Source organism: Acetobacterium bakii (assembly GCF_001263355.1).
In the GTDB taxonomy this organism is placed as follows: Bacteria; Bacillota; Clostridia; order Eubacteriales; family Eubacteriaceae; genus Acetobacterium; species Acetobacterium bakii.
This window is the reverse complement of record NZ_LGYO01000041.1, coordinates 1-41,031: the sequence shown is the minus strand read 5'-3', so window position 1 is coordinate 41,031 and position 41,031 is coordinate 1. Positions and strand designations below refer to the sequence as shown.

At 42.3% G+C, this 41,031-nt stretch carries 48 protein-coding genes, 1 pseudogene and 1 riboswitch; of the genes and pseudogenes, 32 read left to right on the top strand and 17 right to left on the bottom strand.

What is annotated here, in order from left to right; all coding sequences use genetic code 11:
- The 9 genes from AKG39_RS15170 to AKG39_RS15130 form a co-directional block, all read left to right on the top strand.
- The coding region (locus AKG39_RS15170; protein ID WP_050741256.1) for a thiolase family protein at positions 1–1,148 on the top strand (1,148 nt) is incomplete at its 5' end.
- A gap of 561 nt (positions 1,149–1,709) precedes the next feature.
- The gene (locus tag AKG39_RS15165; protein ID WP_050741255.1) at positions 1,710–2,627 is read left to right on the top strand and encodes an AraC family transcriptional regulator; all 918 of its coding nucleotides are present in this window, start codon (positions 1,710–1,712) and stop codon (positions 2,625–2,627) included.
- 59 nt (positions 2,628–2,686) lie between these two features.
- Entirely contained in the window at positions 2,687–4,387 is a 1,701-nt protein-coding gene (locus AKG39_RS15160; protein ID WP_050741254.1) for an aldehyde ferredoxin oxidoreductase C-terminal domain-containing protein, read from the top strand.
- Positions 4,384–4,593: a ubiquitin family protein gene (locus tag AKG39_RS20120; RefSeq protein ID WP_050741253.1), complete on the top strand. Its 210-nt coding sequence runs from the start codon at positions 4,384–4,386 to the stop codon at positions 4,591–4,593. Before AKG39_RS15160 ends, AKG39_RS20120 begins: the two co-directional genes overlap by 4 nt.
- 33 nt (positions 4,594–4,626) lie before the next feature.
- Positions 4,627–5,412, top strand: coding sequence for an IclR family transcriptional regulator (locus AKG39_RS15150; RefSeq protein ID WP_050741252.1), 786 nt, complete (start codon positions 4,627–4,629; stop codon positions 5,410–5,412).
- 118 nt (positions 5,413–5,530) lie between these two features.
- Entirely contained in the window at positions 5,531–5,959 is a 429-nt protein-coding gene (locus AKG39_RS15145; protein ID WP_050741251.1) for a DUF2798 domain-containing protein, read from the top strand.
- A gap of 75 nt (positions 5,960–6,034) precedes the next feature.
- Positions 6,035–6,220, top strand: a complete 186-nt coding sequence (locus AKG39_RS15140; protein ID WP_050741250.1) for a hypothetical protein — start codon at positions 6,035–6,037, stop codon at positions 6,218–6,220.
- A 349-nt stretch (positions 6,221–6,569) separates the two neighbouring features.
- Entirely contained in the window at positions 6,570–7,499 is a 930-nt protein-coding gene (locus AKG39_RS15135; RefSeq protein ID WP_050741249.1) for an Ig-like domain-containing protein, read from the top strand.
- 379 nt (positions 7,500–7,878) lie between these two features.
- Entirely contained in the window at positions 7,879–8,307 is a 429-nt protein-coding gene (locus AKG39_RS15130) for a DUF1810 domain-containing protein (RefSeq protein WP_050741248.1), read from the top strand.
- 109 nt (positions 8,308–8,416) lie between these two features.
- Here the strand turns inward: AKG39_RS15130 and AKG39_RS15125 are convergent, their stop codons facing one another.
- From AKG39_RS15125 to AKG39_RS15105, 5 genes are read right to left on the bottom strand one after another with little or no spacing between them, the layout of a single operon-like run.
- Entirely contained in the window at positions 8,417–9,184 is a 768-nt protein-coding gene (locus tag AKG39_RS15125) for an ABC transporter permease (RefSeq protein WP_050741247.1), read from the bottom strand.
- Positions 9,185–9,943, bottom strand: a complete 759-nt coding sequence (locus AKG39_RS15120) for an ABC transporter ATP-binding protein (protein WP_050741246.1) — start codon at positions 9,941–9,943, stop codon at positions 9,185–9,187.
- 16 nt (positions 9,944–9,959) lie between these two features.
- On the bottom strand, positions 9,960–10,310 hold the full coding sequence (locus AKG39_RS15115) for a DUF1048 domain-containing protein (RefSeq protein WP_050741245.1): 351 nt from the start codon (positions 10,308–10,310) through the stop codon (positions 9,960–9,962).
- A gap of 9 nt (positions 10,311–10,319) precedes the next feature.
- The gene (locus AKG39_RS15110) at positions 10,320–10,667 is read right to left on the bottom strand and encodes a DUF1048 domain-containing protein (protein WP_050741244.1); all 348 of its coding nucleotides are present in this window, start codon (positions 10,665–10,667) and stop codon (positions 10,320–10,322) included.
- On the bottom strand, positions 10,664–10,993 hold the full coding sequence (locus tag AKG39_RS15105) for a PadR family transcriptional regulator (protein WP_423230043.1): 330 nt from the start codon (positions 10,991–10,993) through the stop codon (positions 10,664–10,666). Before AKG39_RS15105 ends, AKG39_RS15110 begins: the two co-directional genes overlap by 4 nt.
- 368 nt (positions 10,994–11,361) lie before the next feature.
- Between AKG39_RS15105 and AKG39_RS15100 the strand changes: the two genes are divergently transcribed.
- Positions 11,362–11,919: a dihydrofolate reductase family protein gene (locus tag AKG39_RS15100; protein ID WP_050741243.1), complete on the top strand. Its 558-nt coding sequence runs from the start codon at positions 11,362–11,364 to the stop codon at positions 11,917–11,919.
- Between the two features lie 188 nt (positions 11,920–12,107).
- Here AKG39_RS15100 and AKG39_RS15095 read toward each other — a convergent pair whose 3' ends face one another.
- The gene (locus tag AKG39_RS15095; protein WP_050741242.1) at positions 12,108–12,494 is read right to left on the bottom strand and encodes a carboxymuconolactone decarboxylase family protein; all 387 of its coding nucleotides are present in this window, start codon (positions 12,492–12,494) and stop codon (positions 12,108–12,110) included.
- A gap of 86 nt (positions 12,495–12,580) precedes the next feature.
- Between AKG39_RS15095 and AKG39_RS15090 the strand changes: the two genes are divergently transcribed.
- Positions 12,581–12,928 (top strand): MerR family transcriptional regulator, encoded by a 348-nt coding sequence (locus AKG39_RS15090; protein WP_050741241.1) that lies wholly within the window; start codon positions 12,581–12,583, stop codon positions 12,926–12,928.
- A 135-nt stretch (positions 12,929–13,063) separates the two neighbouring features.
- Entirely contained in the window at positions 13,064–13,495 is a 432-nt protein-coding gene (locus AKG39_RS15085; protein WP_050741240.1) for a VOC family protein, read from the top strand.
- Positions 13,496–13,674: 179 nt separating this feature from the next.
- On the opposite strand, the gene AKG39_RS20800 is transcribed toward AKG39_RS15085, so the two are convergent.
- Positions 13,675–13,893: a GntR family transcriptional regulator gene (locus AKG39_RS20800; protein ID WP_341408274.1), complete on the bottom strand. Its 219-nt coding sequence runs from the start codon at positions 13,891–13,893 to the stop codon at positions 13,675–13,677.
- Positions 13,894–13,929: 36 nt separating this feature from the next.
- Here AKG39_RS20800 and AKG39_RS15075 point away from each other — a divergent pair, with 36 nt between their 5' ends.
- From AKG39_RS15075 to AKG39_RS15060, 4 genes are all read left to right on the top strand, one after another.
- Positions 13,930–14,286 carry a DMT family transporter gene (locus tag AKG39_RS15075; protein ID WP_050741238.1) on the top strand — a complete coding sequence of 119 codons (357 nt, stop codon included), beginning with the start codon at positions 13,930–13,932 and terminating at the stop codon, positions 14,284–14,286.
- A gap of 182 nt (positions 14,287–14,468) precedes the next feature.
- Positions 14,469–14,666, top strand: coding sequence for a hypothetical protein (locus AKG39_RS15070; protein ID WP_050741237.1), 198 nt, complete (start codon positions 14,469–14,471; stop codon positions 14,664–14,666).
- A gap of 144 nt (positions 14,667–14,810) precedes the next feature.
- On the top strand, positions 14,811–15,434 hold the full coding sequence (locus AKG39_RS15065; protein WP_050741236.1) for a CatB-related O-acetyltransferase: 624 nt from the start codon (positions 14,811–14,813) through the stop codon (positions 15,432–15,434).
- A gap of 212 nt (positions 15,435–15,646) precedes the next feature.
- Positions 15,647–16,354: an alpha/beta hydrolase gene (locus tag AKG39_RS15060; protein WP_050741235.1), complete on the top strand. Its 708-nt coding sequence runs from the start codon at positions 15,647–15,649 to the stop codon at positions 16,352–16,354.
- A 107-nt stretch (positions 16,355–16,461) separates the two neighbouring features.
- Here AKG39_RS15060 and AKG39_RS15055 read toward each other — a convergent pair whose 3' ends face one another.
- Positions 16,462–17,112 (bottom strand): class I SAM-dependent methyltransferase, encoded by a 651-nt coding sequence (locus AKG39_RS15055; protein ID WP_242852629.1) that lies wholly within the window; start codon positions 17,110–17,112, stop codon positions 16,462–16,464.
- A complete protein-coding gene (locus AKG39_RS15050; protein ID WP_050741234.1) occupies positions 17,090–17,650 on the bottom strand; it encodes a PadR family transcriptional regulator in 561 nt (186 codons plus the stop codon). The genes AKG39_RS15055 and AKG39_RS15050 overlap by 23 nt, the downstream gene beginning before the upstream one ends.
- A 231-nt stretch (positions 17,651–17,881) precedes the next feature.
- On the opposite strand from AKG39_RS15050, the gene AKG39_RS15045 reads away from it, so the two are divergent.
- Positions 17,882–18,715 carry an AraC family transcriptional regulator gene (locus AKG39_RS15045; RefSeq protein ID WP_050741233.1) on the top strand — a complete coding sequence of 278 codons (834 nt, stop codon included), beginning with the start codon at positions 17,882–17,884 and terminating at the stop codon, positions 18,713–18,715.
- A 172-nt stretch (positions 18,716–18,887) separates the two neighbouring features.
- On the top strand, positions 18,888–19,436 hold the full coding sequence (locus tag AKG39_RS15040; protein ID WP_050741232.1) for a DUF6144 family protein: 549 nt from the start codon (positions 18,888–18,890) through the stop codon (positions 19,434–19,436).
- A gap of 147 nt (positions 19,437–19,583) precedes the next feature.
- Here AKG39_RS15040 and AKG39_RS15035 read toward each other — a convergent pair whose 3' ends face one another.
- From AKG39_RS15035 to AKG39_RS15020, 4 genes are all read right to left on the bottom strand, one after another.
- The gene (locus AKG39_RS15035; RefSeq protein WP_050741231.1) at positions 19,584–20,186 is read right to left on the bottom strand and encodes a class I SAM-dependent methyltransferase; all 603 of its coding nucleotides are present in this window, start codon (positions 20,184–20,186) and stop codon (positions 19,584–19,586) included.
- A gap of 96 nt (positions 20,187–20,282) precedes the next feature.
- Positions 20,283–20,663, bottom strand: coding sequence for an RrF2 family transcriptional regulator (locus tag AKG39_RS15030; protein WP_050741230.1), 381 nt, complete (start codon positions 20,661–20,663; stop codon positions 20,283–20,285).
- Positions 20,664–20,847: 184 nt separating this feature from the next.
- Positions 20,848–22,035 (bottom strand): MFS transporter, encoded by a 1,188-nt coding sequence (locus tag AKG39_RS15025; RefSeq protein ID WP_050741229.1) that lies wholly within the window; start codon positions 22,033–22,035, stop codon positions 20,848–20,850.
- A gap of 157 nt (positions 22,036–22,192) precedes the next feature.
- Positions 22,193–22,681, bottom strand: a complete 489-nt coding sequence (locus AKG39_RS15020) for a MarR family transcriptional regulator (RefSeq protein ID WP_050741228.1) — start codon at positions 22,679–22,681, stop codon at positions 22,193–22,195.
- A 318-nt stretch (positions 22,682–22,999) separates the two neighbouring features.
- Between AKG39_RS15020 and AKG39_RS15015 the strand changes: the two are divergent.
- The 9 genes and pseudogenes from AKG39_RS15015 to lpdD form a co-directional block, all read left to right on the top strand.
- Positions 23,000–23,399: pseudogene (locus AKG39_RS15015) on the top strand (PEP/pyruvate-binding domain-containing protein); the annotation flags it as partial.
- 143 nt (positions 23,400–23,542) lie between these two features.
- Positions 23,543–23,714, top strand: a riboswitch (cobalamin riboswitch).
- Between the two features lie 286 nt (positions 23,715–24,000).
- Positions 24,001–25,512, top strand: a complete 1,512-nt coding sequence (locus tag AKG39_RS15010; protein WP_050741226.1) for an ABC transporter ATP-binding protein — start codon at positions 24,001–24,003, stop codon at positions 25,510–25,512.
- A complete protein-coding gene (locus AKG39_RS15005; protein WP_050741225.1) occupies positions 25,500–26,231 on the top strand; it encodes an energy-coupling factor transporter transmembrane component T family protein in 732 nt (243 codons plus the stop codon). Before AKG39_RS15010 ends, AKG39_RS15005 begins: the two co-directional genes overlap by 13 nt.
- A 249-nt stretch (positions 26,232–26,480) precedes the next feature.
- On the top strand, positions 26,481–27,038 hold the full coding sequence (locus tag AKG39_RS15000) for a hypothetical protein (RefSeq protein ID WP_050741224.1): 558 nt from the start codon (positions 26,481–26,483) through the stop codon (positions 27,036–27,038).
- A 233-nt stretch (positions 27,039–27,271) separates the two neighbouring features.
- Complete coding sequence (locus tag AKG39_RS14995; protein WP_050741223.1) at positions 27,272–28,633, top strand: UbiD family decarboxylase; 1,362 nt, start codon at positions 27,272–27,274, stop codon at positions 28,631–28,633.
- A 297-nt stretch (positions 28,634–28,930) separates the two neighbouring features.
- Positions 28,931–30,997: a hydantoinase/oxoprolinase family protein gene (locus tag AKG39_RS14990; RefSeq protein WP_050741222.1), complete on the top strand. Its 2,067-nt coding sequence runs from the start codon at positions 28,931–28,933 to the stop codon at positions 30,995–30,997.
- A complete protein-coding gene (locus AKG39_RS14985; RefSeq protein WP_050741221.1) occupies positions 30,990–32,720 on the top strand; it encodes a hydantoinase B/oxoprolinase family protein in 1,731 nt (576 codons plus the stop codon). The genes AKG39_RS14990 and AKG39_RS14985 overlap by 8 nt, the downstream gene beginning before the upstream one ends.
- Positions 32,717–33,283 (top strand): UbiX family flavin prenyltransferase, encoded by a 567-nt coding sequence (locus tag AKG39_RS14980; protein ID WP_050741220.1) that lies wholly within the window; start codon positions 32,717–32,719, stop codon positions 33,281–33,283. The genes AKG39_RS14985 and AKG39_RS14980 overlap by 4 nt, the downstream gene beginning before the upstream one ends.
- A complete protein-coding gene (gene lpdD, locus AKG39_RS14975; protein ID WP_242852628.1) occupies positions 33,283–33,663 on the top strand; it encodes a prenylated flavin chaperone LpdD in 381 nt (126 codons plus the stop codon). The genes AKG39_RS14980 and lpdD overlap by 1 nt, the downstream gene beginning before the upstream one ends.
- Before the next feature lie 109 nt (positions 33,664–33,772).
- On the opposite strand, the gene AKG39_RS14970 is transcribed toward lpdD, so the two are convergent.
- The 4 genes from AKG39_RS14970 to AKG39_RS14955 form a co-directional block, all read right to left on the bottom strand.
- Positions 33,773–34,312 (bottom strand): permease, encoded by a 540-nt coding sequence (locus tag AKG39_RS14970; RefSeq protein WP_050741219.1) that lies wholly within the window; start codon positions 34,310–34,312, stop codon positions 33,773–33,775.
- Positions 34,312–34,788 carry a hypothetical protein gene (locus AKG39_RS14965; RefSeq protein ID WP_050741218.1) on the bottom strand — a complete coding sequence of 159 codons (477 nt, stop codon included), beginning with the start codon at positions 34,786–34,788 and terminating at the stop codon, positions 34,312–34,314. Before AKG39_RS14965 ends, AKG39_RS14970 begins: the two co-directional genes overlap by 1 nt.
- Positions 34,785–35,135 carry a PadR family transcriptional regulator gene (locus AKG39_RS14960; protein WP_050741217.1) on the bottom strand — a complete coding sequence of 117 codons (351 nt, stop codon included), beginning with the start codon at positions 35,133–35,135 and terminating at the stop codon, positions 34,785–34,787. The genes AKG39_RS14965 and AKG39_RS14960 overlap by 4 nt, the downstream gene beginning before the upstream one ends.
- A 508-nt stretch (positions 35,136–35,643) precedes the next feature.
- Positions 35,644–36,093, bottom strand: a complete 450-nt coding sequence (locus AKG39_RS14955; RefSeq protein ID WP_050741216.1) for a universal stress protein — start codon at positions 36,091–36,093, stop codon at positions 35,644–35,646.
- Between the two features lie 230 nt (positions 36,094–36,323).
- Here AKG39_RS14955 and AKG39_RS14950 point away from each other — a divergent pair, with 230 nt between their 5' ends.
- From AKG39_RS14950 to AKG39_RS14930, 5 genes are all read left to right on the top strand, one after another.
- Positions 36,324–37,604 carry an ArsB/NhaD family transporter gene (locus AKG39_RS14950; protein ID WP_050741215.1) on the top strand — a complete coding sequence of 427 codons (1,281 nt, stop codon included), beginning with the start codon at positions 36,324–36,326 and terminating at the stop codon, positions 37,602–37,604.
- Positions 37,605–37,938: 334 nt separating this feature from the next.
- Positions 37,939–38,271: a thioredoxin family protein gene (locus AKG39_RS14945; RefSeq protein ID WP_050741214.1), complete on the top strand. Its 333-nt coding sequence runs from the start codon at positions 37,939–37,941 to the stop codon at positions 38,269–38,271.
- Positions 38,272–38,341: 70 nt separating this feature from the next.
- Complete coding sequence (locus AKG39_RS14940; protein ID WP_050741213.1) at positions 38,342–39,829, top strand: S41 family peptidase; 1,488 nt, start codon at positions 38,342–38,344, stop codon at positions 39,827–39,829.
- Between the two features lie 320 nt (positions 39,830–40,149).
- Positions 40,150–40,593, top strand: a complete 444-nt coding sequence (locus tag AKG39_RS14935; protein ID WP_050741212.1) for a universal stress protein — start codon at positions 40,150–40,152, stop codon at positions 40,591–40,593.
- Positions 40,594–40,655: 62 nt separating this feature from the next.
- Positions 40,656–40,934, top strand: a complete 279-nt coding sequence (locus AKG39_RS14930; protein WP_050741211.1) for a nitroreductase family protein — start codon at positions 40,656–40,658, stop codon at positions 40,932–40,934.
- Positions 40,935–41,031 lie beyond the last annotated feature (97 nt).

Genomic DNA, 41,031 nt, shown 5'->3' with positions numbered 1-41,031 from the left:
ATTTCAGCACACCATTCTGTAAATGGCAGGGAAGCCTTCAGAATGAAAACTCGATTAAACTGGCAGCGGATACAAGCAAGCGGTTTTTCGAAGCAAAGGGTTTAGATCCGCAGATGATCGAATTTCTTTATCTCGGTCATACTATTATCCAACCCGGATCTTTCTTCGGCGCATCCTGGGCGGCTAACGAAATGGGATTAAACATTCCTGGAATGGCCATCAGTCACGCCTGCGCGACTTCCACCAACACCATGTACTCAGCTGCTTTGGCTGTTGAAACCGGCAATCTTTCAACAGCGTATTGCATGATGACGGACAGAATTTCAAATGCCCCGCATATTGTCTGGCCAAACCCTCAGGGACCGGGTGGGGAAGTGTTGTCGGAAAATGTCAACATGGACAACATCAACCGTGATCCTTCCACCGGTAGCGGTATGCTCAACACCGCCGAAAATGTTGCCAGAGAGTTTGGCTTCACGAGAGAAGAAGCCGATGAAGTAACCTTAATGCGATATGAACAATATGCCGATGCCCTGGCAAATGATCGCGCCTTTCAAAAGAAATACATGTTCCCCATCGAACTGAAATCAAGAAAAAGCACCATCATTATCAGCGAAGATGAAGGCATCTCCAAGACTTCAAAAGAAGGTCTTCAAAAGCTTAGAACGGTTGCTGAAGGGGGTATCCATACCTTCGGTTCGCAAACGCATCCGGCTGACGGGAATACCGGGATGATCATTACCACCAAGCAAAAAGCCGCGGCATTAAGCACCGAAAAAGTAACGGTACAAGTCATTTCCTACGGTTATAATCGCACCAAAAAAGCTTTCATGCCTGCGGCTCCGGCAGGTGCCGTACAAATGGCACTGGACAATGCCGGCATTGGCATCGAGGCTTTGGTGGCCATTAAAAACCATAGTCCGTTTATCGCCAATGACCTTCATTTGGGAAAAGTATTGGGAATCGCACAAGCGCGAATCAATAATTATGGGTCCTCATTGGTATTTGGTCATCCTCAGGGCCCAACAATTGCCCGACTGCTGATGGAAGGCATCGAAGAAGCCGTTATCAAAGGCGGCGGTTATGTGTTAGCCTGCGGATGTGCGGCCGGTGATTCTGCTGCTGCCATCATTGTAAAAGTCAGCTAGTTTTATTTCACACCAGGATGCGCCCTGAAGCATTTCATACTGGGCGCATCCCGGTATCACTGCTTGAAGATGGAATGTCTCCCATAGGCTGTGGCTGAGAATCTCTGGCGAAAAATTGTCGGGAAACGCACAAAGAGAAATGGTCGGGTGTCGGCTTCTGCATAGTTTAAAAATATTTGATGGTTTAATTTATGTATTAATTCGAGCCCATATTTAAGCATAATTTCTTCTGATGAGATAAACATAACAGAACTTCTTTTTTACTGAGAGTTCAAGAGAAAAAGGAGTAGAATATGAATAAATAAGAAAATCAATACATGGTATAATTGTGATAAGTAATTAATGTAAACGAATTCGGTCTGGCCGAATTATTATTACTGTTGTTTCTCGGTTGGTTCATTGTTTTGCAGCTGATGCGCAAAGAATAAAGGATGGCTCAGCTGCTTTATAATTCCGTATATATTGCCGACTAACAGCCAGAATTAGAGATTTCTGAAATGCTTTGATTAGCAATGAGTGATAATTCGGATATGGAATTATTGAGAAAAAAGGAGAGATAAAATGAGTTATTCATTTGATGAACGCCATAGATATAATGATTTGATGGGAACGTACATGACGTTAACTTATGACTCTTACAGTATCGTAATCCATAATAACCAGTTTATGAATCAGGACCACATAGAATTCCCACACAGTCACGATTTCCATGAACTTTATTATGTGTTGGACGGCCGAATGGTAATTATCTGCGATGGCAAAGAATTGGAACTTGAGAAAAATGACATACTTTATTTGGCACCCAATGTTGAACATAATATGAAAACAGATACCTTTTATGGAAATGAGAGATTTCTAATCACCTTTGAAATAATAAATAACAAATGTGATGACAGTAAAGTGACGGCTTTGGAATATCAAATTGAAGCATTGACTACTGTCTTGAAAAATAATAGCAAATACTCTGTATCAAAAGATACAAATGATGTGCTTGCATTGATAGATGACCTTTGTGGAGAGTATCTCAATAGCCAGCATTTCTATTATTTGAAGCTTCAGGGATTAATATCAATGATATTAATCAGTATGATACAGACTATACCTGTAGGAAAAGATGTCAGGCTCAATGATTATTTAGAATATGAAAACAGAGCACTTCTGATGACGAAATTTATTCATCACAATATAAGTGAAAAAATTACGCTTGATAAAATGGCGATAATTTTTCACACAACTCCCCGACATGTTAATCGAATATTTAAAAAGTATTTCAATACGTCCTTCAACAAGACTTTGATTGAAATCAGATTGGGCTACGCAAAAAGATATCTTGTCGAGTATGATTACTCAATTGAGAAAATCTCAGAGTTGATCGGATTTGATTCAGTAAGGATACTATATAAACTATTTAAAGAAAAAGAATTCATGAGTATGAACGAATATCGTAACAAGTACTTGCGTAAATCAAATTTTGGTTAGGGTGTCAAGCGGTTTGGATTAAATGTAACCGTTCATTAATAATAATTCAGGAGATAATCATGTGGAAAACAATACGAATTGACTCAAATAATAACACAATTAAATCAGAAAACTACAAAGATGAATATTTAGGGTTGGGCGGTCGAAGTTTAATCGCACAATTTTTAATAGATGAGGTTAACCCAACATGTGATCCTCTGGGTGAAGATGCTAAAATCATATTTTGCACAGGTATGTTTGCCGGCAGTGGATTAGTTTGTGCAAATCGCCTATCTGTTGGTGCTAAGAGTCCGTTGACCAATGGAATAAAAGAATCAAATGTTGGTGGAAGTGCAGCCGGCGCTTTGGCTGGACACAATATACGCGCTATCGTTATTGAAGATATACCCGAGGGGGATGCTGCAATGAAGATAGTTCTAATTCAATCCAATGGAACAATCAGTCTGGAAGATGCGTCACCGTATCAAGGGATGAATAATTATGAATTTGTTGAGAATATGCAAAATAATTATGGAGAAAAGGTCTCAGTGATTTCCATTGGTCGGGCTGGAGAAAGGCTGTACAAGAATTCTTCTTTGCAGGTAACTGAATTTGGCACCAATTATCCATGCCGCGCTGCCGGACGGGGTGGATTGGGATCTGTTTTAGGCTCCAAACGCATTAAAGGAATTGTCATCCAAAAATCTAATAAAAAAAATACGCTCGAATTTGCGAATCAAGAACAATTTAAAAAAATTAAAAAAGAACTCAATCAATCAGTAATTGAATCGTCAAAGACAAGCCCTTTTTCTTTAGTAGGAACTGCTTCTACTATCGATTTAGTGGGACCCGCAGGAATCATCCCGACACATAATTTCACTGGCGATATCTCTGAAAATATAGAAAATTTGAAATCGGATAAGTTCTTGGAATTTGTCAATAAAAATGGTAAAAACCAACATCCTTGTCAAGCCGGCTGTTTGGTTAAATGTTCAAACATTATCAATGATGCTGACGGAAACTTTTTAACCGGTGGATTTGAATATGAAACCATTGCGCTCTGTGGTCCAAATTGTGATATCTATGATTATGAAGCCATCGCAAAAATGGATCGGATATGTGATGATATTGGCCTTGATACCATTGAAACAGGAGCATCCGTGGCCTTGTGTATGGAAGCAGGACTGATCCCATGGGGTGATGCACAAGCAGCTTTGGCATTATACCAACAAATATCTGATGGGACGGATCTGGGAAATCTGCTTGGCCAAGGTACTGGGGAAGTGGGCAGACATTTTAATAGCAAGCGAATACCAACCTGCAAAAACCAGGCAATGCCTGGTTACGATCCGAGAGGTTCACTGGGTACAGGTTATACCTATGCAACAACGTCCATGGGTGCTGATCATACAGCAGGAATAACCTTAGGACCAGACGATCCAACCGATATTGAAGGGGCTGTTGCAACGTCCAATCTAATGCAGCATATTTTTGCCATGGCTGACAGTATGACATGTATGATGGCTATGGCAACCCTAGGCGGCCAACTCGATAAGGTGGCTGAGTTATATAATGCCATGTATGATGGGAATTTAAATCCCGACGACCTATTTGCAGCTGCCGATAAGACATTGCTTTTAGAAAGGGAATTTAATGAAAAAGCAGGTTGGAAACCAGAAGATAACGTGATTCCTGAATTTTTCAGAAATGAGGCATTACCTTCAACAGGTAAAAGATTTGATATTCCAGTCAAATTACTATCAATGAAAGTTAAGCAATGATCGTTTTTAATAATAAGGCGTTTGACTTTGTTGAAAATACAACAATTGCCCAATTCATTGAATTAATGAAAGATCAACTGATAATAGAAAATACAGCATTACTCATCACAGTAAATAATCAGTTGATATCGCCTTCGGCAATATATACAAAAATAATTTATGATGGCGATATTATCAAAACTCGCTATTTACCGATGGGTGGATAATTATAATTGGAAATTGAAATAGGAGACTCCCATTTGGACGCTAAAAAAAAGAAAACGAATCTGTCATCCGTTGGAAATACTCTGTGTATTTTAAACTGCTTTACTGTTGAACAACCCGAAAAACGAGTGACCGATATCGCCAGGGAACTGGATTTAGGAAAAAGTACGGTGAGTCGGTTGCTTGCTACCCTGGCAAGTGAAGGCTATGTAAAAAAAAATCCTGAAACTCAAAAATTCAGTTTGGGACTGCGGCTCCTATCGCTGGCAAGCACGCTGACATCCAATTTAGAAATCGTCAGGGAGGCAAGACCGGTTTTACAGCAACTGGTGCAGGAAACATCCGAATCCGCACAAATTGCTGAAATCGAAGGCAATCGGATGATTTATGTGGATCAGGTAAAGTGTAAGCAACCCATTCGTATCCTGGCACACATCGGCCGGATCAATCCCATTCATTGTACGGGTTCAGGCCGTTTGCTCCTGGCTTATCAAAGTGAGAAGCGGCAGCAGGAGCTGTTGCATGGAGAATTGATGAAGTATACACCCAACACAGAGACGGATCCCGTTAAAATACAAAAGGATCTGGAAACAATCAAAAATCAGGGTTATTGTATCATCACCAATGAGTTAATTGAAGGGGTTGTCTCCATTTCTGCACCTATAAGGGATTACCGTGAAAGAGTGATTTCAGCAATTTCTGTCGTTGGACCCCTCAACAGATTAACCGAGGAAAAAATTATCTTTTGCAGAAACCGTGTCCAGAAGGCAGGCCGAGAAATTTCGAAAAAAATGGGTTGTATCAGTGAATATTTTATCTAATAACCGAAACTGTTGCGTATAGAGGAATTGCCATGTTGTATGAAGAGTGGATAAAAGATATCATAGAAGTATCATAGCTATGAAATTTTTTGAATGAATGTATTTGAGGTAATTTTTTATGAACAGCAAACAGAACTTTTTTTTCACTTTGACGTATTCAATTTTTATCAGTATCGTACTCACCTTTTTCATGACAGCGGTTTTTGTAGGATTCACCGATGGTTTCTCAGAAGCCTATTTATCGGGAGTAGTAATATCCATTGTGGTCTCAACAGTTCTTTCATTTTTGGTTTCACCTATTTTGGAAAGGACCATTCTAAAAGATCAGGATATTACAAAAATCCGAATGATGGTTTTTAATTTCCTGCTGGCCATTGCTCTCACAGCCGGGGTGACATTTTGTATTCTTCTACTATCAAGCGGACTGTTTCCAGGATTTTTGGTTCATTGGCTGAAGACGTGGCTGGTAGCGGCGGTTATGTGCTTCATCCTCATTGAATTGACCGTTGAACGGTTTCAGCAGTTGACAGTTAGTGTGATCAAATAATCAATGCTGAACCTGTGTGAAAGAAACTAATTTAATTCGATCCGCTACTGGAAATAGGGGAAATATCTTAATCCAATGAGTTGGCGATGGAGCGATGAACGTCTTACTGAAATGCTGAGACAAAACAGCGAATACCATAATCTGGGAGAATTGTCTATTAAAAAGCGAAATCATCTGATCCGACAAATTCACAGTGAAACCGGTGGAAGTATCCGCCAATTGAGCCGGGTCCTGGGGCTGGGCAAGATGATGGTAGAGTAGGCATTAAAAGAATAAACAGGACAAACGAAACGTCCCCGCGTCATGAGTGACTAAAAAGCCAGCGACACTAAAAGTTGTCGCTGGCTTTTTAGTGTCCTTAATTTATTCATAAATTAGCAGCCTTTTTAAGATGTTTTGTTATTTTGGATTTATCTCGGGTAAGCTAATGCTATGCTATTGAGCAATGATATGCTGTTATTGTGCAATAGTTATTTAATGCGACTCACCAACAATAAAAGGAGGTGATAGTAAAAATTAGTAACATTGAGAAAAAAGCGGCTGAAATTAGGCTTTTTTGCTTAGTTTCGGAATTAAATCATTCAGTAAAAAAACAAAAGGAGATTTTGAAATGAAAAAATTGACAATTAGTTTATTTGCAGTGATTATGATGGTTAGTTTGCTTTTTTCATCAAGTGCTTTTGCATCTACAACTAATCATGATGAAGTCGATGAAATCGGGGTTACGTATCGAACCCATATCCAAAATCAAGGTTGGGACCAGGGTTGGGTATTTGACGGAGCAATGTCTGGGTCTGAAGGCCAATCACTGCAACTGGAGGCTGCGGAAATTAAGCTTGTCGGTGCGCCGGAAGATGCAAATATCAAATATTTTGTACATGTACAAGATATCGGCGACCAGAAACCCGATCGTGTAAATGGCGAACTTGCCGGCACTGTAGGCGCAGGGCTGCGTTTAGAAGCCATATCCATTAATCTTGAAAACTTGCCTGGCTATACCGTTATGTACCGAGTCCATGTGGAAAATCTTGGATGGCAGGAATGGGTTTCTAATGGAGAAATGGCTGGAACCACGGGAATGGGTTTAAGATTGGAAGCTTTAGAAATTAAAGTTGTAAAAAATGAAGTCGGGGTTACGTATCGAACCCATATCCAAAATCAAGGTTGGGACCAGGGTTGGGTATCTGACGGAGCAATGTCTGGATCTGAAGGACAAGCACTGCGCCTGGAGGCAGCGGAAATTATGCTTGTCGATGCGCCGGAAGATGCAAATATCAAATATTTTGTACATGTGCAAGATATCGGCGACCAGAAACCCGATCGTATAAATGGTGAACTTGCCGGCACTGTAGGCGAGGGGCTGCGATTAGAAGCCATAAGCATTAAACTTGAAAACCTGCCTGGCTATACCGTTATGTACCGAGTCCATGTGGAAAATCTTGGATGGCAAGAGTGGGTTTCTGATGGAGAAATGGCAGGAACCACGGGAATGGGTCTAAGATTGGAAGCTTTAGAAATTAAAGTTGAAAAATGCAACTAAGCCCCAAACGTTGGTCAGCCAGATGGAGCGGCTCTGCATCGCATCACCCATATAAATAGCATCTGATTTACCCTACTGCATGAGTGCACTGCGCAGGCTATCTTAACACTTGATGGTGCCTGTCGCAATAACTTATTGAGAATTCCAGTAGTATAATTGGATTTTATGTTGAATAGTAAACAGTGTGCAATAGAAATATATTGTGCACTGTTTTAAATTGCTTCAAGAGTCTTTGTACTCTTTTATAGTATCATATGGTCATCAGAAGAAATGAAGTCCCAATAAAAAATATCATGCACAGAATCAATCATCTATTCGGCCATTATTATCAGAAAAAAATGTACCAATAGTATAATATTATACGAAGAGGAGTAAGATTATGGAAGGAATAGAACGCTTTATAAAAGCACAGGAACATAGCTATCAAAAAGCATTACAGGAAATAAAAAATGGCCGCAAACGCAGTCATTGGATGTGGTATATCTTTCCGCAGATTAAAGGTTTGGGATACAGCTCTACAGCAAAGTATTATGCTATCCAAAACCGTGCGGAAGCTTTGGCGTATATGGCCCATCCGGTGCTTGGTTCTCGTTTATTGGAAATGTCTGGGGAACTGCTAAAGCTAGAAACCAGCGATGCCAATAAGGTGTTTGGCCAGCCCGATGATGTGAAGATGAAATCATCAATGACATTGTTTTACATGGTGAGCGGCACTTCTTTATTCAAGCAGGTGCTGGATAAGTTCTTCAGTGGTGAGCTTGATGTCTTCACCATTGATCAATTAAATGGGGAAGAAGAGAATGAATGAACATGACAAACGAAACATCCCCTTGGCATGAAATAAAAGCAGGCTGAAAGGTATTTTCCAGACTGCTTTTATGAAGGTTTTTGCGATGACACTTGGATTCACTGTTTTTTCACACTCGTTTTTTGTACGCCCTCATTGCAAAGATATAGGCCACGATCGTAATCCCGATGCACCAGGCGAGCGCGATCCAGATATCATTACCCACTGGCTGATCTGACAACAGTGCCCGGATGGCATCGACGATGGCGGTTACCGGCTGGTTTTCGGCAAAGGCGCGAACAGCCGGCGGCATCGACTCAGTCGGCACAAATGCCGAGCTGATAAACGCCAGGAAGATAATCGGATAGGAAAAGGCGCTTACGCCGTCCACGGTTTTAGCCGACAATCCGGCAATCGCCGCTATCCATGTCAAGGCCAGGGTAAACAGTGCGAGTATACCAGCTACGGCAAACCATGCAAGTAACCCCGCCGGCGACCGAAAGCCCATAATCAACGCTACCAGGATGATGACGGCAACCGATATGCCGTTGGATATCAGCGAGGTCAGCACATGTCCCCATAGTATGGTTGAACGGGTAATCGGCATCGAGTGGAAACGCTCGAAAATACCTCCTTGCATATCCATAAATAGGCGGTAAGCCGTATAGGATATGCCGCTGGCAATAGCAATCAGCAGGATGCCGGGCAACAGGTAATTCACATAGTTATCAGTACCGGATTGAATAGCCCCACCAAACACATAAACGAACAACAACATAAACCCAATCGGCATGATGGTAACCGTGATGATGGTGTCCACACTGCGGAAAATATGGCGCATAGAACGTCCCAGCATAACGCTCATATCGCTGAAAAAATGTTTCTTTACAGTTTCCATTTACTTTTCCTCCTTTTTGCCGATGACGGCGAGGAATATCTCCTCTAAAGTCGGCTGTTTTTCGACATACTCCACCTTCGCTGGCGGGATCAGCTTTTTGAGTTCTGCCAGGGTGCCATTGGCAATAATCCGGCCCTTATGCAAAATGGCGATTTGATCGGCAAGCTGCTCGGCTTCCTCCAGATACTGGGTGGTCAGGAATACCGTCGTGCCGCTGTCGGCAAGCTCTTTGACGATCTTCCAAACCTCAATGCGGGCCTCGGGGTCGAGACCGTTGGTCGGCTCGTCGAGGAAAATTAGCTCCGGAGTTCCCACCAGGCTCATGGCGATGTCGAGCCGGCGATGCATGCCCCCAGAATAAGTGGACACTCTGCGGTCGGCGGCATCGGTTAAGCCGAAGCGTTTAAGCAAATTGTCGGTAACCACACCCGGATTTTTGAGGTGGCGTAGCTTAGCAATCATAATCAGATTTTCCAGCCCGGTCAAAATCTCATCCACGGCCGCAAATTGCCCGGTCAGACTGATCGACTGCCGCACATTGTCGGGCTTTAATGCAACATCGAAGCCGTTGACGACGGCGGTTCCGCCGTCTTGTTTAAGCAGTGTGGTAAGGATTTTGACAATCGTCGTTTTGCCGGCGCCGTTGGAACCGAGCAGGGCAAAAACACTGCCTTGCTCCACCTCAAAATCGACGCCATTCAGAACATGAAGCTGCTTGAAGGACTTTTGCAGTCCTTTCACTTGAATTGCTTTTTCCAATCTCGATATCCTCCTTTTACTTTGTTTTGTCGGTAACCTTTTTCATGGCCTTGCTAACTTTTTGGTCAACAGATTCTTGATAGATGTCAGCGTAAGTTTTTGAATCTTTGATTAGATCGTCGCAGAAAGCCGCCACGTCACTGCCCGTCACTTCAAGCACGCCTTTCCCTAGGGCCGCACCCTCTTCAAAAAGATCGACAATTCCCGAGAGCAAACCCTTCTCGTCGGTTAGCTCAACAGGGCCAACCTTAAAGAGATATTTTTGCATCTCTCTATAAACAATCTGATAATCTTGGGGGAGCGATTTGACACGGGCCATGTGCGCCCGCCATTCTTTTTTACCTTCGATGATATCTTGAATTCTCATTTTATCCTCCTATTTACCTAATTTTTTAGCGATATTATTGTTGAGTTGTTCGCGCCATTTGTCGCGATAAGACTTTGCCCCTTCTTCGCCAACCAGCGCTGAACAGAAGCCTTTGATATCGTCACCCAAAACCTCTTGGACACTCTGACCGTCGGCCGCTGTTTCTTCGAGCAGACCCAGTACACCATCAAGAATTGGCATGAGGTTACGACCAGTGAAATCCGAGTGTGGCCAAAGATTGGTTTTAATTTTTTCCCATGCCGCTTGATAATCAGGCGGCAGCTTTTGGGCTCGAGATTCAAAAGTTTTCAATTCTTTAGTCATGTCGCTGCCAGTAATTGTTTCCCAAAAATTCATTGTTTATTCTCCTTTAACTCATTAATTTTTGATGATACGAACGCCCATTTTTCCCAGAACTTCTCAAGTTCCTTGAGCCCTGCACCGTTAAGCACATAAAATTTACGCGGCGGCCCGATATCGGACGGTTTTTTTTCTATGTTTACTAATTTTTTCTTCTCAAGCCGTACCAAAATGGTATAGACAGTTCCATCCACAATATCTGTGAAACCGAGAGCATTCAATCGTCGCGTGATTTTATAGCCATAGGTTTCTCCGCCGCTAATAATTTCTAGTACACAGCCCTCAAGCAGGCCTTTGAACATTTCTGTTAAGTTTTCCAGCACAATCACCTCCAAGCTATTCTGTATTACTTACTACATCTATATAGTATTACATGGTAGCTAATTTGTCAATAGTTGTTTTCTTATATTGATTTTTAAAATCTAACTATATCACCAACAAAAATTTTTAAATTTAGTAATTGTTTTTTTTTTTATTATGTTACCCGAATTTATTGATTTGAAAAGCTTTTTAGGAAGTTTTGCGATCCGATCACTTTGCTATTAAAATGAATTAACCTTATATGTTGCAACTGGACAGAAATACCCCTATAATAGGAATCAAAGAAACTGCCAAGAAGCGCTGATATCAGCAAAGTAATTCAAATTTAACGTGACTTAGGTTTACAATTATTTCAGATGGGAGAACTGTTATGGGAAAAGTTATTTTAGGTGTAACCATATCTTTAGATGGATTTGCCGAAGATAGTAATGGCAGCGTCAACACCCTGTATCCGGATCTGGATACACTTAGGGAAACGGAAGTAATGAAAGAATCGATTTTAACAACTGGTTCGGTTGTGATGTCAAAAAAAGAATATGAAATGGCGGATAATCCAGATTTGTATGCCTATAATTACGAATATCAGGTCCCGATATTTGTATTCACCGATAAAAAACCTGAAAAACATCCAAAGGAAACGGATAAGCTGACCTTTACTTTTATCACCGATGGCGTTAAGAATGCGGTCATCCAGGCAAAAGCTGCGGCGGGCGATAAAGATGTTAACATTATCGGCAGTGCAGCAACAACACAGCTTTGTTTAAACGCTAATTTAGCAGATGAATTACAGGTTGATATTATTCCAATCTTCTTGCATTCCGGATTTCGGCCATTCGATACCGTTAATTTATCAGTCCAAGTAGAACGAATTAAAGTAATTGAATTACCGGCGGGAAGAACTCATATCCGATTCAAATTTATTAAATAAAGCCAAATCTTTGAAGGTTAGTCGAGCCAGTTTTAATTTTAGTATATTTTTATTCAACTTATTATGATGGATGGCAGCCCTAGCATGAACAGGTTTAATGGTTTTTCAGGAGGAGTGCCGGCTAATAATTCACCATCGATTCCGACTCAGGCTTTATAATCATTATAATAAACGTAATAGGTTCATTCTCATCCAACTGTTTTTTCATACGCTGCAAAAACATGTTTGGCAACATTGACGGCATTTAAAACCTTTGGAAAACCGGTGTAGGGTATACATTGAATAAATGCTTCGATAATCTTCTCCGGTGTTATTCCCACGTTTAAAGCCCCGTTAATATGGACGTCCAATTGGGGCTCGCATCCGCCGGCGGTCAATAGGCTGGTGATGGTGATAAGTTCGCGTTCCTGAAGGGATAGTCCCTCTCGAGGATAGATATCACCAAAGGCAAATTCAATAATATATTTCCCCAAATCAGGGGCGATTTCCTTTAGCGATTCAATAACTTTTTCGCCGCCGACACCATCGATTTTCTTAAGCTGTTCGGTTCCAATTTCATAACGTGTTTGATTCATTTGTGATTACCTCCAAAATTCTTTATAATACTAGTGTAGAGCTTAGACTATAGTCTAAGTCAATCATTATTTTGAAAGGCTTTAAAATGATTATTAGCGAAATGTCCACACTGACTAATATCAGTGAGCATACCCTTAGGTATTATGAGAAAAAAGCATTGATAACCGTTTCTCGAGATGAGCGGGGAAGGCGCAGCTATGATGAAAATGAAGTCGAATGGATTCGTTTTATTCAGCGATTAAAAGAAACCGGGATGCTGCTCAGGGACATTAAAAAATATTCAGATCTGAGAGCAGCAGGGGATAAAACCATCCTCGAAAGATTGGAACTGCTGGAGGAGCATCGATTGTTTGTGCTTGATGAGCAGAATAAATGGGAGAGAAATCTTGATAACTTGAATAAAAAAATAGAATTTTATAAGAATAAAGCATAGGGAATGAGGTTACCCCTTCGCTAATTATTCTACAATGATATTTAGCGAAGGGATATCTCAATTAACAATAAAAAAACAAAAATTTTTAGACCCATAAAATAATGGCTCTAAAAATATTATACGAGGAGAGAAATGATGAATAGAATTAATGTTATTTGTTTGGGCGTTAGGGATATGACTAAATCCATTTATTTTTATCGCGATGGTCTTGGTTTTAAAACCGATGAAACGGCCGATAATCCGGCAGTTATATTTTTTAATACCACCGGGACTAAATTTGAACTGTATCCGCTGATGCTGTTGGCCGAAGATATCAATCCCGACAGTCCGCCGCAATTGAGTAATGGTTTTGCCGGAATCACCCTGGCCATTAATGTGAAAGAAAAAGTAGAAGTTGATGAGCTAATAAAAATGGCCAAAGCAGCAGGGGGAACGATTGTAAAAGAACCAACCGATGTGTTTTGGGGCGGATATCATGCCTATTTTGCTGATCCGGATGGTTATTATTGGGAAGTTGCCTGGGGTCCTGATTTTCAATATGATGAACAGAATATGCTCATTTTTTAGAATCTATCATTCATCAGGAAGTCTTTTATACAAACAGCATGAATATATTACTCCTTGTAATTATTTATGCTGTTTGTGCTGCTTCCTTGCCAGTAAGAACGCTTCATTTCTATTAAACACTGATATTAAAATGACGCACTTCTTCCATAACCAGAAATCCAATTCTAAACTACCTTTCATCATTGAAAGTCAATTAATTTAACGTCTTCTTTCATGCCAGCGGAAGCATGCGTTTGGGATTTTTGGGAAGCAGGGGTTAAACCAGGAATTGTATATTTCGAAATGCCACTTGCTACGACGGTTCCTGAACCATGATTACCTTGCAAATAACCTTCCGCCATGAGCTGGCTATAAGCTTCTAAAACGGTACTTCGCGAGACGTCCAGATCATTAGCCAAATACCGAGTGGACGGCAACTTTTCACCGGCTGTCAGGTGACCTTTGCCGGTATCTGTCTTGTGCCCTTTGCGTTTAATGAGGCCTTACAATATAATTTTAAAGCGATCCCTCTGAAAACAGTGATCTGTATCATCTATTACGGGAGTTTTGTATCATTTTTATCTTATGTGCTATGGTTTAGAGGGATTGAAAAGGTTAAAGCCAGTGATGCCGCCATCTTTACCAGTGTGGTCCCGGTTAGCAGCATTTTACTGTCAGCCATACTTCTAAACGAAAAAATACTGTTGATCCACGTGATCGGGATGATTCTGATTGTTATGGGAATTCTAATCTCAACCACCAATCACAAAAGCAAATGGATTAAAATAGAATCCATTAAAAAACGGTTATAGAATTTTGCAAGTTTAATATTATATTTTTATTGGAGGGATTAGGGATTTATGATGGTTAATAGTGATGAACAGTTTCCACACATAATGAGACAAGCGCAGTACTGGAAAGGCCCGGGGGTGGTTGATGTGGCAGTTTACTCACTTCTTTGTTCGGACATGAATGCCAATGGGTCTAACCCCGATTGCTCGAAATAAAAAATGACCCAGCGGTTACGGATGGAAACTTAATCACAGCTACCGGGATCGCACCACTGGAATTCACGGTGGAAGTCCTTAAAGCTTTGGGAGTTTTTTCGCCAGAAATATTGGAGGCATGGTATCAGCTTTATAAAACCCACAAATTAGAGTATTTTTATGCGCTAATGCGTTCGACAGAGTAGCGAAGGTTGTCTTGAAGTAACAAATTTCAAGCAACGTTCAGTTAACGTAAACAAGAAAAAAATAAGGTGGTGAAGCAATGAAATGCTGCATTGTAATACCGGAATAGATCTAAAAAATAATTAAAATATTTAGGAGGATTTGAAATGTCTATTCCGGAACTAAACTATCCGCGGACTGGTGATAAGCAGACCATTTATCTGAATGCTGTTATTACCAATCCCAATATTAAGATTGGCAATTATACCATGTACAACGATTTTGTAAATAATCCCATTGATTTTGAAAAAAATAATGTGTTATATCATTATCCCATCAATCATGACCAATTAATTATTGGTAAATTCTGTTCCATTGCCTGCGGTGCAAAGTTCATTTTTACCAGTGCCAATCATGCATTGAAGTCTTTGTCGACTTATCCATTTCCTTTATTTTGGGAAGAATATGGCCTTGAACAGAAAGATGTTACCCAGGCCTGGGATAAAAAGGGTGATATTGTGATTGGAAATGATGTCTGGATTGGCTATGAAGCCGTTATTATGTCGGGCGTCCAGATTGGAAATGGGGCAATCATCGGAACCAGAGCCGTTGTCACAAAAGATGTTGAGCCCTACACAATCGTTGGCGGTGTGCCTGCAAAGCCGATCAAAAAGCGATTTGATGATGAAACAATTGAAAAATTACAGTCGCTTTGTTGGTGGGACTGGAATAAGGAACAATTGCGTGAAAAATTAAATGATATAATGTGTGGGAATATCGGTCAATTATAAAAATAGGTGTTGTTGCGAAAACAATAAAAAGCGAGGCATTGAGATAGAAAATCTTGATGCCTCGTTTTTTATTGTTTGATAGAATGCTTTGTAGAAATGAGCGAAACAAAGATGTATAATAAAAATATCGGATTGGCGCGCAGAATTTGAATTAAGGTTTGCACATGGGATAACGTCACAGATTTAATTACAAGTCATGACTAGGGGGCAAAATGATAAAACAAAAATTAACAATACATGGGATTCCAGCGATTATTTGGGGAGAGAATTCTGCTAAAGCATTTATAGCAGTACATGGAAATATATCAAACAAATCCGATGATGTCATCGTGGTGTTTGCAGAAAAACTAACACAATTAGGATATCAGGTGCTTAGTTTTGATCTGCCTGAGCATGGAGAGCGCAAAGATGATCCAACCCCATGCAAGGTACAATATTGTGTCAATGATCTTTCTGCCATTATGGAATATGCAAAAATAAAATGGGATGATCTCAGTTTATTTGCGTGTAGCATGGGAGCATATTTTAGTTTACTTGCCTACAAAGATGATCTTTTGAAGCAGAGCATATTTTTATCACCTGTTGTCGATATGGAAAGAATTATCAATAATATGATGACGTGGTTTAGCATCAGCGAGGAGCAGTTGCGCACTGAAAAAAAAGTTGCAACGCCGATCGGACAGGATTTATATTGGGATTATTATTGTTATGTTAAGGAACATCCTGTAAATTCATGGAATAATCCAACTGCAATTCTCTATGGCTCAGATGATGATTTGTGCGAATTTGATACGGTTTCAAACTTCGTACATCAATTTAATTGCGATCTAACCGTAATGGAACATGGAGAACATTACTTCCATACAAAAGAGCAATTGGAATTTTTTAGGCGCTGGATGGAAACCCATATCAGTGTTTAAATCAAACTCAACCAAGTTGGAATTGTAAACAGCTTTGTATAAGCTTAGAAAACGAATAACAAGGGCAATGCCTATATTGGGTAATTATGAGCGATTCGTTTATAATCTCACTTTTGACCGATGATACAAAGACCAAAGAAATCACTGGTTGCCGTAGCCTTGTGGAGACCGGAATGACGCAAAAGCTCGGTAATTTCCGAAATGGTATAGGCGGCATTTAATGATGTAATCAGTCCGGGCCGCATTTCTTTGGGCTGTGTGGAGAGATAGACCATTGTCCTGATCAGAGGATGTACATCACGACGTAAATCGGTGATGCAATAACGCCCACCGGGTCGAAGGACGCGATAAATTTCATCAAAGGCGCGAATGGGGTTCTCCCATTCATGGAGGGAGCCGTTGGAAATGACTGCGTCAAAGCTTTCATCCTCAAAGGGCATCGCAATACAGTTCCCCAACACATAGCGGGCAGGAATACTATATTGGGCGGCATTTTTTTCGGCGAAATGAATCATCGCAGGACTGATTTCGCAGCCAGTAAGAGATGTCGGATGAATCTTCTTGGCTAATTCCAGACCCACATAGCCGGGCCCGGGGCCGACCTCCAGAACATCACCACCCCGGATGCCGGAAGCAATCATATTGTCCACACCGTTTAAGCCTTTATCCCGCATACGGCGGGCAAATACATCAAAGGTTTCGACCGTAATTTCATTTTGAATGCCTTCGTTGGTTTCAATTACTCTCGTTTTTATCATGTGTGTTAACCTCCTTTAAGGTGTTTAATGATTCTTCTGCCCAGCTAAGCTCGGCCTGATAGTGGAGAATGTGATGTTTGAAAATGATGTTAGCAGTGGTTTTATAGTCTTCAGGGATGTGTGCTAAAGTTTCGTTACAGTGAATGATAAGCACATCAAGGGTTTTCTCAAGGTTGACAATATGCTGATTAAGACTGTCCAGCAAGTCACTGTGGTCAAGTGAATCAGAAAAATAAAAGGTGCCATCAATGTCAAAGATCGGGCGATAATTTATCTGCAAACTTTGGTGAAGCAGTTCCTTAAATTTGTCTTCGCCAGTATTACTTACTTGATATACGGTTTTTTCCGGACGCGCGCCCTGTTTGTCGCGGTTAGCAAGAATCAGCCCCGCAGCTTCCATTTTTTCAAGATGATAATACACGGTGGGCAGCTTAATTTGAGTAAAATCCTCCAGCTGTTCTTCAATCAGCTTTTTTATCTGGTATCCGTGCTGAGGGCCAAAGCGCAGGAGAAGTCCAAGAATATATAACGGAATCATGTAATCACTCCTTTCTAATTAGTCAGTACTGACTATAATTATACTCAGTACTGACTAATTGTCAAGCATTAATTTTACTGATTTATTCAATTTTAAAACAGACATAGCAGGGCATAAAATGATAAAAAAATTAAAAATACATGGTATTCCTGCTATTTTATGGGAAAATAATTCCAGGAAACTATTTATTGCTAAGCATGTAAATATGTCAAGCTTAGGGGGATAGAGCAGATGTTTACGAATAATTTAATCAATAAAGCCATCGATTATATAGTGGAAAATTTAAACGAGGAAATCTCCATCGATGATGTTGCCGATTACTGTCATATTTCCAAGTATTATTTTTGTAGAGTTTTCAAAGCCGAAACAGGTGAAAGCATTTATGGGTTTATTAAACGTTTAAAAATGGAACAAAGTGCCATCGAAATGAAGCTCATCAAAGATAAATCCATCACGGATATCGGTGTTGCCTACGGATACAGTTCATCGAATTACAGTTCAGCCTTTAAGAAGCACCATCATGTTTCCCCTGGGGAATTTCGAAAAACTGCAAATAGCAGCGGTGCCGCCCATCCTTTTATTCTGGATAAGAAGTTGACCTTTCAATCATTTGAGGAATACGAACAACAGATTCAAATAAGATATTTGGATGATTTTGTGGTCATCTATGAACGGTATCTTGGAAATTACCTTGATCTGGGAAAGAATTGGAACGAATTCACAGAAAAATATAAAGATTACATGAACGAAGACACCTTGATGATTGAGCGCTTTTACGATGATCCATCCATCACAAATGTAAAACAATGCTTATACGACATTTGCATGACAGTTGATAATAATAGCACCTTTGAAAATGCAATGACGATTCAGAGCGGAAAATTTGCCGTTTACAGCTTTGATGGGTTGATCCCGGATATTTTCGAAGCGTTTCAGGGCGTATTTAATATTTGGATGCCAAACAGCGGTTATGAAATGGATGAACGGTATGGACTTAATATTTATCGCAAAATCGACCGAGAAAAGCAGCATGTTGTCATGGATTTATGCATACCAATAAAATAGAGCAAGAATTCAGAAGTATAATAACAGGCTTTCTTATATAATCATAACTGTCATAGAAACCGTGTTGGTCTGAATAGAAAGCTGCTTTATGCTCTTTGGCAATTAGAGGGCATAAGAAAATTTGTACTAACAACAGTCGATCGCAATAAAATTAAAATATGGAGGTTAAAAAATGTTTGATATTAGAAAAATTCAGGAGCAGGTCATTTATGCGGCGGTTAAAGAAAAGAGCAATGAAGAAACTGCAAGAGCAATCATATCCGGACCGGATGAACATGGTAAAACCGAAGATAATCCTGCATGGGTAAAATCGACAATGAAGCGGTTGGAAAACCAGTTTGATCAATCGACCGTTCATCAGATTAGAAGGAACTGTCAGTGTAGTTACGGCATGGATGAAAAATTGGCGCTTGTCAAAGAACTGATAGAAGCATCTTCGAGCATGGAAGAATTTGGCAATCAGGAAAAGGCAAAAGCGGCGGGACTGTTTTGTAATAATGGGGAACTCTATCTCCAATTTCCCTTTTGTCCATGCCCGATGCTTGAAGGGGTTGATCGTCTGGAGACAGATACCTGGTGTCAATGCACGACTGGTTACAGTAAGGTTCTTTTTGAAAAAGCGTTCCAGTGTCAGGTTGAGGTGGAACTGCTGAAAAGCATCAAAATAGGTGATGAAAAATGCCTGATGAAGATTATTCCGGAAAATGATATCTGGAAATAAGTATCAAAGAACCAGCCGGAGAAATCTTAAAAGATCGGAGGGATGGTTCTACATCACGGCAGGAAAGATATCGGGGATGCTTGACATATCATATTATAAATTTGGTAGCTGGGATATATGATAGTCAAAACGTCCCCACGTCATAATTTACTTATTCTTTTTAACTGCTAAAACAGTATATATCGCATCATTGATTTTAGTTTTCTTCACAATTTCAAAGCCAATTAATGACAATACTTTTTCGAGATCTTCGGAGCCAATACGAATAGACATTGGCGGTCCTTCTATTATCAAGTCGTCCTTTTCATACTCCAGACATAACAAATGCCCTCCTGGTTTTAGTACCTCAACGATAGTTGCGAGTGCTTTTGTCAGTGAACTGACTTCGTGGAGTATTAAAGATGCCATAGCAAAGTCAACACTGTTATTTTGAAGACTTAAGTTCTCAATATAATCTTGAATCGGTTCAATATTAGTAAGTCCTTTTTCCTTAGCCTTATCTGCTATGACGCTGAGCATGCGTTCATCAGGATCCATAGCGTAGACTTTGCCAGAGGTGCTTTCGGCCATTGGAATTGTGAAAAAACCTGAGCCGGCACCGACATCGAGTAAAGTATGGTTCTTTTGAATGGGCATTTGGCCAATAAGTTCTTCGGGTGGTACGAGACGCTCCCTTTGCCTGCTGTCTAAAAAGGCAACTTTGGTTAAAAATTTTTGATCCGGTTGGTTGTCATGTTTCATGTGATTCATAATAAGACCTCCTATAAAATATAATGCAGACTGTAATTATCTATAATTGTGTTAAAAAATGAGCAGTTAGAGCTGCTTATATTTCTTGCTCATTTTTCAGACAACGTCGTAAATACGTTTTTCTTTAAGGTAGTTCACCATTTTATCTTCGGCATCTCTCATAACCTTTTCTATGGGACAAGCACGATTCTCGTCCATTTCACAAGTGAACAGCGCTCCGCTGCCCTCAGTGGCTTGAATGACGTCATAGAAGCTTATTTCAGTCTTAGGTTTCCTAAGACTATAACCGCCATTTACTCCAGGGCTAGACTGAATAAGATCAGCCTTGACTAATTGAGTTAGTATCTTGGACAGGTAGGTTGGTGATATATTCATGTGACTGGCTAAAGGCTGAAGACTTAAATTGTCTTTGCCATCTTGCTTAACCAAATAGGCCATTATGTGCAAAGCATAATCCGTTGCTTTCGTATATTTCATAGAAGTTCCTCCACAAAGATAATACAGACTGTATTTGTCTTTAATTATACGTGATTGATTTTACTTTGTCAATAACAATTGTTAAGCAATAATCAATTATCTGACCAATGGCAGTTTTAGCGTGTGACAGCAAAACGAGGAGATTTCCTATCGAAGAGGAAAGACACTATATAACTTTTAAATTTTAAAAATTATATAGTGGTTGTAATTTCGAGAATAGAATCAGTGATCCCATTATAATACAAGCTGCTACACCATATAAAAGGCTCGGACTGAATGAATATACTGCTGCGGCTACAAGAGGAACAAGCACTCGGTAAGCCGACTGCAAACTCTGATTAACACCTTGCAATTTTCCTTGGCTACTTTCGTCGACAGACTGTGAGAGTCGTCCGTTGTAGGTCGGATCGAATAAGCCTTCGCCCAGCGTGATACTCATGACCCCAGCAATAATAAGTAGGGGATTAGGGCTATGAGCACTAAGTGTTATTAGCCCCAATCCCAGTGCCAACCCGCAAAGACCGGCACTGCCAATAGCTCGCTCGCTGAACTTTTTAAGCAGACGCGGTAATAATACCGCGCGCGAAATAATATCGCAGGCGCCAATAAGCGTAAACAGACCACCGATAAGCGCCGGCCCCCAGGCGAAAATATCTTTTAAGAAGATGCTGAAATTGAATTGATAAATTTCTAATCCCACATAGAAGAACCCTCCGATGATGATAAGCACTGTGGTCTCTTTTATAGTGAAAATATCTTTGAACTGACCGAAGAGATTGAAACTTTTTATGGATAAATGGGTTGATCTTTTTTCGGGAGACAATGATTCTGGCAGAAAGAAATAGGCGCAAATGAGGGAGAGCAACATGATCCCGGCAGTAACGAAAAACGGCAGCTTAATTGAAATAGCACCAAGCGGACCGCCCAGGGCAGGCCCGATCATACATCCGATTCCCATAGCAGCACCGATATAGCCAAACCATTTTGCGCGTTCCTGGGGCTCGGTGCTATCAGCAATGTAAGCAAACAACGTACTGATATTGCCGGCTGTTAAACCATCAATGATGCGACCCAGAAAGAGCACCCACAGCGCTCCACCGATTCCAAACAGAATATATCCGATCACAGATCCGAGTAAACTGATGATTAAAATCTTTTTTCTGCCGTAGTGATCGCTTAAAGCCCCGAGTACCGGCGCGGCCAAAAAAGTGCAGGCCGCAAAAACTGATGCCAGGGCACTCATTCCGATAACAATTTGCGAAACGGACAAGTAGCCGTCAAGTAAAAATGGCAATAGTGGCAATACCACAGTCATCCCGATGCCATTCATCAACACAATCCCGACAATGATCCATAAAGAATTGATACGCATATAAAATTCCACCTCGTTAAAAATATTTATGTTTCCTTGGAAACATAAATATCCTATCACTTTATTGTTTCCTTGTCAACAATAAAAGAGGACTGTATCAAACACCAGTATTGCAGCGATTTAATACAGCCCCTATAGGCTACTTTTTAATACAAACCTATTTTTTAAAATCATTTCGATTTGATATATCGATACCTTGCTTCATTATTTCTGCATCCAAATGTCTATTATACTTTTCCGCGAAGCTAAGCATGATATCAAATTGTTCTTCGGTTATCTGCTCAAAAACCGCTTTATCCCGCTCTTGAAACTCATTGTGCAGATCCTCATGGAGGTTGAAAATTACTTTCCCTTGCTCAGTAAGCCTAAAGTAGATTTCTTTCTTGTTGTCTGGTTTTTGATAGCTTTCGATAATGCCTTTTTCGATGAGCTTCTTAGTGAGTTTACTGATGGCACCCCTGGTCATATAAAAGGACTCCGCAAGTTTTGTTACGTTGGGATCTTCATTTCTGCCAATGTATTCGATGCAATGAACTTCAGAAGACTTATAACCCTTAAGACTTTCTTCCATCTTAGACTTATTAAGCCAAACCATCTTATTTAATAAGTCCCTGAAACCGATTATGACCTGTTCTTCTTTATTCATGGACTGTCCTCCCATCCGTTGATTGCTGTTATAATAAGCCTATTGGCGAACGTTTCATTTAAATGAAAATGCCAGGCGTTGAGACTGTCTAGATAAAGAATGACCCGCCCAGATCGCAAAATAAGCTTAAATTAGTTTATTTAAAACTGTATAATGCAAAATACAACCATCACTGTTTCTACTATAATTATACCACATATAAATTTGTAAATATAGACTGGTTGTTCCCATTTGCTGCAGCTATAATGATGATACGTTACTGGCTTTTCTGGAGGTATCATTATTATACAAGCAGAAATTGCCAAAGGAGGAAAATGAATGAATTCACTTGTTTTAGAATTTGAGGATATTGACAAAAAAAATTATGGCGGTTGGGGGCAAAGGCGCGAACCTGGCGGAACTTTCCAGCATTGAAGGCATCAGCGTACCGGAAGGCTTTTATATTTCCACTGAAGCCTATGAACGAATAATAGGAGAATCATCGTCGATTAGTGACTTACTGAATCAATTATCGTATCTCCAACTGGAAGACCGGGATAAAATCGGGGAACTCAGCGGCACGATTCGCAGGGTCATCGAAGAAATTGTCATCCCCCAGGACATCAGTGACAAAATCACTCGCTTCATCATCAGGTTTGGTGAAAAAAAAGCCTATGCCATACGGTCCAGCGCAACCGCCGAGGATTTGCCGACGGTCTCTTTCGCTGGTCAGCAGGATATTGAATGGTGTTTGGCTTATGGGTCTTGCTAATCATCCCTTTGTGCTAATAATTTAGGATATTATAGTTGACAAAGTTCAGCAAAATCGTTATGATATATATATAAAATATATAAAATATATAAAATATATAAAATATATAAAATATATAAAATTTTTATGGTGCCTTGTAAAAGGAGAATAGGGAATCAGGTGTGAATCCTGGACGAACCCATCACTGTGAATGGTTTTGTTTCTGCAATTGCCACTGGAAACGGGAAGGCGCAGAACCAGATAAACCAGAGTCAGGAGACCTGCCAGAAATTATAATAGTATGAAACGACGGTAAAGTTTCGGCTATCCAAGGGATTACCCCCAGGATAGCCGGGACTTTCTTTGCGTGTAGGCATAAAGCCGTGCGTCGAATTGAATATAAAAAATTGTGAGGAAGCTCGCTTACGCACAGGTTTTTATATTCAATTCGGCATAGGGCGTAGCCCGCGACGAAGGTCGCAGCATAGCGAAGACCGAAGTGCACGGCTTTATGCCAAACGGCAGTAATTCGTGCGGTAAATTAATTCAATACAACACCCACATCATTCCAAGAATACGAGGCCATCCAATGAAACCCATCATCCAACTGGATCTGAAAGAGCTCACCTTCCCAGGTGTGAAGGAGCCGGCGCTTAAAAACATCAAACTGAATATCAATGAAGGGGAATTCATTGCCATTACCGGAGGAGCCGCTTCGGGGAAATCCCTTCTGCTCCATGCCATTACTTCGGCAGCGCCCAAGTTTTATCCCTGCCAGCTATCCGGTACGGTAAAGCTGGCTGACAAGGATGTATCCGAAATCCCTCTTTTCCAAATGGCTGACTATCTGGGCTATATGATGCAGGAACCCCAAAACCAGATGGTGTGCCGACGGGTTGCCGACGAGCTGGCCTTTGGCATCGCCAATCTTAATCTGAGCCCCGAAGAAATTCGGAGCCGGGTGAATGAGATCATGGACTTTCTGGGAATTCGGGCCTTTTCAGACCGGTTTACCGATGCCCTTTCCGGGGGACAGGCCCAGAAGGTCGTGCTGGGGAGCATCCTGGCGATGCAGACACCGATTCTGCTGCTCGATCAGCCCACCGCTGAACTGGATCCCAAAACCAGCTCGGAGTTGTATCGTCATCTGGGGCAGTTGAATCGCGAGAAAAAAGTGACCATTCTGGTAGTGATGGACAAATCCGGCGAGGTTTTAAAAGACGCCCACCGGGTGCTGGTAATGGAAGCGGGTACGGTGAAAGATTTTCTGCCGGTTGTCGACTATCAGAAAAAATATGGCTTCGGAAAAAACAACCGGCATGCAGAACCCATCAAGGTGGATGAAAATACCGATGTCATCACCCTCGATGGGGCTTCTCATACCTACAAAGGCAGTATAACCGGATGCCATCCCCTGGATTTCAATCTGAAAAAAGGGGATTTCACAGCGGTCATCGGCCAGAATGGTTCGGGTAAATCCACCATGCTCAAGCTCATCGAAGGACTGGTCAAACCAGCCGCGGGCAATGTGGAATTATTTGGTACCCGGGTGACAAAGAAAAATGTGGGAGCACTGCGGCGGCGGATCGGATTTTTGTTTCAGAATCCTGATGATCAGATTTTCTGCAGCTCGGTGAAAGAGGAAATCGGCTATGTACTGAAAAATAAAAACCCTACTAAAGATCTGACTGAAGAAGAGTCAAATCAAAAGATTCAGGAAACCCTTGTTCTCATCGGTTTGGACGGTCTTGAGGAAATGCATCCCCAGCGGCTGAGCCGGGGCCAGCGTCAGTTGCTGGCGCTGGGATCAGTAGTGATCAGCGATCCGGAGCTCATTATTGCCGATGAACCCACCTCCGGATTAAATGGCCCGCAAAGCCAATTGGTCATGGAAAAGCTGGCCCGGCTCAGCAGCCAGGGCATCACCATTTTGCTGGTGACCCACGATTTAGCCGAGGCCAGGGACTTCGCCAACCGGATTGTGGTCATGCATAACCATGAACTGGTCATGGAATTTGAAGCAGCCAAAATGGATAACTATATCGAAGACTTAGTCCGACTGGAACTCATAGAAGGAGGCGATTTGAAGTGTTTAAACTAAAAGACCTGGACCCAAGGCTCAAACTGACCTGGTGTCTGTTTCTGGTTTTTACGGCGTTGATTTCGAGAAGTATTGTTCTCAACGGCATCTTACTGGGGTTGATCCTCGTCAGTGAACTGCTTTCCGAAAAAACCCTGAAATCCTTTAAACTGCTGTCAATCCTACTGCTTATTATCGGCACCCAGGTATTGATCATTAACCTGATCTTTGGCAGAGAAGGAGACCTGCTATATTCTTGGGGAATCCTGGAGATTTACAGCGGCTTTATCACAACCTCCATTCTGGCCTTTTTAAGAATCGGCATCATTTCATTAAGTGCCTTCCAGTTCGGCATTCATACCGACACCATGGACATGGCTCAGATGCTCATTCATTGGGGCATCCCGTACCGCTATGCCATGCTGGTGCCCATGACTGCCCGGTTTTTCCCGGTGATGATTGGGGAATACCAATCCATTTGTGACAGCCAGTCCGCCCGAGGCGTGCCCTGTGATACAGTAGTTGAAAAGCTCCGGAATCTGCCGGCTTCTATTTTACCCTTGATGTACCGGGCCATGCGGATATCCAACGATGCCGCACTTTCGGTGGAGCTCCGAGGTTACGGCCGCTATGCATCCCGGATCTTTCAGAAAAAAATCAACCTGCACCCCATAGAAGGCGTCATGATTATTTGCCTAATTATGAGCTTCGGCGGGGTAGTGATTAAAACTATTTTGTAATGGCGGTAAAATTGTCAGTTCAAAATTAAAATAAATTAGAAATAGGTCATTGCGAAATTTAAAAGAATCGAACATTGGCTGCTTTAATGTCAGTTTTCACAACCAGAAGAAATCGCAAAGCGAATTTCTTCTGGTTCGCGGCCAGTCGCCAACTATAAGCAAGCTTGTGATTGTTTCGTGTAAACTGGCAGCGAAGCTCACGGCACTGTCGCAATTATCAAATATATTAAAAAAACAAAGGAGAATAAAATGGAAAAAGAACAAGCAATTGGAAGAAACAGTATTTTTAGAACCGATACCAAATCTTTAATTGGTGCAGTTGTAATGGGGGTTGTATTTGTTATTGCCTGCCAGGTTACCGGCCAGATTGATAACATGCTGCCATGGGGAAAAATGGGGATGTACCTCATTAATGGAACAGTCTGGGCATTTTTTACAGCCATTTTGACCCTGCTTTATAAACAGCCCGGCGGTCTCATTGCCGCAGAAGTGGAAGCCGTGATTTCGGTTATGTATTCGCCATTATGGATCGCCTTTATTTTTGCCAACGGCATCGCATCCATCTGGGTATCCTTCGTCGCTGCCAAATATGACATGACCAAATGGTCCCATCATATTATGGCTCAGGCAGGGGTTTGTGTTTTAGGGAACATTATTGTTTCAATCGGTCTGGTTTTCATTCTTGGTCTGCCAGTCAATGTGGCTGCCATTGAAACCCTGATTCTGATAGCAGTAACCTGGCCATTAGCCACCATCGCCACAAAAAAAGTTTATGATGCATTATTGAAATCAGGTATGGTAAAATAATCCTTATAAGCTTATGAATACTATTGATGAAGTACCCCGTACCGACCAATTGTTAATCTGTTGTTTGCTGCAGGATCGGACAGGCTATCGCCTGTTCGCCCTAATGCAAACAACATGATGTAACAATCGTCAGTTTTAATATTATAAAACTAAATAAAGAAAAATTGAATGCTTTGGTATCTGTTTTTTTAAAATGGATACCAAAGTTTATTTACAATTAAGGAGACAATAATATGAGCCAGGATTTACGTGTATTTTTAGAACAATTGGATAAAGATGGTGAAATCTGCCATGTAACGGAACCCGTCAAGCGGGAATATGAAATCAGCACCCTGATGATGGAGCTGGAAAAGCAGCGGAAATATCCGGTGATGTGGTTTGATCAGGTCGACGGCGGCGATATTCCGGTGGTGACCAATATTCTGGGCTCCAAGGACCGGTTTGCCAAAGCCATGGGCGTCAAAACCGAAGATCTGTCGTTTGAGTTTGCCGAACGGATTAAAAATCGTTTTGATGATGTCAAGCTTGTGGAAAATCCGCCCTGTGATGCTCATTTGATTACCGGCGATGATGTAGATTTAACCCTGCTTCCGATTATTACCCATTTTCCCATTGATGCCGGTCCTTACATTACCTCCGGCCTGACCGTGGCCAAAGATCCGGAAACCGGCTGTGAAACGCTTGGTTTTCATCGGCTGCAGCTGAAGGGCAAAAACAAGCTGGGAATTTCTTTCCATTCTCGTCAGCGGATGTGGGAATTTTTCAGAAAGAGTGAAGAACGGGGCGAAAATATGAAAGCCGCCATCTGTATTGGCGTTCATCCCAATATTGCCTTGGGTTCTCAGGCTTCGATTCCCTATCATCTGGGAAAATACGGCGCCATCGGTGGATTATTCGGGGAACCCCTGGAAGTATCGCCCTGTGCCACCATGGACCTCAATGTGCCTACCTATTCGGAAATTGTTCTGGAAGGGGAAGTGCTCTGTAATGTCCGGGAACCCGAAGGTCCCTTTGCTGAATACACCAATTACGCCTGCTTCCGCAGCACCGAAAATGTCTTTCAGGTCAATGCCATCCGTTACCGGGAAAAACCTATTTTCCACGATATTACACCGGCCATGAGCAGCGAACACATCACCATTGTGTCGATCCAGCGGGAAGGGGACATTACCAAGTTTTTGAAACAGAATCTGCCAAACATCAAAGCAGTTCATTCGCCTTTGTCCTCCTGCGGGATTTTTCACTGCTATGTGTCCATGAAGAAAACCGCCGAAGGCCAGGCGCAACAGGTTATTTTAACCGCCTTGGGCATGGATCATCACATCAAAATGGTGATTGTGGTGGATGAGGATGTGGACGTGTTCAACGAACAGGAAGTGCTGTGGGCCATGGCCACCCGGCTTCAGGCTGATAAGGGCGTCATGATCTTCCCGAATATGATGGGAGAAACCCTGGATCCTTCCACCGGCGACGATGGCCTCACAGCCAAAATGGGCATCGACGCCACCAAACCCCTTAGCGGTTACTCACCCAAAATCGAAATTGACGAAAATGTCATTGAAGATATCAAGCGACTGTTTAAGTACGTAAAATAGAAGGTTCTATGCATGAATCGTCGAAGCGACAATCATTTATGTTTACAATAATTGGTTGTCATCCAACCACCGTACCGAGCAATTGTTAATCTGTTGTATGCGCGCAATTCGTACAGTTGCAAATAAGTGATGTCAAATCATCAAGTACTGATCTGCAACTGTTCGCCTTGAGGCATACAACATGATGTAACAATTCTCGATACTGGTTTATTCAAATTTTTTACAATGATGTACCACTATTGTCGCTTCGACTTACATATGTTTTAAAATTGAAATAGATATAAAGAAGGCGGAAATATGATAAAAATTGCAATTGACACCGGCGGCACCTTTACCGATTATACATCGGTGGGCTGTTTCGGGGAGCAGGCAGAACATCGGATTGCCCTGAAAAATCCTACCAATCATGAGTATCCGGCCCAGGGCATTCTGGAGGGACTGAAAGAACTGGCGGCGGTCTGGGGAACAGATCTGGAAAAGTTACTGGATCAGACCGAAAAGATTTCCCTGGGAACCACCCTGGCACTGAATGCGCTGCTGGAGAAAAAAGGGGTTAAAACGGCCTTATTCACCACCGAAGGATTTCGGGACGCATTGGAAATCCGGCGGGCGCAGTTAGCCAATCAATGGGATCTGGCCATAGAAAACCCCATGGTCCTGGTGCCCCGGCGTTTGCGATTGGGTATCGATCAGCGGATGGACTATATAGGCCATGTGATCAAACCCCTTAACGAAGCATCCGTTCGGGCCGCTTGTCAGAAATGTCGGGAAGCTGATGTTGAAGCCATTGCGGTTTGTTATCTGTTTTCATTTCTCAATCCGAACCATGAAAAGCGGACCGCTGAAATTATTCGAGAAGAACTGCCTCATGTGTTTGTGTCTCTTTCAGCGGAAGTATCGCCCCGAATCCGGGAGTACGAGCGCACCACTACCACGGTGATCAATGCATATTGCACCCCGGTGCTGGCGGATTATATGAAAAACGTGAAAAAAGAACTGGCCGCTTTTGGCTGGGATAAGCCGGTCCATATTATGAAAAACAGCGGCGGCCTCAGCGATTCGGATGCCATGGAAAGCTTTGGGGTTCAAACCCTGTTATCCGGTCCCGCCGGCGGCGCCGTTGGCAATGAATCATTAGGCAAATATCTGGGTAAAACCCACACGGTGCTGGCGGATATGGGCGGAACCAGCTTTGACCTCCATGTGGTCAGCGGCGGTGTCAATCAATTGGTGCCCCAAACCGAACTGGACGGTTATCCGCTGAGCATTCCGATGATCGATATCCGCTCCATCGGTGCCGGAGGCGGCAGCATTGCCCATGTGGAAGCCGGCGGACGGGTGCTGATCGGCCCGGACTCAGCCGGTTCGATTCCCGGTCCGGCCTGCTACGATCAGGGCGGGGAGAACCCCACGGTTACCGATGCCCTGCTGGTGCTGGGACTGATCAACGGCGACAATTTCCTGGGCGGCAAGCTGCCCCTGTCAATGGATCAGGCGGTTAAGGCCATTAAAGAAAAGGTGGCGGACCCTCTAAATCTCACAGTTAAGGATGCTGCCCGGATTATTTACAGCATCACCGCGGAAATGATGGCCGATGCCATGCGGCTGGTGACGACCCAGAAGGGGAACGATCCCCGGATTTACAGCCTCATCAGTGCCGGCGGCGCCTTTGGTCTGTTTGCAGCCAAGATTATGGAATCACTGCAGATGCCGGAAGCACTGATACCGGTGCAGGGTCCGGTATTCTGTTCCTGGGGAATGCTGGGAGCCACCTGCCGCTATGACATTAACCAAAGTATCCTGATGGAAAAAAGACAGTGGGATGCGACCCGGCTAAATGCCATGGTTGCAGCCATGAAGGCTGAAGGGGAAGCCCAATTGACCCGGCTCGGGGTAGCGAAAAGCCTTCAGCGCTTTGATCTGATCCTCGAAATGCGCTATGTCAGCCAACACCACGAAATCTCTGTGCCCTGGACCCAGGGCGAATTTACGACTGAAAGTGTGGCGGAGGTGGAGCAGGCCTTCTTTAAAACCCATGAAGCCATCTATGAATATGCCGAAGCTAAGGATTGGGAAATCATCGATCTGCATCTGGCCTGTTCAGAACTGAATCAGGAGAATATATTATTCCCGACGTCACAGGAAATCAGCGGTGTGACCGCAAAAACAGTTGCCGGCGAAGTCTTTAACAGCCAGGGCGAAATCACGGTGCCGGTTTATCGAGAGGGCGATATAACAAAACGTATAAACGGTCCGGCCCTTATTGATTTTGCCTACACTACTTTGATTGTTCCCAACGGCTTTTTCTGTATTCAGGAGGACGAAGGCATCTTCGCGCTCAGAAAGGAGGCGACCCATGAATAGGCGAACTGACGATATCATTAACCGGACGGTTATTATGAACCGTCTGGACAGCATCACCAGTGAAATGGGCATCGCTCTGGAGCACTCCGCCCATTCACCAATTTTCGCCGAAGCCTGCGATTTCGCCTGCTGTATCTGCGACGAGGCAGGGGAGCTGGTCTCCCAGCTCAGCGGAATCCCGATTCTGGCCACCGCCGGATCCTTCAGCGTGAAATCGGTGCTGCGAAAATTCGGCACGGCCATTACGGATGGCGATGTGTTTATCATCAACGATCCCTATGACGGCGGTAACCATCTACCGGATATCGGCATCATTACCCCAGTGTTTTACGAGGATGAGCTGCTGTTCTTCTGTGTGAGTCGGGCCCATCACGGCGACATCGGCGGTTCCACCGCCGGAAGCTACAACCCCAAGGCGACCGAGATCTTTCAGGAAGGGCTGCGGATTCCGCCGACCCGACTGATGAAAAACAACGAAATGATCATGGACGTGCTGGAGCTGATCCGACTGAATACCCGAAATCCGGATATGCTCACCAGCGATTTTCTGGCCCAGATCGGTTCCAACCGACTGGCATCCCGACGGATCAAGGATATGCTAAGCACCTATTCCGTGGCCACCGTGAAGAAAGCCGTGACAGAATCGCTGATTCAGACCGAAACCCTGACCCGCCAGCGCATTGAAGCAATTCCCGACGGCACCTACAGCGCCGTTGATTATATTGATGATGACGGTTTTCAGACCGAGCCGGTCAAAATCGCGGTGGCGGTCACCATCGCCGGCAATCGGATGCTGGTGGATTTTGCCGGCACCGATGCCCAGGTTAAAGGCTTTATCAACACCTCGGTGGTGACAGCCACCTGTGCTGCCGGCATTGCCGCGCTGTGGTTTCTGGGTAAAGACATCCCCCGAAACAGTGGCGCCTTCCGTTGCATCGAGGTCAATCTACCGGTGGGTTCCCTAGTTAATCCCAATCTCCCGGCGCCGATGACCCTCTGCACCCTGACCCCGGCCAGCGAGATTATCGGCACAATTTTCAAAGCCCTGGATCAGGCCCAGACGGGCCGGGTATCCGCTGGCTACCATCGCTATCTGGGACCTTCCTTTTACGGCGTGGATCCCCGCAATGGCCGCTACTACGTGGGCTTTTCCTTCTGCTCATTGGGCAGCGGCGGCGCCATGAAAGGCCACGACGGCAAGCCCTATATTGCAACGCTATCGAATTTCGGCGGGGTCAAGGCGCCCAACATCGAGTCCAACGAGGTCCAGTACCCCCATCTTACCCTGCATCATGAGATGGATGGCGATACTGCCGGCGCCGGCGAGTATCGGGGCGGCTGCGGTATGAAATTCGCCTTTGAAATCACCGCTGATAAGGGCGATGTGGTTAATTTTGGAGACGGCATTAAATTTGCTCCCTACGGACTCCGGGGCGGTCAGCAGGGCAGCCTGAACCGCAGCATCTTCGTTCATGACGGCGAAAACATCATCATGGAAAGCAAGGAAGCACCTCGGCACGCCGTGAAAGGGGATCGGATTTATCTAAACACCAGCAGTGGCGGGGGCTGGGGCGATCCCATGAAACGCCCACTCCAAAAAGTCTATGACGATGTACAGGATGAGATTATTTCACTGGCAACCGCGGAGAATGTCTACGGTGTTATCATCAGTGAAGCCGGTATCGATTTTGAAAAAACAGAAAAACGGAGAAATAATTCATGAAAATTGCAGTGGGAATTACCGGCGCCTCCGGTGTTGTTTACGGCATCCGGCTGCTGGAAGCTTTAAGGCATACCGAACACCATGTCTCGCTGATCCTCAGTGAATGGGGAAGCAAAACCATTGGCCTGGAAACCAGTTATCCCGAAGAATATGTACTGTCCCTAGCCGACTGCGTCTATGACTGCAAAGATATGGCCGCCGCGGTTTCCAGCGGCTCCTACGGCATTGACGCCACGGTGATTGCACCCTGCAGCATGAAAACCCTGGCCGGCATCGCCAATGGGTTTAGTGATAACCTGATCGTCCGGATTGGAGATGTCGCCTTGAAGGAGCGGAAACCATTGATTCTGATGGTTCGGGAAACCCCGTTAACCCTGATTCATTTGCGGAACATGACCGCAGTAACCGAAGCCGGCGGAATTATTCTGCCGCCGATGCCGGGCTTTTACCATAAACCCCAATCCATTGATGATCTGATCAACCAGAGCGTGGGCAAGGTCTTTGATATGCTGAGGATTCCCCATAATTTGTTTACCCGCTGGGGCCATGAGGGAGACTGCTAATGATGAATGAATCCATCAAGTTGTTATCAGGCCACGGAAAAACCGCCCTGAGCTATGAGATCATACCAGTTGGCAGAGACTTTCTAATTCTTCTGACCGGGGGCGACGCCCATATCGGCTGTACCGCCATTGGCGATGATGGACGACTATGCAGTTACACCCCAAAATCTCATAAAGACGATGCTCTGGCCATTCCGCTGGCTAAAAAAGTATCGGAAACCTTTCGCTGTGTCTGTACCGTGGTAGCCGGATTCCATCTCGACGATATTACCCGGAAAGAAATTATTGAGGTCGTCGCCAATTCTCAAAAGGGCATGGTTTTGGTGCTGAAGTTATTGCAGAACAGATTAATCAGACTATCAAATAGCGACACTGATTAATCTGTTTGTCTGCATTGAGACGGACACGGCACAGCCTTCAAGGCTTTTTCGGCACCAGATTTTTTTACCACGTCAGAATGTTGTTGACGATTGATTTTCCAAGCCAAAACTAAACTCCTTTTTCAGCCGCATCCTGATTTAAAAGCTTTGTGACATTCCGGTTTTCAATTCTTTCGATTAAGACTGCACTTATTAAATAAAGGGGAAGACTGATCCCGATATGAATCAATGTAAATTCCAATCCGAATGATGCGACTTCAAATAATAAAACCGGTAATTTAGTCGTAGACCATACTCCAAGAAAAAAGAGAACGTTTGACAATCTAGCTCCTTTTTTTAATAGCATGACCCCAATGGGAAAAGCGATGTACAAGGGACCGGCAGCGGCTGTTCCGAGTACAAAAGCGATGAATAGCCCTTTCAGCCCCGATCCTTCTCCCATATATTTTGTCAGGGTTTCTTTTGGAACCCAGACTTCCATTAAACCCATTAAAATAAAAATGGGCGGCACCAATAAAAGCATTTCTTTAAAATTCAACAAAGATATGCTCATGGCTTCAATCCCTAGTGATTGATTGTATAAATAAAGCCCAACCATGACCAACAGAAAAATAATGCCCCACTTATAGGATTTCACGATTTTAATCATTACATTATCACCCCAATCGTTATGGTAAAAATTATACAGATTATAAAAGCTGCTACATTTCGTTTAACAGCCAAAGATTTAGTGAAATACTTCATCTCAGTCGGTAACGTTACAATCCCCACGGCCATAACCGTCGAAACGAGTGCAGCAACCTGGGGATAACCGGCACCAGCATTGAGTAAAGCACCACCTAAAGGAAACGCAACAAAACTGGGAATTAAGGTCACTGAGCCCAGAACCAAAGCGATGAGAACGCCTAAAATCCCTGACTGGTCACCAATTATCTTTGAAATCACTTCATTATCGAGAACAGCTAAGGTAATTCCGATAAAGAGCATAATTGAAATAACGCTCGGCAATAGTTTGACGAATTGATTCCATGCAATCTTCAGACTCATTTTACTTTTTTCCTGATCTTTAAAAAAAGATATCAGGAGTGCCAATCCAGCCATTGAGTATAGAAAAATAGATGTCATTGGTTTTCCTCCCGATCTTCTATTTTGTCAAATTCAGATAGAAAATATTCCATATTTTTCTTAAGTTGATCCAGTTCTTTTCTAAATTCCGTTAACATCATCATACCTTTATCCGTGATGGTATAACACTTTTTTGCAGCTCCCTTTGCCGAGGTATCCCATTGGGCGATGACAGCTTCCTCTTTTTCCAATTCATTGAGGGCCCGATATACTGCCGGACCATCAGAAAAATTGTAGGGCATTTCCTCTTTCATCCGGTTTAATAGGGCGGATCCGTAGGTAGATCCTTTTGTCAAAAACAATAAAATGAATGCCGGTAAATGCCGGCCATATTTTGGGTTTGCCATGACTTGTCTCCTTTAGTTTTTTTAACAGAAAGTGATTATTTTCAAATTCACACATGCAAACTTCAATTTGCACATACATGTTAGTCACACTATACTGTTTAAAACATGTCATGTCAAGAAAAAAATATTCAAATAGTATTTTTTTCTGTCGTCATGCTGAACTTCTGATTATGACTGGATTCTCCAAAAAATGGAAATAGAACTGACAAGATCCGAGTAACAGTTCTTGTGTGCAGTAATTTAAAAGAGCGAGGCTGTATTAAATATATAAAAAGAGAAATTATGGAAGTTTTTAAGAAAATAGCAAAGTAACAGTGGAAAGTTAGATCGATAAATAATGAATTAAAGATGCATCCATTGGGTTCTGCAAACCTGTCACCTAACAGATTACGGTGACAGGTTTAATATAAAAATCAATGGGGACGTTTGCTTGTCATGTTATCAGGCAGCAGTAGAATAGGGATGGTCAAAACGTCCCTGTGTCATAAAACGGTAACTAGACCCACGGTTATTTCACAATAAGAATAGGCTGTTTTGCATGGCGAAGAATTTTTGAGGTGACACTGCCAATGAACACTTGCCGAATACGTGAAACACCTACTCCCTGTGAACCCATAACCACATAATCCACATCATGATCATCAAGGTAGGTGGCAATTTGTTCAGCCGGATCACCGTAAAGTATAACGGCTTCGGCTTTTGGCCCAAGATCACCAAGAATAATCCTTGCTTCAGCAAGGTGTCGTTCAGCATTTTTTTTAAAATTGGAGATATATTGCGGCACTTCAAGTCCGGTTTTAATATCCAGGTTTGATTCTTCTGTTCCGCTGGGAGTCGTAATATTTGCCACAGTTAATAAAACAATTTCTGCATTAAATGCCTCTGCCAGTTTCTTTGCTTCTAAAACTGCTTTGGAAGAAATTGGAGAACCATCAATTGGTATCAGTATTTTTTTCACGTCAGTTTCCTCCTATATTTTATTCACTTATGTACTTTTATCATAACATCTCTATCTGAAATTGCAATGTTTATTTCTGAAACCCAAGCAGAGATTTGAATTTATATTAGAAAACGATTGACAGATAGTATATAAAGCATCATAATAAAGTTTTGCAATAAAGTGTAGCCAATATCTGCTAAGATGGCGATATTGGCTTTTTTTCATGCCTAAAAATATTGGAGGTTTTAATGACAGAGAATACTTTTTACATTTTATCCATCGTTATATTTGTATTAGTGTATATAATGATCATATGGGATAAATTTGACAGAACTTTGATCGCCCTTGGCGGGGCTATGCTGATGATTATTTTAAGAGTGTTAAATCAGGAAGAAGCTTTCGGAGCCATTGACTTTAACACCATTACCCTGTTAATCGGTATGATGATGATTGTTATGGTCATGCGCCGTACCGGCATCTTTGAATATTTAGCCATTAAAGTGGTTAAAGTATCAAAAGCAGATCCCCAGCGCTTAATTATCCTGCTTTTTCTGGTTACCGGTATATTATCGGCATTGTTGGATAATGTCACGACCATACTGCTGATTATTCCAGTCACATTAAGTGTGGCGAAAGACTTGAAACTTGACCCGATTCCTTTTATCATTGCCGAAATATTTGCATCAAATGTCGGAGGAACCGCAACACTCATTGGCGATCCCCCAAACATCATGATCGGAAGCGAAGTCGGACTGAATTTTATGGATTTTTTAGTTAATAACGGGCTCATTGCTTTACCACTCCTGGTTCTTATGGCTTTTTTGTTTGCTCTTTTATATAAAAAAGTACTGGTGGCTGATGAGAGTGTGAAGGAAAAGGTTTTATCCGTAAACGAAAATGAAGCAATCCATGATCCTTTACTCTTAAAAAAGTCCTTGATTGTTTTCTCTTTTGTGATTTTAGGATTTTTGCTGAATAGCGTTATTCACATTGATTCTTCAACCATTGCATTTACCGGAGCCGTTGTTCTGATTTTCATGTCCGGAATAACCATAGAAGAAATTCTCAGGGAAGTTGAATGGAAAACTATTTTCTTTTTCATCGGCTTATTTATTCTGGTTGGCGGTCTCGAAGCAACCGGCGTTATTCAAATATTAGCCGGACAAGTCCTTAGTCTCACCGGTGGCGACGTATTTCTAACTACCATTGCAATTCTATGGGTATCTGCGATTGCATCTGCCTTTGTTGACAACATACCCTTTGTCGCAACCATGATTCCAATGATTCTGGAAATGGGACAGTTATCCGGCATGAATCTCTATCCTCTGTGGTGGGCCCTTTCATTGGGTGCCTGCCTTGGCGGAAACGGAACGGTCATCGGAGCAAGTGCCAATGTCGTTGCCATTGGTCTTGCCGAAGGACAGGGTTATCGAATCACCTTTGGAAAATACTTCCGGGTTGCATTTCCTTTCATGATTCTCTCAATCATCGTTTCAATGATATATATCGTCATTAGATATCTCATCTAACAAGTAGCAGTGCCCATGATTTTAATCGAAAACTGAGTGAAGCCTTTGAACGAGGCGGTAAAGAGATTGGCGGCATCAAATCAATCCCAAAGGGTGACGAGTCCCGCATTGTTTGCGAATACGACTATGTTACCTTTATCAGCTTTGAACAAGCAAGCTAGATAGTTGAATAACTGAACAGCATGGTTGTATTAAATAAAATAAAATAAAAAATCTCCGAAAGAAAAGATTTCGGAGATTTTTTTGTGCTTTTAATCTATTATTAGAAGTAATAAAATGATACAATATTCCCATTCAATACGACTGAGTTGTGAAATCGATTGTGAGGGAAAAAATGGAGCAAGTAAATTCAATACCAGAAATGAACGCATTTAGAAAGAATAATGAGATGCTGCTGGTTTATTTCGGCAACAATACCTGCAGTGTGTGTCGTGCTATCATGCCAAAGATTAACAGTATAATTGCCAGCTATCCTTTCATTAAGGCTGTTAAAATTGACGCGCAAAAGTCAACCGAGCTTTCTGCAAGCTATGGTGTCTTTACTGTGCCGGTGGTTATGCTTTTTATTAAAGGGAAAGAAACGATACGGGAAGCCGGTATTATAAGCCTGATCAGTCTTGAAGAAAAAATTTCAAGATACTATTCGCTTTTTTATGAAGGCAACTGAATTTCTACTATATAATGATCAAAACATTTTCGCAAGAACCTAAGCAAATTAAAAACCCAAAGGAGGAATTATGCAAAAGAAGGAAATACGAACACTGATTATCTTAGTTATGGTGGTTCTGGTAACAGCCTCAGGTCTCTTTTATCTCAATAAGCCTAATACTGAAGCTGCTTCAGAAAATGATTTCAGCAGTCTTAGCTGGACAATGGCTTTTGAAGAATTGCATGGTATTCTGTCTACAGAATACGCTTTTACCGACTGGAAAGGTATTGACTGGGATAAGCTTCATAAAAAATATCTGACGAAAATGGAAGAAGCCCAGGAAAATGACGATTTTAGTGCCTATTATCTAAACCTTAAGGCTTATCTTAACGAGATCCCGGACGGACATGTCAGAATGAATAATCTTAAAGAAATTGATGATAGCTTCATTGGCGGTGGTTTTGGTTTGGCTTTGGCAGAAATCAATGATGGGGAAGTGATTGTCACTTGGGTGAACGAATCCAGTCAAGCCTGGTCGGCGGGTATTCGGCCTGGTTATGTACTTCTTTCCTGGAATGGCCAGTCGATTAAACAGGCTATTGACGATGTCTCGACCATTTTTGGGGGAACATCTGCCACCACAGAAAATTTAAGAATTAAAAAGTTAGCCTATCTTGTTCGGGCTCCCATTGGAAAACAAATTGAACTGGAATATAAAATCCCGGGAACTTCACCTGGAAATTCGGTTTCGCTAGTTGCCTATGACGATGAGGGGTTATCCCTTCGCAAAAACTATCCAGATTCGGTGATTTCTGATAAATTAAGGGATATGTTTCTAAATACAGACAATCCCGACCCGGTCCCGGATTCCATGGTGGAAACAAGGATGGTGGATGACAAGATTAGTTATATCAAAATTTTAGGAGAATTAGATGCCGATTTACATGAAAGCGGTAATCCTGATTCTACGCTGGAATTAATTGGGAATACCATTGATGCAGCTCAACAGAATGGCGCCAAAGCGATCATCCTGGATCTTCGCAATAATATCGGCGGACTGGACCAGATGACCGCTGATATCCTAGGTTATTTTTATAATCAGAAGACTTTTTTTGAATATCAGAATCTTTATAATCCTGACACCGGCGTATTTGAACTTCAGTCCATGGAAGACGGTTCGCAGGCCTTAACCATCGAACCTTCACAACCGTATTTTAGTGGCTCGATCATTGTACTGATCAACCCTAAATGTGTGAGTTCCGGGGAAGGGCTGGCCATGGGTTTGCAAAACCTTCCCAATGCAGAAACACTGGGCTTTTATGGAACCAACGGTTCCTTTGGTTTAGCAGGTTCAGAGGCGAAAATGCCGGGAGAAATCACCGTTCATTGGCCATCGGGACAATCTTTAAATGAAAATAAAGCGATCCAGCTGGATAGCCGGAATGGGCTAGGCGGCATAAGTCCGGACATTAAAATACCCATGACCGCGCAAAATGCAATTCGCATCGCTAATGGGGCAGATGTTGAATTGGAAGAAGCGATCAACGTACTTCAACTAAGACTAAACAATCATTAACCATATGAGCACAGGGTCGATGCTATGAGTTGTTGGGTTATGAGGAATATAGATATGTCGGCAAAGTTTTCGTTTATCACAACCGTGTAACCTCTTACTATGGAGTAAAGGGGTTACCCTTTACTCTTCCAACGTTAATAAAAATGATCCAGGGCTGCTAGGCTTTAACGTGCTGTTCATAGGGTAAAGAAGTGGTGTAAATAACAGGTATAAAACTCTGATCTAAAATATCTGAAGATTGTTTCATCTAATTTAGTGTTTAGAGAATGAAAAGAATGGGTAAAAAATTATAAACAAATACATTTCGAAAGGAAAGTACAATGAAAAAGATACTCGTGCCGATTGATGGTTCTGATATTTCTTTAAAGGCAGCCGATGAAGCAATTGAATTGGCTATGAAATTTGGGAGTGAAGTAACTTTTTTTTCAGTGGCAGAATTAAAAGCGCCATTTTACGCAACTGGAGAAGTTCCAACAAATTCATTAGAGATACTAAAAATATTGGAAGAAAATGCTTCAGCAGAATTTGAAACACTGTTGGATTCTCTTTTGGAAAAATACAAAAGTTCAGGGTTGGTCCTCAAGAAAAAAGTGCTAACAGGCATTGTGGCTGACGAAATTGAGGCGTTTGCTGAAGAAGGAAAATTTGACTTAATCGTCATGGGAAGAAGGGGACTGAGTGCTGTAAGACGCTTATTTATTGGTTCAAATACCAGAAAAATCATTGCAATTGCACCTTGCTCGGTATTAGTTGTAAAAGAGTAACCACTAATATATAACAGTGAAAATTACGATATAATAGATTAATATGAACTATGGAGGTCATTATGGAATTTCAAGAAGTTATTGAATCAAGAAGAAGTGTAAGAAAGTATGATCCGACAAAAGAGATAAATGAAGCCATGATTAAAGAAATCATCAATGCTGCCATTTTGGCCCCATCCTGGAAAAATTCTCAGTCAGCCCGGTATTATGTCATTCGGTCAAATGAAACCCTTGCCAAATTTAAGCAGGAGTGTTTGCCACCATTTAATGCAAATAATTCTGCAGATGCCCCAGTATTATTGATCACTGCATTTGCAAAAAATTTATCCGGTTGGGTTTGAACACTGAAAAACAACGCCTCTTTAAGACTTTAGCGTTGTTTCTGGATAAATGGATAAAATCTCCTGAAAATAACCATTGGTTATTTTCAGGAGATTT

Coding starts and splice junctions, on each gene's coding strand:
- AKG39_RS14990 (WP_050741222.1), top strand. CDS start 28,931: ATGATAAAAATTGCAATTGACACCGGCGGCACCTTTACCGATTATACA.
- AKG39_RS14960 (WP_050741217.1), bottom strand. CDS start 35,135: ATGGCAAACCCAAAATATGGCCGGCATTTACCGGCATTCATTTTATTG.
- AKG39_RS15030 (WP_050741230.1), bottom strand. CDS start 20,663: ATGAAATATACGAAAGCAACGGATTATGCTTTGCACATAATGGCCTAT.
- AKG39_RS15040 (WP_050741232.1), top strand. CDS start 18,888: ATGTTTGATATTAGAAAAATTCAGGAGCAGGTCATTTATGCGGCGGTT.
- AKG39_RS14980 (WP_050741220.1), top strand. CDS start 32,717: ATGAAAATTGCAGTGGGAATTACCGGCGCCTCCGGTGTTGTTTACGGC.
- lpdD (WP_242852628.1), top strand. CDS start 33,283: ATGATGAATGAATCCATCAAGTTGTTATCAGGCCACGGAAAAACCGCC.
- AKG39_RS15100 (WP_050741243.1), top strand. CDS start 11,362: ATGGGAAAAGTTATTTTAGGTGTAACCATATCTTTAGATGGATTTGCC.
- AKG39_RS15010 (WP_050741226.1), top strand. CDS start 24,001: ATGAAACCCATCATCCAACTGGATCTGAAAGAGCTCACCTTCCCAGGT.
- AKG39_RS15160 (WP_050741254.1), top strand. CDS start 2,687: ATGTGGAAAACAATACGAATTGACTCAAATAATAACACAATTAAATCA.
- AKG39_RS14945 (WP_050741214.1), top strand. CDS start 37,939: ATGGAGCAAGTAAATTCAATACCAGAAATGAACGCATTTAGAAAGAAT.
- AKG39_RS14995 (WP_050741223.1), top strand. CDS start 27,272: ATGAGCCAGGATTTACGTGTATTTTTAGAACAATTGGATAAAGATGGT.
- AKG39_RS15060 (WP_050741235.1), top strand. CDS start 15,647: ATGATAAAACAAAAATTAACAATACATGGGATTCCAGCGATTATTTGG.
- AKG39_RS15090 (WP_050741241.1), top strand. CDS start 12,581: ATGATTATTAGCGAAATGTCCACACTGACTAATATCAGTGAGCATACC.
- AKG39_RS14930 (WP_050741211.1), top strand. CDS start 40,656: ATGGAATTTCAAGAAGTTATTGAATCAAGAAGAAGTGTAAGAAAGTAT.
- AKG39_RS15125 (WP_050741247.1), bottom strand. CDS start 9,184: ATGGAAACTGTAAAGAAACATTTTTTCAGCGATATGAGCGTTATGCTG.
- AKG39_RS15035 (WP_050741231.1), bottom strand. CDS start 20,186: ATGAATCACATGAAACATGACAACCAACCGGATCAAAAATTTTTAACC.
- AKG39_RS14935 (WP_050741212.1), top strand. CDS start 40,150: ATGAAAAAGATACTCGTGCCGATTGATGGTTCTGATATTTCTTTAAAG.
- AKG39_RS14985 (WP_050741221.1), top strand. CDS start 30,990: ATGAATAGGCGAACTGACGATATCATTAACCGGACGGTTATTATGAAC.
- AKG39_RS14970 (WP_050741219.1), bottom strand. CDS start 34,312: ATGATTAAAATCGTGAAATCCTATAAGTGGGGCATTATTTTTCTGTTG.
- AKG39_RS15000 (WP_050741224.1), top strand. CDS start 26,481: ATGGAAAAAGAACAAGCAATTGGAAGAAACAGTATTTTTAGAACCGAT.
- AKG39_RS15025 (WP_050741229.1), bottom strand. CDS start 22,035: ATGCGTATCAATTCTTTATGGATCATTGTCGGGATTGTGTTGATGAAT.
- AKG39_RS15135 (WP_050741249.1), top strand. CDS start 6,570: ATGAAAAAATTGACAATTAGTTTATTTGCAGTGATTATGATGGTTAGT.
- AKG39_RS14965 (WP_050741218.1), bottom strand. CDS start 34,788: ATGACATCTATTTTTCTATACTCAATGGCTGGATTGGCACTCCTGATA.
- AKG39_RS15050 (WP_050741234.1), bottom strand. CDS start 17,650: ATGATTCCGTTATATATTCTTGGACTTCTCCTGCGCTTTGGCCCTCAG.
- AKG39_RS15095 (WP_050741242.1), bottom strand. CDS start 12,494: ATGAATCAAACACGTTATGAAATTGGAACCGAACAGCTTAAGAAAATC.
- AKG39_RS15115 (WP_050741245.1), bottom strand. CDS start 10,310: ATGAGAATTCAAGATATCATCGAAGGTAAAAAAGAATGGCGGGCGCAC.
- AKG39_RS15055 (WP_242852629.1), bottom strand. CDS start 17,112: ATGATAAAAACGAGAGTAATTGAAACCAACGAAGGCATTCAAAATGAA.
- AKG39_RS15110 (WP_050741244.1), bottom strand. CDS start 10,667: ATGAATTTTTGGGAAACAATTACTGGCAGCGACATGACTAAAGAATTG.
- AKG39_RS15140 (WP_050741250.1), top strand. CDS start 6,035: ATGAGTTGGCGATGGAGCGATGAACGTCTTACTGAAATGCTGAGACAA.
- AKG39_RS14940 (WP_050741213.1), top strand. CDS start 38,342: ATGCAAAAGAAGGAAATACGAACACTGATTATCTTAGTTATGGTGGTT.
- AKG39_RS15065 (WP_050741236.1), top strand. CDS start 14,811: ATGTCTATTCCGGAACTAAACTATCCGCGGACTGGTGATAAGCAGACC.
- AKG39_RS15045 (WP_050741233.1), top strand. CDS start 17,882: ATGTTTACGAATAATTTAATCAATAAAGCCATCGATTATATAGTGGAA.
- AKG39_RS15020 (WP_050741228.1), bottom strand. CDS start 22,681: ATGAATAAAGAAGAACAGGTCATAATCGGTTTCAGGGACTTATTAAAT.
- AKG39_RS14950 (WP_050741215.1), top strand. CDS start 36,324: ATGACAGAGAATACTTTTTACATTTTATCCATCGTTATATTTGTATTA.
- AKG39_RS15130 (WP_050741248.1), top strand. CDS start 7,879: ATGGAAGGAATAGAACGCTTTATAAAAGCACAGGAACATAGCTATCAA.
- AKG39_RS20120 (WP_050741253.1), top strand. CDS start 4,384: ATGATCGTTTTTAATAATAAGGCGTTTGACTTTGTTGAAAATACAACA.
- AKG39_RS15145 (WP_050741251.1), top strand. CDS start 5,531: ATGAACAGCAAACAGAACTTTTTTTTCACTTTGACGTATTCAATTTTT.
- AKG39_RS15165 (WP_050741255.1), top strand. CDS start 1,710: ATGAGTTATTCATTTGATGAACGCCATAGATATAATGATTTGATGGGA.
- AKG39_RS15085 (WP_050741240.1), top strand. CDS start 13,064: ATGAATAGAATTAATGTTATTTGTTTGGGCGTTAGGGATATGACTAAA.